Raw genomic sequence first — 50,655 nt, 5'->3', positions numbered from 1 at the left:
ATTTGTGCATGGTTTGTTGCGTAAATTTAACGAAAAATTAATTAAAAAACACGGACTTTCACGATTCCGAGGTTTTTCGCAAGAAAAACCAATAAAGCAATAAATTATGCACGGTGTTGTAAAATGCAGGCTTTAATTCTCCCATTAATTTTTCTATTCTATTAATTCCCCTTTTTTATTAACTCTTGTTTCCAATTTCTCCAGTTTTCTAAATGGCAATATTGAGTAAAAATTCCACAAAGAAAATAATTCCGAAAGCTGCTTAATTCCACAATTTTGGTTTTTCAGCGTTTGAGTAAATTCAAACGCTTTGATAATTTCCCACATTAGCAAAATTCCGTCAACTTTTTCCTTTTTTCAACATTTTAAAACTCCAAAAAGAAACAAAGTCATTTCAGAATTTTGACTCGCGAAAGAGTGTTCCAAAATCTATTTTTTCAAACATTTTTTTCCTATTTTGGTTTTCAAAGGTTTAAAGCTAAATGTTTTTTTAAATAACTATTGGTCTTAAATTATAACTTCCCCCTGTTTTTTACAACGGATTTGTGCATGGTTTGTTGCGTAAATTTAACGAAAAATTAATTAATAAAACACAGACTTTCACGATTCCGAGGATTTTCGCAAGAAAAACTATAAAGCAATAAATTATGCACAGTGTTGTAAGTAGTTGTTTATTTATTATCCCATTTTCTTTAATTTTTCTAACTTTTTTAATTCCGTCTTTTGCTTAATTCCTCAGTTTTTGCTTGGTTTTTGTTTTCCGAAAAAGTGAAAATTCCGCAACTGTTTAAATTCCTTATTTTGCTCAATTCTGAAATTTAGATATTTTCTTTATTTTTTAAATAAGTAAAAATTCCGCAAACTTGCTTAATTTCGAACGTAGCTCAATTCTGAAAACCTGCTTAATTCCTCAAACTTCCTTAATTCCGAAAGTTGCTCAATTCCGCAAACTTTGTAAATTTTGCGTTTTGATAAAATTCCAATTAGCGAAAGAGTGTTCAACAGTTTTCATTTTTTTCCGAACTCTAAAAATAGAGAGATTTAAGATTATTGAACTATAAATTTATTCAGTTTGAGGATTTTCGCCAATTACTTACAACGTGTTTGTATAAGGTTAGTTGCGTGTTATAAGCGACTAACTTAGTAAATAAAACACGAACCAAGAAAGTCCGTTTGGACTTTCCTAAATAAGCGATTTGCTAGCAATTAATTTTATACGGTGTTGTGCAACGTTTTTATTTTTTGGTATAATACATTTTCCAATTCAACCGATTTTTTCACGTTCACACTTTCAATTCCGTAAATCCATTCATTTTGGTATTCAGTCCAATTAGTTTTATCCGATGCGATTTTTTGTCCGATTTCATTATTAATAGATTCAATTTTTTCAAATTTGGGGTTGGTCATTTTAAAAACTCCTACATAGTTGTCGGCAATCAGTTCAGATAATATTTTTCCACAAACAAAGACAGTTCCGTTTTGAGTTTCTAATTCAGGGTAATATTTTTTTACAGAATTATTCAGTTCATAAATTCCTTGAATATCATCATTTATTGCATCAATTAGAATGAATTTAATATGTTCTATCAGATTACTTTTCATAATTAATTGTCCACGTTAATTTCTAAATCTATATGTCTTTCTTTTTTCCACTCCGAAAAACTATCTCTAAAATGTATATGACAATTATCGTTATTTTCAATGTGGCTTTTGACCTTCTCAAAAAAACCGCATAATTTTAAAATGTCATCTTTTGATGAAAAGATAATTCCTAATTTTCCTTGGTCAGGAAAAAATTCGTCATCATCAGAATGAGATTTTGAAAGGTATATTTTCATATTATCTATATGTTTTTCAAATGTTGCACAACGGTTTATATGCAATCAAATATATTGTATTTAGGTTAAATATCACCGGATAATAAAAGATTTCCCTTTTCATTATCGCGGTTGTTTATCTTCTTTAAAGCAATGTCTAATGGGTTTTGAATATCCATTAAATCTTTTCTTTTAACATGTGTATATATCATCGTTGTTTCTGGTTTTGCGTGCCCTAACAACGACTGTATGTATCTAATATCAACACCATTTTCTAATAAATGGGTTGCATAACTGTGTCTTAAGGTATGCGGAGTCACATTTTTCTTAATCTTTGCACTCAAACTGCTCTTTCTTAAAAATTGTCGAACACTTTCTGAACTGTATTTACCGCCGTTTTGCCCTTCGACAAAATAGAGTTCAGGTTTATAAGAATGGTAATAATTAGACAAAAGCGGTAAAAAACTATCCGCTAAACTTACATATCTATCTTTTCTGCCTTTGCCATTCTTTACAATAAGCTGTTTTCTCTCAATATGAAAATCGGCTAACTTTAAGTTAATCAATTCACTAATTCGTAATCCGCAAGAATAAAGTAAAGCAATAATAGCTCTGTGCTTTAAATTTCGTGTACATTGTATAATTGTTAAAACTTCTTCTTGAGACAAAACACTTGGCAGTTTTCTAGATTTTTTAGGCCTTACTAAAACCAAATCATTAATTTTTGTCTGCGGATAAAAAACAATAAATAATTTTAAGGCACTTATAAATTGCCTTTGTGAACTTACCGAATAGTTACGTTCTATAAAAACTTTTTCGATAAAAAGCTCTACATCTCTGTTTGTAAGTTCATCTAAGGGTTTCTTTGTGTAAAAATTAATAAAATCAGCAACAAAAAAAGTATAAGTTTGTAGAGTACTTTGGCTATATCTTTTTCCTTTTAAGTACAAATAAAAATCATTCAAAAGCATTTTTTCTGAATCAGTTAAATTCCGTTTAAATAATTCTTTTTTTGGTAATTTATCAGAATTAATAGGGGTAATATCCTTAAAAGTTTTGGTAATAAGTGCTATGTTTTCTTGGGTGAAATCAACATGCCAACTATTTAAAGTCTTACTCCAGCGAGCATTTTTTAATTTTCTAGTTAAGTTTATAAGAGTATTATTATACTCAAACTTTAAGAGTAGCTTAAGCTCTTTTTTATGACTTTTTTGTTCTAAAAATATAGTAGGATATAGCAATTCTTTATTTTTTTATAGCTCTCTAAAAATAAGCTTTTTTTTTGATAATTGGACTAATTCCGTTATTAATCAGTTAAAAATGTCTCTTTTAGCTGTAAACCGAATTTAATTAAGTTTTTATGTGTAAGATTTTACGGCAATAAATATCGTGAATTACAAAAATATAAACGCGCTTTAAAATCTAAATAACCAACTAAAAAGACAGTTTCAGATGTATTTGTTAACTTAAGAAAAACTTTAAACTATTTACTGAAAACTACTTGTAGAAACTGAAACAAGCAGTGCAAAACATTATAGATCACTAATACCATCACTAAAAAATAAACCCTCAAAACTACTCACTAACATTTCACAAATCTCAACATCCAATTTGTTTTCCCTAACATATTTCTGATTCACTTCAAGCTCAATACCTATATAATTAGATATAAATTGTTTGCGTAAATACGTTGTAAAACCGTCCATTTTGCCCAAATAAGGATAATTATACCGCACGTTTAAAAGCGGGTTTTGTGCTAGAATTTTCTTTTTAAGTAAATTGCAAAACGCTTTTTCCTTGGTGTGCGACGAGTCGTACAGCAAACCGATATCGCAGTTTCGTTCAATAGAATTTAAAATAGGCGTAAAGGAGTGCACAGAAATATGCAGTACTTCATTCCCTTCCTTAATATAACTTCGGATGCTATTCTCAACCTCATTTCGATACACCAAATAATAAGAAGCAATGAGTTCTTTTTTTTCTGATGTAGAAATCGTTTTAGAATAATCTGAAAACAAATTTTTATGATGCAAAGACCTGTTTAGCTCTATTAATAAACGACTAGTTGTGCTCGCTATAGAAAAATCGGCTAAAGGTTTTAGCTGATTAAAAAGGTCTAGTGCACCTAAGTCTAGACCTTTATGAGTATGTAAAATTTGCTTGTTTAATGAAAATAAATGTTGTTGATGCACCGGAACTTCATTTCCGCCATGTTCACAAGTTAATACGATTTTCATGGAGTAAAGACTTCGTTTTTCTGCAAACAAACGCCTAAAGCAGTATACACTTTTTTGATATTAGTTTCAGAGAAATCGATATCTATTGCTTTTAAAATTCGGGTAGCCAAAGTGCCTTGGGTTAAAATAGTGTTCAAGGCTTCTAAATGACTTGCATCAATAGACTCTTTTACCAAATTAAATAGGTGTTTCCAAACATTTTGTTGATTGGTAGCCTCTTTTAATCCGAATAATTGAAGGTAGTCTAAGTCTGTAATTAGTGAGTTTTCACCATGTTTTATGGCATCATTTAAAATATCAAAAAGCGGTTCTTTCTTCCATTTTTTCTGATGTTTTAAAGAAACTAAATTTTCACTCACCAATAATTTTAAAACCTCGATAATTAAAACACAAACAGCAATATCTGCCTTTGGGCATTCTTGAATATCTACCAAACGTATTTCAATCGCATTTCTATCAAAACGAGAAATAGCACCTCTAGAATTTAAAAAATGATGGTCTAAAATATTTTCTGTATCAAAAGGTTTAATGGCTTTCTGAATCGGTTCAAATATTGTTTGATGATAGGCTTTTTTTGTAAAAACATTTTCCGGAATTACTTTACCGGTCATTTCTGGTATTTCTTTCTGATTGGTTTTGTAATACTCTAATCTAGTGTCTTTAAAGCCTGTATTTTTACCCTCTAAAATTGGAGAACTTGCACATAAACCCGGAATTAAAGGCAATAGAACACGAACAGCAGCATGTAATTTCTCGAATTCTTCATCGTTAAAAAATGGCAAATTAATGTGCGTACTTTGCACATTGCTCCAACCATGACCTTTGCAATTAAAAATACGATTATAAAGCGCGTAGACTTCGCTATAACTATGTTTCCATAATTGTGTATCCGTATCCGGATTCATTAAAGGATGCGAAGCCGTTGGCATTAACTGTACGTTAAACTCTTTTAAAAGAGCATTAATTTCCACAACATTTGCATAAAAATTTGCTGATAAATTATTTAAATCATTCGTTGGGCCGTTTGTTTTTAACTCTAAAACATGTGCAACCAATTCATTGCTCCAGGCTATTTTTCCGTTTTCAATATCCGAAGTTAAAGAACCATTTTTTTTGGTTAACAAAAGATCAACAATAGGTGTTACTTTAAAAGTATCTGTAGCCACCAGCATGTATTCTAGTTCGATGCCAAACACTTCAAATAAATGATATTTTTTGCCCATAATTAGTCTAATCTATTTTTTAAAGCCATTAATATTTGTGTATAAATGCGGTCTCCATAAAAAGCATCTTCTACACCAAAATCGATATTTGGGTTGTCGTTAATTTCAATAACCATTGGCACATCATCAACCACTTTAATGTCGATTCCGTATAAACCTTTGCCCATTAATCTTGCCGATTTTAAAGCCATTTTTAAAACTTTCTTTGGCACTTTATCTATAGGTAAACAATCTGCATTGCCATCTTGATCATCTTTCTTTTTAGCATCCCAATTGTAAATTTGCCAATGCCCTTTTGCCATATAATATTTACAGGCATAAAAAGGCTCATCATCTAAAATACCAATTCTCCAATCATAATCCGAAGGGCAAAATTCTTGCGCAATAATTAAATCAGACTCTTTAAGCATATTTGTAACCAATTCGTTATACTCTGCTATCGTTTTAGCTTTTTTAACTCCAAAAGAAAACGTAGAATCTGGCGCTTTTAAAACACAAGGCAATCCTGTTTTTGCCAAAACTTCGTCTCTATTGTCTTTATGCACAATAATCGTTTTTGGTGTGGCAATATTTGCATTGTTTAAAGCCTCTGCCATATACACTTTATTGCAACATTTTAAAATAGCATCTGGGTAATCTATAATGGCAATGCCGTCTTGCTGCGCCTTACGAGCAAAAGCATAGGCTTCATTATTAACCTCGGTACTTTGTCTAATAAATAAGGCATCAAAAGAGTTTAACCTACTTAAATCTTTCGGTTCAATAATTTCTGCATAAATATTCATTTTCTCAGCAATCTCAATAAACTTTTTTAAAGCCTTTGCATTACTTGGTGGCGCCGGATCATTGGGATTTACTAAAATAGCCAAATCGAAATCAGATTTTATAAGTTTTGGCGTGTCGTAGCGTTTTTTAGAAAAATACTGGTTTGCAAACTCATGAACACTCTCAAAATGATCTGCAGGAATTTCTGATTCTGCGATTGCTCTAATACTCTGAATTTCCCATTTTGTAGTGTGATTAAATTTTACACGTAAAAAAGGAACCTGAAAATGTTTGTAAAACAACGCGCTTAATTCTTTATATTTTTGTGCAACATTTTGGCCAAAATATACGCTTAATGTAAACTCTCTAGACTTTATGTTTTTTAAACTATTCTGTATATTATCATCAAATTCTTCGGATACGATTCGCACCAATTCTAAGGCCTTTAAATCTACTATATTTTTTATAGTAGGTATTGCCAAATGACCTCTAGCTTCTGCTAAAAGGGATACGTAATATCCTTTAGATTGATAGGAGTAATCCTTGCAAAGGTTAAAGATTCTGGCACTCTTGAGTAACGAATATTTAGGGTTGGTTAAATACTCTTGCGAAGAGATAACATTAATATTTTCTATGGAAAAGTTCCATTTTTCTACTTGGTTTACAACAACGTATTTATTCATTTTTGATTTTAAAAACAGTTTTAAATTGAAACAAAATTATAGCAATTTTGGTCATGTTTTACATGAGTCCTAAAATATTTTATAGCTAAAAGTTCCACTATTTATGATGAAAACCCTAAGGTACAAAAAACTTCTTGATACAAAATTCTTGAAAAAAGAATTTCACTCGATGTAACAATTTTTTTATCAAGCTTAATTTTATGTGCTTTTAGTTCGAGGGGTTTCGATTTTTATCGAAATTGTATCGAGAACCTTTTTTACCTCTAACTCATATTAATTGTAATTTTGTGTCGTTCAGATTCTATATCAAAATTGTATTGAGAATCTTTGCATAATTTAATTATAAGACGCATTTCGATACAGGATTTCATTCGAAACTCTAAGGCACAAAAAAAGCATCAACTTTTAAATTGATGCTTTTTTATAAAATTATAAGTCTGTTTATTGAAAACAGGTACCTACCAACTGAAACTGCCAACTGAGACTGATAACTGATACCTGTTTATTGATAACTGACAACTGATCACTGACAATTGAACACTACAAAAACACTCTCCAACCATAAGGATCTTCTACCTTATTTGTCTGAATATCTGTAATTTTTTTCTTTAATTGAGATGCAAACGGATTTTCTAATTCTGGTAAATCGTAATCATTTTCTTGATATCCAAAACCAGCAATTGGCGATATTACTGCCGCAGTACCTGCACCAAACATTTCTTTTAAATTTCCGTTTTTAGCAGCTTCAACCACTTCACCAACAGAAATTTTTCTTACTTCTGTTTTAATGCCAGCATCTTCTGCTATTTGCAAAATACTTTTTCGGGTAATTCCGTCTAAAATTCTGTCACTAGTAGGGCTGGTAATTAAAGTGTCGTTAATACGAACAAAAATATTCATTGCACCCGCTTCTTCAATAAACTGATGCGAGTTGTCATCCGTCCAAATAACTTGATTGTATCCTTTTTCGATTGCTAATTGCGTTGGGTAAAACTGTGCAGCATAATTACCACCAGCTTTTGCAAAACCAACACCACCATTAGCAGCACGTGCATATTTTTCTTCAATTAAAACTTTTACTTTTCCTGCAAAATAAGCACCAGAAGGAGCCGTACAAATTACTAACTTATATGCATTTGCAGGCGAGGCATGAAAACCATTACCCGTAGCAAACATAAAAGGTCTAATGTATAAAGAACTACCTTCGTTTGTAGGAATCCAATCGCTATCAACTTCTAATAATTTTTTTAAACCATCCATGAAAACATCCTCAGGAATTTGCGGAATTACCAAACGCTCTGCCGATTTATTTAAACGTCTACAATTTTCTAAAGGTCTAAAAAGCATCATTTTGCCTTCTGCGTCTTTATAAGCTTTCATCCCTTCAAAAATAGATTGTCCGTAATGAAAAATCTTTGCAGAAGGATCTAAAGTTATAGGGGAATAAGGTTTGATAATTGGAGTTTGCCAAGCGCCGTCTTTAAAATCAATTTCTAACATGTGGTCAGAAAATACGCTTCCAAAAGGCAAATTGTTAAAATCTACTGAGTCTATCTTCGATTTTTCTATAAGTTGAATTTCTATATGAGACTTCATTCTTTTTATTGATTGTTTTTATAACACAAATGTACATAATTTATTTCTCCAAAGTTTACGCGTAAGTTCAATTTTCTTACATTTGTAAATATTACTTAAAAATCTATAAAATGAAGAATTTGGTTAAATTTTGTGCAATAGCAATATTTGTATTTGCAAGTTGTAAAACAGGGAGTTTAGAAAAGGAAACTGTAAAAAAAGAACAACAAGAAATTGTTGCTTTTGATTCTTTTGGAGACAAAATAACAAACGATGCTGTAATTACGTCTAGTGAGATGTTGGCAAAATTTAATACCCTAAAAGTGGGCGATACTTTAAATGTAAAATTTGCGTCGAACATAAAAGAAGTGTGCACCAAAAAAGGATGTTGGATGAAACTACCTTTAAATGATGCAGAGGAAACGATGGTTACATTTAAAGATTATGGTTTTTTTATGCCTTTAGATGCTAAAGACAGAGAAGTCATTGTGGAAGGTAAAGCTTTTGTAAAAGAAACATCGGTGGCAGAATTGCAACATTATGCAGAAGATGCTGGTAAAACAAAAGAAGAAATAGCACAAATTACAGTTCCTAAAAAGGAGTTTGCTTTTGAAGCAAATGGCGTTTTAATGAAAAAATAATAGTTCTATTTTTCATTTTAGTATATTTAATGCTCAACTGTTATTTCAAAACCGATCTTTTTCTACAGTTGAGCTTTTTTGAGCCTTTCGATTTCGCTCTTAATACACTAACCATAAGCTCTAAACAAACAAGAGTCAATTTTTTAAATCCGTCTGGTATCTCTGTAAAATTTTTTCTGATTAAAGAAATTGTACCAACTTTATAATTACAAAATAAAGGTCTGGAAACAGCAATTATAAAAAACCTTAAATTTAAAAGGTTTTACGTTTAATCAAAACGATCTTAGAAAAATATAACATAGAAGACAAGGTAGAAATGATTGCGATTGATCAAATTAGAACTATCGACAAATTACGAATTATTAAAAGTTTTAATCAATTATCGAAATCTGAAATGCAGAAATGTAAAGATGTGATTCGTGAAATAGTTGTAGATTAAAATTAGCTCTTATTTAAACATCTCAAAAAAATCAATTTGCAATCATGAAAAGAGAAATTCGAATAACCTCCGATGGTTCTACAACCATTCATTTACCAGATTGGAATGAAAATTACCACTCTAAACATGGCGCAATACAAGAAGCCTATCATGTTTTTATAAAAAGCGGATTAGATAAAATTCTTGAGACAATTTCGCTGAAAAGCGAAAGTACTCTAACGCATATTTCCATTTTAGAAATAGGTTTCGGAACAGGGTTAAATGCATTTATCACTTTTTTAGAAGGAATAAAACACGATATAAAAATTGAGTATGTTGGGGTAGAAGCCTATCCTGTTATAGCAAATGAAGTTCAAAAACTAAATTATGTTTCAGAGCTTAAAGCACCAGCACACCAAGCTATTTTTGATAAAATGCATGCCGTTACTTGGGCCGAAAAACATCTTGTTTCTACTGATTTCAAGCTCACCAAAAGAAAACAATTTTTTAGCGAAATTGAAGACGAAAACACATTTAATCTAATTTATTTTGATGCTTTTGGCGCAGAACATCAACCCGAATTATGGACAGAAGCTATTTTCTTAAAAATGTTTAACGCTTTAAAAAGTGAAGGAGTTTTAGTAACTTATTGCGCCAAAGGAAGCGTTCGAAGAGCCATGCAAGCAGTTGGGTTTACAGTAGAAAGATTAGCAGGACCTCCGGGAAAAAGAGAAATGTTGCGTGCAACAAAAACAGTCAACATCGGTTAGTTTGCAAGATGCAGTTCTCGAGAACTTTTGCTAGCTTTACATTTTAAGTAAAACAGTTCGAGCACGAACCAATTAACAATTCGAAAAGCAATGGAATTCAAAAGAAAATTTGGTAAAAACAAAGAATCAAAACCGGCAAAAGGCTTAATTTTGATTATACTTCTAATCATCGCAGTATTTCTGTGGTTTAAGGCAGAAAACTTTCTTTCAGCCTTATTTTAAAAAATTATTTTTTTGTAAGCTATTTGCTGCTTGGAGTTTATCTTGAGTTTGGAATTAAGACATTCGCTTCCTTCAAAAAAATTGGGAGCGCTTAAACAGATGCCTAGTTTAGAGCTTTACGAAATATTTAATTGGGCTATAATTGCTTAGAAATTAAAAGCAATTATCAACAACTACATTCTTTTACTAACCATTAGAAAAGGTTAACTTTGTAGGCAATCATTATATAAAAAGCAAGTTTGATCACAGAAAAAATTATTTTAGGCATCGATCCAGGAACCACAATTATGGGTTTTGGGTTGATTAAAGTTGTAGGTAAAAAGATGGAATTCATTCAAATGAACGAATTACTACTTCAAAAATACGACGACCATTATTTAAAATTAAAACTTATTTTTGAACGTACCATCGAATTGATTGACACCTATAATCCAGACGAAATTGCTATTGAAGCACCTTTTTTTGGTAAAAATGTACAATCGATGCTAAAATTGGGTAGAGCCCAAGGGGTTGCAATGGCAGCAGGTTTGTCTAGAGAAATTCCTATTACAGAATATTTACCAAAAAAAATAAAAATGGCAATTACGGGTAACGGAAATGCCAGCAAAGAACAAGTTGCTTTGATGCTAAAATCACTTTTAAATTTAAAAACCTTACCAAAAAACTTAGATGCCACAGACGGATTAGCAGCAGCAGTTTGTCATTTTTACAATTCAGGAAAAGTAGTTGGTAGTAAAAGCTATTCTGGTTGGGCTAGTTTTGTGAAACAAAATGAGAAGAGAGTTAAATAGAAATGAAATTTAGGTTTCAGTTTTAGTAGCAGTTTTCAGTATTCAGTAGCAGTATTCAGTATTCAGTAGCAGTTTCAGTAGCAGTTTGTTGAAGTCGTTTTTTTAAAATAAATTATATGAGTTTTACAGATTTATTAGCATTTAAAAAATCCTTTGCATTGGCGATGAAGATTTTTGAAGAATCAAAATCTTTTCCAAAAGAAGAAAAATATGCTTTAACCGATCAAATACGAAGATCATCTAGAAGTGTTTCTGCAAATATTTCTGAAACTTATAGGAAAAGACAATATCCAAGACATTTTGCAAGTAAATTAAGTGATTCTGATGCTGAAAATTCGGAGACCTATACCTGGTTACTATTTGCTTTAAAATGCGAATATTTAGATAAAAATACATTTGAAAACTTATCAACAGAAAATGAAGAAGTCGGAAAATTAATAAATTATATGATTAATAACCCCAGTAAATTTGGTGTAAAATAATAAACTGAACCTCGCAACTGAAAACTGAAACTGAATACCGCCACTGCTACTGAAAACTGCTACTGAAACTGAATACTGCCACTGCTACTGAAAACTGCTACTGAAAACTGATTACTAAAAATATAAAAAATATGTCCGGAATCTACATACACATCCCATTCTGTAAACAAGCATGTTTTTACTGCGATTTTCATTTTTCTACGTCCTTAAAGAAAAAAGAGGATATGATTGCCGCGCTTGTTAAGGAAATTGAATTAAGAAAAGGTGAGCTCGGTAACACAATTATAGAAACCATTTATTTTGGCGGAGGAACACCGAGTGTTTTATCAACCGAAGAAATTGAAACTTTAATTGATGCCGTTTATAAAAACTTTGTAGTTGTAGAAAATCCAGAAATAACGTTAGAGGCGAATCCGGATGATTTATCCGAAGAAAAAATAATGGAACTTTCAAAGTCTCCTATAAATAGATTAAGTATTGGTATTCAGTCTTTCTTTGAGAAGGATTTAAAGCTGATGAACAGAGCGCATAATTCCGATGAAGCAAAAAAATGTTTAATGCTGGCAACTCGTTATTTTGCTAATATTTCGGTGGATTTAATTTACGGAGTTCCCGACTGTACCAACCAAGAATGGCAAGAAAACATACAAACGGCATTGAGTTTTGGAGTGCCACATATTTCTAGTTACGCATTAACGGTTGAGCCAAAAACACCGTTGGCAAGTTTTATTAAAAAGGGAATTATCAAAAATGTGGATGATGAAAAAGCGCAAGAACAATTTCATATTTTAATAGATGCATTAGAAAAGGCTAATTTTGTGCATTATGAAACGTCTAACTTTGGCAAAGAAGGTTTTTTTAGTCAAAATAATTCATCGTATTGGTTGGGGAAATCGTATTTAGGAATAGGACCTTCTGCACATTCTTTTGATGGAACTCAACGAAGTTGGAATGTAAGAAATAACTCGAAATACATCAATGCAATCGCCGAAAACAGATTGCCAATAGAAAGAGAAACCTTATCAATAACAGATACGTATAACGAATATGTGATGACAGGTTTACGAACTATTTGGGGTGTCTCTTTTAATAAAATTAAAAATGAGTTTGGCGAAAAATATATAAAATATCTAGAAAAGCAATCAAAAAAACACATTGAACAAGAATTAGTGTATATTGAAAACGGAATTTTAAAAACAACCAAAAAAGGTAAGTTTCTCTCTGATGGAATCGCTTCTGATTTGTTCATGATAAACGAAGTTTAAAATAAAATAAAAGCATATATGAAGGCGACTATAGAATACAACTCAAGAAAAATACAAATCGATGTTTCTGAACCTATCGATATTTCTATTGCGATAGACGTTACAAAACAGCATATAAATGCTTGGTATATTGATGATCCAAAGATTTTTCCACAAGAATTTGATGGTGAAGAAGTAAAAGTTTCAAGTGGCGCAGTTGTTAATTTTAACAACATCCATTTCAACCCTCATTCTCATATTACACACACAGAATGTGTTGGTCATATTACAGAAATAGTGCATTCTGTAAATCAGCATTTAAAACATTATTTCTTTGTTGCAGAGGTGGTTACGGTTGCGCCGGAAAAGTTAAATGGCGATTTTGTCATTTCAGAAAAGCAACTAAAAACTGCTTTAAGAAACAAGAAAAGAGATGCTATTGTAATTAGAACTTTACCTAATTTAATAGACAAAAAGAAGAAGCGATATTCGAATACAAATCCTACGTATTTGCTAGAAGAAGCGGCTATTTATTTGCGAGAAAAAGGAATTAAACATTTGTTAATTGATTTGCCTTCTGTGGATAAAGAAAACGATGGTGGAAAATTATTAGCGCATAATGCTTTCTGGAATACCGCAGGAAAAGTAAGAATGGACGCTACAATTACAGAGTTTATTTTTGTGCCAAATTCGGTCGAAGATGGTGAGTATTTATTAAATTTAATGATTGCGCCTTTTGAAAATGATGCCACACCAAGTAAGCCAATTTTGTATAAAATAATGAACTAATTCATGAAGAAAATTAGTGCTAAAAAGAAGGTTTTTCTCGGAATTATAATCATCCTTTTGGTGTTGATATACAATGGATCTTATACAGATATTTCTGCGGATGATTTAAAAAAGGAATACGCAAATGAGCATTCTAAATTTATAGAAATTAACGGAATGCAAGTGCATTACAGGGATGAAGGCAAAGGTTTTCCAGTTGTTTTAGTACACGGAACGGCGTCTTCATTGCATACTTGGAATGATTGGACAATAGCACTTTCTAAAAACTTTAGAGTTATTCGGATGGATTTGCCTGCTTTTGGATTAACGGGGCCTAATGCAAATGCAGACTATTCTATTGAGGGATACACACAATTTTTACATCAGTTTTTATTAAAAATAAAGCTTGATAAATTTTACTTAGCGGGTAATTCTTTAGGCGGAAATATTGCTTGGAATTACACTGCAGAATATCCTGAACAAATAGAAAAACTAATTTTGGTAGATGCAAGCGGATTACCAACAAACAAACCGCAGCCAGCAATTTTTAAAATGGCAAAAACGCCCGTTTTAAATTCGCTTTTTTTATATGTAACTCCCAAGTTTTTCATCAGAAAAAATATGGAGCAAGTATATGCTGATAAAACTAAAATTACTGATGCTTTAATTACGCGTTATCATAAAATGGCATTAAGAGTTGGCAACAGACAGGCATTTATAGACAGAGCAAAAGTTGATTTTAAATTAGGAGAAAAAGCAAATTTAGCAAAATTAAAAAGCATACAAATACCTACATTATTAATTTGGGGAGCAAAAGATACTTGGATTCCTTTAGACAATGGAAAACGAATGAACAACATTTTACCCAACTCAAGATTAGTTGTTTTAGAAAATTCTGGTCACGTGCCTATGGAAGAAAATCCTATGGAAAGTTTAGCTATTTTAAATACTTTTTTAAATGATTAAAGCGAATAAGAGAAGCTTTAAACTTTTATTGATTTCAATAATTTCCTTGCTTTTATATTTTTTTATAGAAAATTCAGAAAGAGTAAATTCAACAATAGTTCAAATTCAAAATAGTGGTTCTTATAAAGTATTTGGGTATTTTATATTTTTCAATATCTTAAAATGGTTTTTGGTTATTTTCGGTATTATTTCTCTAATGATGTATCTAAAAATTATTTTCACAAGGACGAATAGCTAAAATGCTTTTTCATCATAACCACGCAGGCAAGAATCCAAAGTAAGAATTCAATATTTTTTTTTTAAATAATAACAAGTTGACATCTATCTGTGAAAATCCGTAAAATCCGTGTCAAATAATTAATTTCTAAAAACTAAAAACTAAAAACTAAAAACTAGTTTCTAAAACCACTTCTTGCGTTTAAAATACCAGACAGCCAAAACAGAAATTACAACCATAACTCCTAATAAAATATAGTAACCATTTTGTGACTTTAGCTCAGGAATATTCTCGAAATTCATACCGTAAATTCCGGCTAAAAAAGTTAACGGAATAAAAATCACAGATAAAATTGTCAAGGTTTTCATCACTTCATTTAAACGATGACCTTGTATACTAAAAATTAAATTTATTTTACTTTCTAGCTCTTGCAATTCAAAATCAATATCTGCAATTAAGTTGATCGTTTGCTCTTTTATCTCACTAAAATATTTGGTATTTACACCTTTAATTTTAACTTTTTCTAGCTTTACAATCGTGTTTTTTAAACTAATTGCTGCTTTTTTAAACGTAAATAATTCTTGTTTTCTGTTTTCTACTAAGTTCGTAAAATCTGGTGTTGGTCTTATATTGGTTGCTTCTAAAATAGCATCACTAAGTTCTTCGTGTTTTAAATAAGTTTCTTCGTAATTATCGATGATAGCCTCAATAATTAAATACAATAAATAATCTGTTTTTTTCTTCCTAACAATCCCTTTATTGTCCTCTAAACGTTGGCGAATCCAGCCAAAATAATCACCGGGTTTTTCTTGAATACTCCATAGAAAATTAGGAGAAACAATAAAAATCATTTTTTCTTGATCTAATTTTTTTTCATCTGTTTTTAATACATTAATACTTACAAATAAAAGGTCATCTAATAAAATTACTTTGGTGTCATGCTCTTCTTCCATCAGTAATTTAATTAAAAAATCGTCTAAATTATTATCTAAAATAATAGTTTTAAACTCATCATGAAAATCAAATCCGTAAGTATTTATCCATTTTGTATCCGTTGAATTATCGGATAAATTTATTTGTGAAAGCGATGAAAATTTAGATTTCTCATAATTTTTATCAGAATATTGTATAAGTGTTGTTTTGTTTAAAAACGTGTTTTCCATCTAAAAAAGATTTGTAAATTTGAGGTATAAAGATACTTTTTAAAATGAACATCAGAAGAATTTATGAATAAGAAAATAAAAATTTTGCTTAATTTATTTGGATTTATGCCTAAAATATATTCTTAATAATCTGTAGATTGATTATTATTTTTACTTTAGAATACAGCGAACAGCGAACAGCGAATAACGAACAACGAACAACGAACAACGAACAACGAAAATGAACATTGAACAAGTCAGAGATTTTTGCATCGCAAAAAAAGGAGTAACAGACCATTTTCCTTTTGATAACGTAACGCTCGTATTTAAGGTGATGGATAAAATGTTTGCGTTGGTTGGTTTAGACTCTTGGGAAAAAGGCGAACAGAAAATCAATTTAAAATGTAATCCTGAAAAAGCAGAAGAACTTCGAGGAGAATATGAGGGAATTATCGCTGGTTGGCACATGAATAAAAAACATTGGAATACCGTTACTATTAATTCTGCAGATGTTTCTGATGCATTGGTTCGAGAACTTATCAATCATTCGTATAACTTGGTGGTAAACGGATTAACAAAAAAAGCAAAAGTAGAATTAGAAAAATTAGAAGAATAACTATGGTCATTCCTAAAATAATTATGATTTAGGAATCTTATATTCCGTTCGAAGATCGATACGAGAAAGGCGTTACATTCTTCACTTCTTTAAACTTTCTATTAAAATTAGAAATATTGTTAAATCCGCTTTTAAAAGCAACTTCTGCAATAGAAAATTCGTCTTTAGATTTTAAAAACTGACAGGCATTTTCAATTCTAAGCTCCGTTAAAAAACTGATATACGTTTTATTGGTTCTCTTTTTAAAATACTTACAAAATGCATTTTTAGTCATATTAGCAATCGTTGCAATTTCTTCCAAAGTAATTTTTTGATGCGCGTTTTCTATGGTAAAATCGAAAACAGTCCGCATTCTTTTTCCTTCAATATCAGAATATTTTTTGCGGTACACAAAGTTAGAAAGTGGTTCCGTTTCTGAATTAGAAATCACTTTTACAATTTCTAAAAACAAAATAAAACGAGCTAGTTTCGTTGCGTTCTTTAATTTTAAAAAAGATTCTATAAGTGCTGTTTTATTTGTTTTAACAGCCAAACCTTGCAATGATTTTGAAAAGAAGGTAGTGATTTCTGCAAACTCACGCAGTTCAAAAAAATGCTCTCCAAAAGAAGAGGTTGTAAAAAATAAAGTTAACATTTTAGAATTTGTGATTACATTTTTATCACTTTTAAAAGCATGTGGTAAGTTGCTGCCAATAATAAAAATATCATTTTCGGCGTAGCTAGAAATTTTATCACCAACTAATAAAGTTCCATTTCCTTTTTCAATAAAACTAATCTGAATTTCATCATGTTGATGCAATTGATCGTAAAAAACGACCTCAATATCTTCTTGATAAATGAGTGCGTTATTCTCTGGTTTCGGAATTTTAAAAGGAAGTACTTTCATTTATGCTGAATTTATTTTCAGTAGCCCATCATGTGCTATTAATAATACAAAAATATTCATAATTTACTTAAATAACACTATTTTGGATACTATACTATCAAAAGTGAATAATTTAATAGTATTTTAAAAGCGTGAATTTTCTTAATTTTAATCCATCAAAAAAAACATAAAAATGAAATTCAATTGGGAAGGCGTAATGCCAGCAGTAACTACAAAGTTTACAAAAGACGATAAACTTGATTTAAAAATGTTTCAAACCAACATCAAAGCACAAGTAGATGCAGGTGTTCATGGTATTGTTTTAGGCGGAACGTTGGGCGAAGCAAGCACTCTTTTAGAATCAGAAAAAAGACAATTAACGAAGAGTACTTTAGAAGTTGTGGAAGGTAAAATTCCGGTACTTATGAACATTGCCGAGCAATCTACAAAAGGCGCAATTTATGCAGCACAGCAAGCGCAGCAAGACGGTGCGAGTGGTTTAATGATTTTGCCGCCAATGCGTTATAAGTCTGGTGATAGAGAAACCGTAACTTATTTTAAAGAAGTGGCTAAAAACACAGATTTACCAATTATGATTTACAACAATCCGGTAGATTATAAAATAGAAGTAACGCTAGATATGTTTGATGAAATGTTGGAATGTAAAAACATTCAGGCAGTAAAAGAATCAACCAGAGACACTACAAACATTACTAGAATTATCAATAAGTTTGGCACGCGATTAAAGATTATGACAGGTGTAGACACGATTGCTTTAGAAAGTTTGTTAATGGGCGCAGATGGCTGGGTTGCTGGGTTGGTGTGTGCTTTTCCGGCAGAAACGGTCGCTATTTACGAGCTTCAAAAAGCAGGAAGAATCAAAGAAGCAATCGAAATTTATCGTTGGTTTTTGCCCTTGTTAGAGTTAGATATTAACCCTAAATTAGTGCAAAATATAAAGTTGGCAGAAGTGTACACAAATATAGGTACAGAAAATGTGAGAGCGCCACGTTTGCCGCTTTTTGGTGATGAACGCAAAAACGTAATTCAAATTATTGAGAGCAGTTTAAAAACGAGACCAACGTTGCCAGCGTATAAAAATTTATAAAATAATAAGTTGGGTGTTCCTTAATTTTGAAAAAAATCAAAATTAAGTCGGGCTTTACACTTTATCTTTTTATAGCTGTCTTTGCAAAGTTTACTTTTTTGTAAACTGTGGCAATCTCATAATCTAAAACTAAATGCTATTTATGACAGCTATAAAAAGGATGCCGTTTCAATCCCTAACACAAATCAGTTAAATAAAAATTAATACATGACAGGAAAAAACTATATAGGCAATCAATTAGCTGCCACAGGAACAAAAACATACAAAACATTCAATCCAGAATTGAACCAAGAAAATGAGACGGTTTTTGTAGAGGCAACTTCGATAGAAATTGAAGAAGCTGTAAATTTAGCTGCGGCAGCTTTTAAGGAATTCAGAACTATTTCTGGCTTTAAAAAGGCCGAATTTCTAAACGCAATTGCAGACGAAATTTTGGCTTTAGACGATTTGTTAATTCAAACTTTTTGTTCAGAATCAGGTTTGCCAGAAGGAAGAGCAAAAGGCGAAAGAGGCAGAACAATTGGGCAATTAAGAAGTTTTGCAAATTTGGTTGCAGAGGGTTCTTGGGTAGAAGCAACAATCGATGAAGCACAACCAAACAGAGAACCAATGCCAAAATCGGATATCAGAAAAATGTTAATTCCGCTTGGACCCGTTGTTGTTTTTGGCGCTAGTAATTTTCCATTGGCTTATTCAACAGCAGGCGGCGATACAGCAGCAGCGTTGGCTTCGGGTTGCCCAGTACTTGTAAAATCGCATCCAATGCATGCAGGAACGGGCGAATTAGTAGCGTCTGCAATTGTAAAAGCAGCCAAAAAAACAGGAATGCCAAATGGTGTTTTTTCTAATTTAAATTCAAGCGGAATAGAAGTTGGGCAGCAATTAGTAGCACATCCAAAAGTAAAAGCAGTTGGTTTTACAGGAAGCATCAAAGGCGGAAGAGCGTTGTTAGATTTAGCAGCAAAAAGAGCAGAACCAATTCCGGTATTTGCAGAAATGGGAAGCATCAATCCGGTAATAATTTTACCAAAAGCATTAGAAAATAGATACCAAGAAATAGCAAAAACCTATGCAGGTTCTATCACTTTAGGAGCGGGTCAGTTTTGTACAAATCCGGGTTTATTGATAGGGATTAAAAGCGAAAGTTTATCCAATTTTATTGCAGCTGTATCCGAAGAAATTATTAAAATAAATCCTTCTTGTATGTTGCATCCAAATATCAAAAAAGGATACACGACAAACAAAGAAAAAATAGTTTCTCAAGAGAAGGTTTCGGTCACTGCAAACTACACATCTACCATAAAAAACAATTATGCAGAACAAGCTATTGTTACTGTAGACGGGAAAACGTTTTTAGAAAACACTACTTTACATTTAGAAGTTTTCGGACCGTTTTCTATGATTGTTCAGTGTAAAAATGCATCAGAATTAGAAGAGGTTATTGCAAATTTAGAAGGACAATTAACAGGAACTGTAATTGCTGATGAGAATGAAATTTCTGACTACCAAAATGTAATTTCTGCGTTACAAAATAGAGTAGGTCGTATTATTTTTAACGGTGTGCCAACAGGGGTTGAGGTTTGCGAATCGATGGTTCATGGCGGACCTTATCCTGCATCTACAGATAGCAGATTTACGGCAGTTGGTATCAATTCTATAAAACGTTGGGTGCGCCCTTTTAGTTATCAAGATTGGCCAAATGAGTTGCTGCCAAAAGAATTGCAAAACGAAAATTCGATGTCAATTTTTAGAACAATCGACGGACTAAGAACTACTAAAAAAATATAAAAATGAAATTTCTTAAAGTTTGTTTCATTATCAGTTTTTCAATATTAACTTCTTGTAATTCAGGAGGCGAAAAATGTGAGAGTTCATCACAAGAGCTAAAAATCTTGATACAATCATATGAAGAAAGAGAAGCGTATGATAAAGAAAAATATCCTTTAGGAATTTATACAAGAGCATTTTACAAAGCAGAAGCGGAATATGCAGAAAGTCAATTGCTGTCTTTTGAGTGCATTAAAATGGCTGAACTTTCTGAAACAGCACAAATTTCGGCCAAACTTTTAAAATTCGTTTTACAAGATCAAATAGATTACTACAAATTTGAACAATTTCTAAATCCGTTATTATCAGATTCAGGTTTTCATAGTAGTTTAAATTATGAAATTAGACCTATTTATAACTATCACGATGCTAAAAGTTACTTGTCTAAGTTAAATTCGTTGCCAGAATTTGTAACGCAGAATTTTGTAAACTTAAGAGAAGGTTTAGCAAAAGGAGTTTCGCAACCAAAAGTTATTTTTAAAGGATATGAGTCTACTTACAACGATCATATTGTAAGTAATTTTAAAGAAAGTCCGTTTTACAAACCTTTTGAAAATTTACCAACAACGATTACAAATCAACAAAAAGATTCGATTTTAACGGCTGCAAAAGAAGCGATTGAGAAAACTGTAATTCCGCAATTTCAAAAAATTAAAACCTTTTTCGAAACGGAATACTTGCCAAAAACGAGAACAAGTTTAGGTGTGTCAGAAACTCCAAACGGAGCTGCTTTTTATCAAAATAGAATTAATTTTTATACCACAAGTACCAAATATACTGCGGATGCTATTCATCAATTAGGTTTAAAAGAAGTGGCAAGAATTAAAGCAGAAATGCAAACAGTTATCGCTGATCTAAACTTTAAAGGAAGTTTCTCTGACTTTTTAAAATTTTTAAGAACAGATGAACAGTTTTACGCAAAATCGCCTAAAGAATTGTTACTAATTGCTAGAGATATGGCAAAAAGAGCAGATGCACAATTGCCAAAATTCTTTAAAACTTTGCCTAGAAAACCATACGGAGTTGCGCCTGTTCCAGATGCAATTGCACCAAAGTATACAAGTGGTCGTTATGTTGGCACCTCAAAAAACAGTACAGAACCGGGTTATTATTGGGTAAATACCTACGATTTACCAAGCAGAACTTTATACACATTGCCCGCTTTAACAGTACATGAAGCCGTTCCTGGTCATCATTTACAAGGCAGTTTGAACAACGAATTGGGTGATTCCATTCCGCAGTTTAGACGTGATTTGTATTTATCAGCCTACGGAGAAGGTTGGGGTTTGTACTCAGAGTTTTTAGCGGATGAAATGGGAATGTACACAACGCCGTATGAACAATTTGGGAAATATACCTACGAAATGTGGCGCGCTTGCAGATTGGTGGTAGACACAGGAATTCATGCAAAAGGCTGGACGAGAGAACAAGTTGTTAATTATATGTCAGAAAACACGGCACTTTCTCTACATGAAATAAACACAGAAACGGATCGATACATTTCTTGGCCAGGGCAAGCTTTGTCTTATAAAATAGGAGAGTTGAAAATTAGAGAATTGCGCAAAAAGGCCGAAAATGAACTGCAAGAAAATTTTGATATTAGTACTTTTCATGAAATTGTTTTAGAGCAAGGAACAGTTACATTGGCAATTTTAGAAGAACGAATCAACAATTATATCCAGAAAACAAAAAATGAGTAAACATACGTTTGTTTGTATTGATGCGCATACCTGCGGAAACCCTGTGAGAGTTATAAAAAGTGGAGGTCCTGATTTGATAGGGAAAACCATGAACGAAAAAAGACTTTATTTTTTAAAAGAATACGACTGGATTCGAAAAGGGTTAATGTTTGAACCTAGAGGGCATGATATGATGAGTGGTTCAATTTTGTATGAACCTCACCATCCAGAAAACGATTTTGCTATTTTATTTATAGAAACTTCGGGTTGTTTGCCAATGTGCGGACACGGTACAATTGGTACTATTACAATTGCCATTGAAGAAGGTTTGATAACGCCAAAAATACCCGGAAAAATAAGAATGGAAGCGCCTGCTGGTTTGGTCGAAATAGAATACAAACAAATCGAAAACAAAGTGGAATGGGTAAAATTAACCAACGTAAAAAGTTACTTAGCGGCAGAAAATTTAACGATTGATTGCCCAGAATTAGGTGAAATTACTTTTGATGTTGCCTATGGTGGAAACTTTTATGCAATTGTGGATCCGCAGAAAAATTTTAACGGAATTCAAGATTTTACAGCATCAAAAATCATACAATTATCCCAAGGATTAAGAGAAAAAATTAATAAAAAATATACAAATCGGTTTATACATCCAGAAAACGAAACTATTAAAAATGTAACTCATTTATTATGGACAGGAACTCCGATTGATGCAAGTTCCCAGGGAAGAAATGCTGTTTTTTATGGCGATAAAGCCATTGATAGAAGTCCGTGTGGCACAGGCACATCCGCAAGGTTAGCCCAATTGTTTGCCAAAGGAAAATTAAAAGTGGGCGAAGAATTTATTCACGAAAGTTATATAGGAAGTACTTTTACAGGTAAAGTAGAAGCAGAAACATGTATAGGAAATCAAAAAGCAATAATACCAAGCGTAAAAGGTTGGGCAAAGATTTACGGACAAAACACCATTACCATTGATACTGATGATGATCCGTATGCATTGGGTTTTCAAGTGATTTGATAAAAATAATGAATTATTGAAACAATGATAAAATGAATTAACTATGAGTAAATCAGAATTTGTAGAACTACTAAAAAAGAGAACTAAACAACTAGCTTTGGATGTAATTTTATTGTACGATAAAATACAAAAAACAGATTCTACAAGAGTTATTGGCAGGCAGTTAATACGTTCAGTTACAACAACTGCTGCAAATTATAGAGCAGCTTGTATTGCTCGTTCTCAAAAAGAATTTTTTTCAAAAATGTCTATTGTTGTTGAAGAAGCTGATGAAACATTGTTTTGGTTAGAAATGCTTAAAGATGCTGGTTTTGTTGAAGAGGTTCAAGTAAAACCATTAATGGATGAAGCTTTGGAAATTCTTAAGATTGTTTCAAAAGCTAGAAAAAGTGCAAGTAGTAATTAATTCATTAACTCATTAATTAAATGAAACATTGTATTATTATTGGCGGCGGAATTATAGGTTTATGCACCGCTTATTATCTTCAAAAAGAAGGTTATAAAATAACGGTGGTAGATAAATCTGATTTTTCTAGCGGAGCTTCTTACGTAAATGCAGGTTATATTACGCCAAGTCATATAATTTCTTTGGCTGCTCCTGGAATGATTAATAAAGGTATAAAATGGATGTTTAATTCAGAAAGCCCTTTTTATGTAAAACCACGTTTAGATATGGATTTTTTAAAATGGACATTGGCTTTTAAGAAGTCTGCGACAGCATCAAAAGTTGAGAAAGCACTACCAGTTATTAAGGATATTAATTTACTAAGCAGAGAATTGTATCAAGAACTAAAAGCATCAAAAGAATTCGATTTTTTTCATCAGCATAAAGGATTGTTAATGTATTATCAAACCGAAAAAGCGGGTGAGGAAGAATGGAATGTTGGTAAAAAAGCAATCGATTTAGGATTAAAAGTTGAAAATTTATCAAAAGAGGAAGTTCTTAAAATTGAAAAAAATGTAGCTTTAAATATCAAAGGTGCTGTATATTACCATTCAGATGCGCACATGACGCCCAATGAATTTATGCCGCAGTTAAAGAGTTATTTAGAAAAAGTAGGCGTAACTATCTTAGCAAATGAAGAAGTAACAAATATTGAAGTTAAAGGTGATAAAGTAGTTTCTGTAACTACCGAAAATCAGATCTTAAAAGCAGATGAATTTGTAATAGCAACGGGTTCTTGGTCTCAAAATTTAGCTAAAAAATTGAATATCAACATCCCTGTGCAAGCAGGAAAAGGATATCGAATTAATGTTGATAGAGAAACGAAGATTACAATTCCCGCAATTTTAATGGAGGCAAAAGTAGCGGTTACACCAATGAACGGATTTACACGTTTTGCAGGAACTATGGAAATTGGAGGAATTAATCACAACATAAACCCAGTTAGAGTTAACGCAATTGCAAAAGCTGCGGCACAGTATTATCCAAATTTAAAAATAAATCAGCAAGAAATAGACGATGCAAAATGCGGCTTACGCCCGCTTTCTCCAGACGGATTGCCTTATATTGGAAAATCATCCAAATGTAAAAATGTAACCTTTGCAACCGGGCACGCCATGATGGGGTGGAGTTTAGGACCAGCAACGGGTAAACTGGTTTCAGAAATAATTGCTGATAAAAAAACATCTTTAGATATCAATCCGTTTCATGTGGATAGAAAATTTTAAGATAATATTAAAATACATACGGATACGTAAAAAAACACAATGATAGGAATAGGAGGTTCAACAATAAAAGAAGAGTTAGCGGCAATTAAACCAATCGTGAATTTTGTAAAACCAATTCAGAAAGAAGAATTTCAACAGAGAATTGACAAAGCGTGTCAATTAATGCAGGAACAAAATGTACCCGCTTTGTACTTGCATTCTGGTAAAAACTTGTTTTATTTTACAGGAATGAAATGGAATGCGAGCGAACGTATGGTTGGTGCTTTGTTGTTTGCAAACGGCACACTTATTTACATTGCTCCTGAGTTTGAAAAAGGAACAATTTTCGATTTTATGTTGATTGAAGGTACGGTTTGTGGTTGGGAAGAACATGAATCGCCTTATCAATTATTTACATCTTTGCTAAAAGAGAATGGTCTCGATTCTGGAAAAATTTCGATGGATGAAGCTACGCCATTTTTTGTTTTTGACGGAATTCAAAATTGTCAAAACTCATACAAATTAGTAAATGCAAAACCAATTACCGCCGGTTGTAGAATGATTAAATCGGATGCTGAAATTGCAATTATGCAACAAGCAATGAATATTACTCTAGAAGTTCAGAAGGCTGTAGCAAGAATTTTACGTGTTGGAATTTCAGCCAAAGAAGTAACTGATTTTATTAACGATGCACATATAAAATACGGAATTCCTTCAGGTTCTTATTTTTGTATTGTGTTATTTGGGGTAGATTCATCATTTCCGCACGGCGTAAAATCGCCAAAAGATTTAGAAGAAAACGAAGTTGTTTTAGTTGATACTGGTTGTGTGTTGCACGATTATATTTCTGACATTACCAGAACCTATGTTTTTGGAAAAGCAAATGAAGAACAAACTCGAATTTGGAACATCGAAAAAGAAACGCAACAAGCAGCATTTGATGCCGCCCAATTAGGTAATACTTGTTCAGATATAGATGCGGCAGCTAGAGTCATATTAGAATTTCACAATTTAGGACCTGATTATAAGTTACCTGGATTACCACATAGAACTGGCCACGGAATTGGATTAGAAATTCATGAATGGCCTTATCTCGTAAGAAATGATCATACTATTTTAGAAATAGGAATGACAATTAGTAACGAACCGATGATTTGTGTCCCTGATAAATTTGGAATACGATTAGAAGACCATATTTATATTACAAAACAAGGGCCAAAATGGTTTACAAAACCGATGCATTCTATCAGTAATCCTTTTGGATATTCAGAAGAAAATTAAGAAGAAGTATCAGCGATAATTTTCCATTCACCATTTATCTTTTTAAAGATGATCATAAATATGCCTTTAGCATCACCAACATTCCTTTTTAAATGATAAGCTCCCATTACATAATAAGCGCCTTCATTGATTTTAGAAATATCATTAATTTTAAATTCTAATATTCCTGAATGATCAGGCGTTGGATAGCCTTTTTTGTAGTTTGCTAAAGTTTTATCCCAACCAAGTGTTACGCCGTTACTACCATGAAATTTTAAAGAATCCGATTTCCAGTATCCTTGCATAAAACCTTCTAAATCATGTTTAGACCAAGCTATTTGTTGCGCATCCATAATGGCTAAAATGTCTTTTTTGTCTTGTTCTTCAGTTGCTATTGAACATGAAGAAAGCGCTAAAATCGTCGCGAATAAAAATACTAATTTTTTCATACTACTGTTACTTTTAAAAATTAATTATGACAACTACAAGTAGGAGTTGTAAAACTATTTGTGTTTGCATTAAAAGGAACTCCTTGGTTGTAACCATCCATTTCAAAGTAGAATTTACTTCTTTTTGCATCATAGTTTCCAATTTCGTTCATCGTATCTACATCGTATAAGCGACCGTTTACCATGGTGTAAATTACCGAGTTTGAGTTTTGAATATCTTCCAAAGGATTTTTATCCATAATAATTAAATCGGCTAATTTTCCTTTTTCTAAAGAACCAATTTCATCCGCAGCACCTATATAATCTGCACCATTTATAGTAGCTGCTTTTAAAGCGTCGTGATTAGACATTCCGCCTTGTTGCAGCATCCATAATTCCCAATGAGCGCCTAAACCTTGCAATTGTCCGTGCGCACCCAAATTTACTTTTACACCCTCATTTGCTAGGGCTGTAACTGTTTTAGAAGTTAATACATGTCCGTTAATATACTCTTCTTCAGGAACCATTGTTCTGTGTCGAGACCTGGTGTCAATTACATATCTGGGCGTGTATTTTAAGAGTGTTTTATTCTCCCAGACATTACTTTTTTGATACCATTCAAACTCACCATTCATTCCTCCGTAATTTACAATTAGCGTAGGAGTGTAGCCCGTTTTGCTGTTTTTCCAAAGTGATAAAACGTCTTTATAAACAGGGTTTACAGGAATGTTGTGTTCAATTCCGGTATGTCCGTCAAAAATCATACTCATATTTGCGTAGAAACTAGAACCACCTTCAGGAACCACATTTACGCCCAATTCTCTAGCAGCTTGCATAATTTGTTGACGTTGCTCTCTTCTTGGTTGATTATAACTTTTTATGGATTTTGCGCCAAAAGCTTTTGTTCTTGCAATCGCAAAACGTGCATCCTCTAAATTATTTACAACCGCTTTAAAATCTCCTTCTGCACCATATAAAATAAATCCTGTAGAAAACATTCTTGGTCCTACTAATTGTCCGCTTCGTTGCAATTCTTCTAAGGTAAAAGCCGCAGCTGTATGCACAGAAGGATCATGAGAAGTGGTAACTCCAAATGCTAAATTTGCATAAAATTGCCAATGTTTTTGAGTACTTAATCCGTTTCTAAAAGCACCAACATGTGCATGAACATCCACCATTCCTGGCATTATCGTTTTGCCATTCATGTCATACATTTTTGCATCCGAAGGAACGGTAATAGCACTTGTTTTTCCTATTTTTTCTATTTTGTTTTTGTAGATGATAATCGTTCCTTCTTCAATAATTTCATTGCCATTCATGGTGATGATTCGTGCATTTTTAAATGCAATTCTACCTTCAGGAACATCAGAAGTTGATTTTAAATTAATTTTAATTCCGGCTGATTCATCAGCAACTAAATTCGTTTTTGCAAAAGGATCTGTGGTATTATCAACAATCGATTTAGAGAAATATGCATCGCCTAAAGTCCAGAAAACTTTGTTGCTACTTGCCCAATGTAAATTGATACCCGCATTTTTTGACAAACTTTCTACGTTAAAAGATTTTGTATTTTGATCTACATTTATTTCACTGCCATTTAGTACAAAAGGCGCTACAAATAATTTGTGTAAGTGAATAAAAGCAATCCATTTATTATCTTTGCTAGGCACTAATCTGTTTGCTAGTTTTGATGAAAAATGACTTCTTTCATCTTTACCATTCAGATCTACACTTTTTAAGTTTTTAGTTAATCCGCCAAAAAAAGAACCTCCAGTTTGAAAGAAAATTCGTTTGTCATCAGCAGAAAATGATGGAAATTCACCACTTTCGGAAACCATTTTAGCATTGCTGCCATCTATGTCAGCAATATAAATTCCAGTTTTTTTAGTGTAATCAAAACCTTGATCGCCATTTCCGGATTCTTTTAAGTAGGTGATTTTAGAACCCGCGTTATTGTATTTAGGAGTTCTATAAATACCTTTTTCTTTAGTTATTTTCTGTAATCCAGAACCATCTAAATTTACGCTATAAATTGCTCCTAAATTTTCATCATTCCAAGTAACAAACAAAACCGATTTCTCATCTAAAGAAAAGCTGGGTTCTGCTTCAAAATCGGTTAAAGTTGTAATTCTTTTCGGAATTCCGTTTGGCAATTCCTTGCTATAAATATGTCCCAAAGAAGTAAAGATAATTGTTTTCTCATCTGCAGAAGTTTGTACATCTTTAATCATTTTTGAAGTAAATTCTTCTTCAAAAACGGTTCTTTTTACATGATGTGTTTTTGCCAATTTAATTTCTTGATTAACCTCGAAAGGAATGTTTGTTATTTGTCTCGTTTCAATATTAATTTTATTAATTTTTCCTTGTGCCCAAATTAGAATGTCTTTGTCATCTGGCGTCCAAGAAAAATAAGGATAGACGCCAAAAATAGCCCAAGCTTCACTTTGATCTTTACTCAAATTCTCATAAATAGACCATTCTTTTCCTGTTTCTAATTCATGAATATATAAAACTGATTTTGTTCGAATACGTTTTACAAAAGCCAAAAATTTACCGTCTTTAGAAATTACAGGTCTTGCAGCTCCTCCAGGACCACCAGTAATTTGAGTAATTTCTCCTGTTTCAAAATTATATTGATTGATGCCATAAATTTGATTATTTGGGTCCTTATTGTATTGAAAAAAACCTCCTGGATACATATCTTCGGCATAATACAAGTATTTTCCATCGGATGAAATGGATGGGTCATTTACATCTTGTTGGTCATTTTTTCTTTTTGTTAATTGCAAACCTGCAGAGCCAGAAAGTGGATATTGCCACATTTCTCCCGCGCCTAAAGAACGGCCAGAAGTAAAGTGTTTTCTAGCAACTAAAGACATTCCATCTGGCGTCCAAACTGCGTTATTTAGTAAAGTAAAACTTTCTTTAGTAATCGATTTTGCATCCTTTCCGTCTGCCGTCATCACCCAAATATTATCGCCGCCTTCTGCATCACTCGTAAATGAAATATATTTTCCGTTTGGGCTAAATTTTGGTTGCACTTCATACGCCATTCCAGCTCGTAAAATAGTTGCTTTTCCGCCTGTAATTGGCATTTTATAAATATCACCTAACAAATCAAAAACGATGGTTTTTCCATCAGGAGAAACATCTAAATTCATCCAAGTTCCTTCGTTTGTGTTTAATTTAAACGAGTTGTATTTCCAATCTTTATGAGGATTGTTTACATCCCATTTGGTAGGCTCTTCCTGTTTTTTTTGAGCAGAAATTTGAATAGAAATAGTTAAAATGAGTAGTAAAGTTATTCTTTTAAACATAGTAGTCGTTGATTTAAAATGATAGATGATAAATATAAGATTTTAATTTTGTTTCATAAAGTCCTCACTAAAAACATTTTGCAAGTAATAAATAACTTCTTTTGCATTTTTAAGGGTAAACGTAATCGGCGGTTTTATTTTGATAACGTTATGATCTGGACCATCTGAACTCATTAAAATTCCAAAGTATTTCATTCTGTTAATCACATAATCGGTTTTTTCCGCAAGCGGATGTAACTGCTCGTCAACCAATTCAATTCCTAGAAATAAACCTTGACCTCTAACATCACCAATTATTGGAAATTCTTCTGATAATTTTTGCAAGCCTGATTTTAAGAACTCACCTACTTTTAAAGCATTTTCTTGCAGATTTTCCCTTTTTACTTCTCGTAAAACTTCGGCGGCTATTGCACAAGAAACAGGGTTTCCGCCAAACGTGTTAAAAAATTCCATGCCGTTTGCAAACTTTTCTGCAACTTCTTTGGTACACGCAACAGCTGCAATTGGATGTCCGTTTCCTAGTGGTTTCCCCATCGTTACGATATCGGGAATTACGTTATGCAATTCAAATCCCCAAAATGTTTTACCCATTCTTCCAATACCGGTTTGTACTTCATCAGAAACACATAAACCGCCTGCTTTTCTTACTTTTTGATAGGCTTCTTGCAAAAATCCGTTAGGTAATTCTACTTGTCCACCGCAAGAAATAATAGGCTCAATAAAAAATCCACCAACTTCTTTATTTTGCTGTTGAATTTCATCAATTAATAGTTGTATTTCATGAGTGTATTTTTCACCTGAATTTTCACCTCTAAATTTGCCTCTAAATGTATCCGGTATCGGAAAAATATGCGTGTTTTTAGGTTTTCCATTTCCACCTTTTCCATCAAATTTATAGGATGAAATATGTATGGTTCCGTTTGTGTTTCCGTGATATCCATGCTCACTTGCAATAATTTCATCAGAATTTGTGCATGCTTTTATCATTCTAATGGCAAGTTCGTTTGCTTCACTTCCTGAGTTTACAAAGTGCAAAACAGATAATTCTTTGGGCAACGTTTCTAATAATTCTTTAGCAAGATTTGTAATGTTTTCGTGCAAATAACGGGTATTTGTATTTAGTAATGCCATTTGATTTTGACCCGCTTTTACAACGTTAAAGTTTTCGTGACCAACATGCGCAACATTGTTAACGGTGTCTAAATATTTTCTACCAAAAGCATCAATTAAATACTGATTAGCACCTTTTACAATATGCAAAGGTTTTTGGTATTGTAAACTTAAACTTTTACCCAAATGCTTTTTTCTATCCGCTAGAATATCTTCAGAAACATCAATTAAATTTTCTTTAAACCCTTTAAGTTTAAACAATAAATTGGGATCTGGACAAAGGCTTTTCCAGACATCAATTTGGTTTAAATATGCAACTCCGGGAAAATCAGTTTTATAATCTAGCAACGACAAAGTGATTTCAAAATGTAGGTGTGGCGCCCAATTTCCGTTTTCAGGATAATTTGCCAAAGCAGCAACTTGTGCTCCTTTTTTAATAACATCGCCAAGTTTGTGTTTTAAAACACTTTGTGCAGTATTATGCCCATATAAAGTATAGAAGGTAAAAGCCGTTTGTTGATGTTTTAAAACCACCAAACCACCATATTCTTTATCGCCAATATCATTTTCTACGATGACTACTTCGCCGTCAAAAAGCGCGTGAACAGCTGTGTTTTCTGGTAACCAAAAATCGACTCCTAAATGAATAGTTCTACTTTGATTTCCATAATTGCCAATGGTGTCATATTCTGTAGAAGTGTATAAATTTCTTGGCTCTAAATAACCACCAGCTAAAATTTTAGTGGGCACTTCTTTTTGAAGTTGTTCTATTTTAAACTGAAATAAATCTAAATTGTTAAACTCTTTCTGATGACCAACAAAGGTGCTTGAAACACTTAAATCTAGATGATGAATTTCTTTCTTATTGATCGTTGGAAATAATTGTGTTAAAGAAAAAGGATGCTCTTTAGACCATTTTTCAAATTTTTCTTGATCTGGATGCGCATTAAATCCGCAGGTATTTCTAAAACTAAAATGTGCAAAATCGGGGGATACTTTCCGCCATTTTTTTAGCAAATTCCATGCAGGTTTTTCGCTAATTAGTAAATATTCATTTCTTGGATTTTCAATTTTATTAATAGCCGATTTTGTTACAGAAATTACCAAACGCATGGCAATCAAAACATATAAAAATTCCAATTCTTTTTCTTCTAAAGCAAAAGCAGCATGATATCCCTTTATAATTGGTAAAGCAGCATCTAAAGGGTCATTCTTGTCCATAATTGCATAGGCACACGCAACGGCAAGGTCATTTATAATTTGTGTTTTTACAGCATCGCCAAAATCAATAATTGCAGTTACTTTAGGATTGATTAAATCTTTAGAAACTAAAATATTATTGTCATTTGCATCATTATGAACCACAGATTTTCTAAGTTTCTGACACTCATATTGTATGTTTTCAAACCTGTTTAAAAAGTAAGAAACTAGCTCTTTTTCTTCAGGTTTAAAGAGGTGTACATGTTTTTTTGTCCATAAACCTTGTGCAATATCCCAATCAAAAATTCTTTCTGCTTTTGGGTGATGAAATCCTTGTAGAGTTTTGGTTATTTCTCCTGCTTTTTTTCCTAAACTAAAACGTAAATCATTTAATTGCGGATTTACAGAAGACCAAATTCTGCCATCAATCCAAGTTAATAAACGAACTTTTAACGTGGTTTTTTTATCCAAATAAATTGTGGAAATTGGTTTTTTATTTTTATCCAAAACAATTCTAGGAGCAATTAAAGCTGGGTTTTTATCGGCTAAAAAAGCTACTATGCTTTGTTGAAAATCCAATTCATTTTCATCAGAATTTTCTGGAGAAATTTTTAAAATATAGGTGTTTTTTTTATCTACTTTAATTTTGAAATTAGCGTCAATTTCACCAGGTAATCTAGACGCTTTACCTTGAATTTGATATAAGCTAAAAAGAATTTTTTCAGCTTCTTTTGTAGTTATTTTGTTCGCATTTTCTACCATGAACTAAAAATAAGATAAAGTTTAGAAATGGCATCAAATCCTTTGCATTCTTTGTAAATTTGTTGAAAATAATATACATTTTAAAACACTATAAGATCTCACTGAGTTTGTCGAAGTGGTCTTTTTTATGTCAAAATTGCCTTCTATAGGTTTAGACTGATATTTTTAAATGTAAATTATCATTTTGATTAGTGGTTAAAATCTAAAAAAAAAGTAGCATGATAGTTCAAGGTAACATTGTAGATATAAAAAATAAGCGAATTTTTAAAGGAGAAGTAGAAGTTGAAAACGGAAAGATTAAGGAAGTTCGTGAAGCAAATCATACCTGTGAAAACTATATTTTACCTGGTTTTGTAGATGCTCATATTCATATAGAAAGCTCGATGTTAGTTCCGTCTGAATTTGCAAAAATTGCAGTTTTGCATGGAACAGTTGCTACCGTTTCTGATCCGCATGAAATTGCCAATGTTTTAGGCGTAAAAGGTGTTGAATTTATGATTGAAAACGGAAAGAAAGTTCCGTTAAAATTCAATTTTGGTGCACCAAGTTGTGTACCAGCCACTTCTTTTGAAAGTGCAGGAGCGATTATAGATTCTGATGATATACAATTGATGATGGAAAATCCGGATATTTTGTATTTGGCAGAAATGATGAATTATCCAGGGGTTTTGTTTGATGATGCAGAGGTTTTAAAAAAGATTCAACATGCAAAAAATAACAACAAACCTATTGATGGTCATGCGCCAGGATTAAGAGGAGCAGATGTAACTAAATATATTGCTGCAGGAATTTCTACCGATCACGAATGTTTTTCTTTCGATGAAGCAAAAGAGAAGTTAGAAAAAGGAATGAAAGTGTTGATTAGAGAAGGATCTGCTGCAAAAAACTTTAATGCTTTAATTGATTTGTTACCAGATAATTATGAAAACATGATGTTTTGTTCGGATGATAAACATCCAGATGATTTGTTGTTAGGTCATATAAATCAGCTTTGCGAAAGAGCTGTTGCGAAAGGAATTGATGTTTTTAAAGTGCTGCAAGTAGCTTGTGTAAATCCTGTTAAACATTACAAGTTACAAGTTGGTTTGTTGCAAAAAGATGATTTTGCTGATTTTATTGTGGTAGACAATTTAGAGAAATTTAAGGTTTTAGAAACATATATAAACGGAGAATTAGTTGCCAAAAACGGAGAATCTTTTGTGAAATCTGTAGCTTTTGAAGTGTTGAATAATTTTAATACGGATAAAAAACAAGTTGCTGATTTTAGATTTGAATCAAAAGCTAAAAAAATAAATGTTATTGAAGCGTTGGATGGCGAATTAGTGACCAATAAAATTGAAGCAGAAAGTTTAATAGAAAATGGAAATTTGGTTTCTAATACAAAAACAGATGTTTTAAAAATGACCGTTGTTAATCGGTATAAAAATGATAAACCAGCAATTGCATTTATTAAAAATTTTGGATTAAAAGTAGGTGCAATCGCAAGTTCTGTTGGGCATGATTCTCATAATATAATTGCTGTTGGTGTTTCTGATGAAATGATTTGTAAAGCGGTGAATTTAATTATTGAAAATAGTGGCGGAGTTTGTGCCGTAACTGCATCCGAAGAAAAAATAGTTTCGTTACCAGTTGCAGGAATTATGAGTGATTTACCAGCAAAAGAAATAGGAAAGGCATACGCTGAATTAGATACAATGGCAAAACAAATGGGCAGCAAATTACGCGCTCCTTATATGAGTTTATCATTTATGGCGTTATTGGTCATTCCGTCTTTAAAATTGTCTGATAAAGGGTTGTTTGATGGAACTAGTTTTAAATTTACTTCTTTAGAAATAGAATAGCTTTAGGAAAAGCAATAGGCTAATAAATAGACTTAGCCCTGATTGAACGGCTTGTTTGAGCTCTTTTTTGTTTTTTTACAAAAAAAGCGAGTAGTGAAAGCAGGAAATAGCTTCAAATAAAACCCTACATTTGCCAACATTAAATAAAAAATATAATGAGTTTACAAGAAGATTTAGAAAATAGAAGTGGTGCAAAATGTGAATTATGTACAGGAACCAATAATTTAACGGTGTATGATGTAAAACCGAGTATTACTGGTGGCGGTGGCGTTGATGGAAGTATTTTGGCTTGTGAAACTTGTGTTACTCAAATTGATACTCCAGAAGAATTAGATTCGAATCATTGGCGTTGTTTAAACGATTCTATGTGGAGCGAATTTAGAGCTGTAAAAGTGGTTGCTTGGAGAATGTTACATCGTTTAAAAAAAGAAGGTTGGCCGCGTGATTTGTTGGGAATGATGTATATGGAGGACGAGGAATTGCGCTATGCAAAAGAATCTGGAGATCATTTAGCAGAAAGCGAAAAAATAATTCATAGAGATGTAAATGGTGTTATTTTAGAAGCCGGAGATTCTGTAGTTTTAATAAAAGATTTAAAAGTAAAGGGTTCTAGCATGGTTGCAAAACAAGGAACTGCGGTTCGTAGAATTTCTTTAGATCATGAAAACGCAAAATTTATCGAAGGTAAAGTTGGCCCAACTCAGATTGTGATTATTACAGATTACGTTAAAAAAATGACAGAGAAAGAATAATATACTTATATTTTAAAGGAAAAAAGGCTTGTAATTCAATGGATTACAGGTCTTTTTTTGTGCGTTTCATTTTTTTTAAATATAATTAAATACGTTTTTCAACTAATAAATTAGTTTAAACTAAGTATTTAGTTATATTTGTATTTATAAACTAAAAACTTAGTTGATAAAATGGACAAGCAATTAACAAAAGCAGAAGAACAAATAATGCAAGTTTTATGGGATTTACAAGAAACATCAGTAAAAGATGTTATTGATAAATTACCAGCACCAAAACCAGCTTATAATACAGTTTCTACAATTATTAGAATTTTAGAAACCAAAGAATTTGTTGGGCATAAACCAGCGGGGAGAGGTTATTTATATTTTCCAATTATTGATAAAGAAACGTATAGCAACCAAAGTTTGCACAAATTAATGGATGGTTATTTTGAAGGTTCTTTTAAAAGTATGGTATCCTTTTTCGTAAAAGAAAATAATATGGATATGAAGGAATTAGAATCTATTTTAAAGGAAGTAAATAAAAATAAGTAGGCAGTATTCAGTAAGCAGTATTCAGTAGGCAGTATTCAGTAAGCAGTATTCAGTTGGCAGTTACAGTTTTCAGTTGGCAGTTTACAGTTGCAGTTTTCAGTAGTAATGATTTAAAAATAAAAAGCTATGATAAATTATATTTTACAAGTCGTTTTATTCCAAGTATTTTTCTTGGCTATTTATGATTTCTTTTTAAGTAAAGAAACCTTTTTTACCAAAAACAGATGGTATTTAGTAAGTACGCCAATGTTGTCTTTTTTAATTCCGTTTATAAAAATACCAACCTTTCAAAAAGCGGTTCCGGAAGAGTTTATTGTGAATCTACCAGAGATATTTTTATCACCAGAAAAAGCAATTCAGAAAACTATAACTGAAACTATTTTTTATGAAACTGTAAATTATGTAACCATTTTATTTTGGATGGGAGTTGCGTTTTTCACCATATTATTTGTGATAAAATTAGTGAAGATTATCAGCTTAATTAAAAAATACGAAGTTGTAAAACAGCCTGATTTTACGTTGGTGTTAATTCCGAATCAAACCCAAGCATTTTCGTTTTTTAACTATGTTTTTTTAGGTAAAAATATTGAAGAATCTAAGAGAAATAAAATCATTCAGCATGAATTAGTACACAGCAAACAAAAGCATTCTTTAGATTTATTGCTATTCGAATTTCTAAAAATTGTAATGTGGTTTAATCCTATGATTTATTTCTATCAGCAAAGAATAACCTTAGTACACGAATATATTTCTGATGCCATTGTAGCTAAATCAGAAACCAAAGAAAGCTATATAAACAATTTGTTATCCAACTTTTTTCAAGTAGAAAACATTGCGTTTGTGAATCAATTTTATAAAAAAAGTTTAATTAAAAAAAGAATTATTATGATGACAAAAACACAATCCAAAAAAATGAATCAGCTTAAATATTTAGTGTTGATTCCTGTATTAATGAGCATGCTTTTTTATGTTTCTTGTTCTGAAACTGCATCAAAAGAAGAAGTTTTAGAAAGTAAAAAAGCTAAACAAACACTTTATATTAATAATAATGGAAAGATTAAAGAAACTACTGGGAAGGAAATCACATTTTTAGACGTGTATCTTGGATTTGGTAAAGGATTTGAATATCCTAATGGAAAAGAGTTGAGTATAGATGATTTAAATGAGGGAGAAAAAAAAGAATTTTTAGAATTCAAAGAATCTTCTGAAAGTGGTGAAGACTTTTTTTTAAAAACAAGAATATTCCAATATAATAAAGGAAGAAAGGTAATAGTTTTTTCACCTTTAGATGAAAATATCACTGAAACTTTAGAAACAGAAGAAATTTCATTCATGAAAATAGAGAAAGCACCCACTTTTCCTGGTTGTGAAACCGGAGATAAAGATTGTTTTTCACTAAATGTTCAAAAACATTTTTCTAAAAACTTTAATGCAGATTTACCAAAAACTTTAGGTTTAGAAGCTGGAAGAAAAAGAATTTTTATTGGTTTTAAAATAGATAAAGAAGGCAATATTGTAGATGTAAAAGCAAGAGCACCACATGAAAAATTAGAACAAGAAGTACTTAGAGTGATGAATACTTTACCAAAAGTAGTTCCTGGTGAACATCAAGGAAAAACAATTGCAGTTAAATATTCTATTCCTTTTACACTTGTAATTGATTAGTTCAACAAATTTTAGTAATTTCACGCATTAATTGATACTCAAGTTAATGCGTGTTTTAGTTTTTTTTATGCTAGTGGTTTTTTGCACTTCGTGCGATAAATTATCGTTCTCAAAAAACACTAATCTACAAATTTTAGATACTATTGTAGACTTTACATCGGTAGATTTTTCGCCATCCTTTAAAATCTGTGATGCTATAATTGATAAAGAGCAAATGGCAACCTGTTTTAGAAATACCATTCATCAAAAAATAGGCAAAGAGTTACAAAAACAGTATTTAACAGTTAAAGATTCTATTGATGAAGTTATTTATGTATATGTTTTAATCAATTCAAAAGGAGAAATTATTTTTGATGAAACTGCTACATCAGAAAATATAAAACAACAAATACCAAGATTAGACAGCATTCTCAAAGAAAGTGTAAAGAATTTACCTAATATTAATCCTGCAATAAAAAGAGGCATTCCTGTTTCTATAAAATACAGATTGCCTATCAGAATTTTGTTAAAAGATTAACCAAAAGCCTTCCTAAAAAAACAGTACATTTACTACAGTAATTTTTATAACCCCCAATAAAAATAATACCAACTTAATATTGGTATACTGCAAATGAATAAGTTTCAAAAAACCATTCGAAAACTCGGAAAAGTTGAAGATTTTGAGATTAAAAATAATAGCCTTGTACTCTTTTTAATAGGACCAAGTCTTTTTATTTATTCACACTTTATAAATAATTATGGAATAGATACTGTAAAAATTCAGGGTGCTAGAGAACTATTTGCACTGTTATTTTTAATAGTTAGTATTTTACCCTTTATTTTTAAACAAAGAATAAAACATTATTTTGGATGGATTGTTTTTTTAATAATGTTACTTTTCTCTCATCACTTAATAATAAATCTTTCAATTAATGATTTTAATATTCAGTTTTTACTAGGCTTCTATGTTTTTAATTTTGGCGCTATTTTGTTATTTAATAATAGAACATTTATTAATTTTTTCTTGGTAACTACCTTTGCTCATCTTTTACAAAAAATGATGGTTTCTAATATTGATACCGTTACTTTTAAAGCTATATTGAGTTCATTTACGTTACTTTACATTTTTTCTTTTATAATATTAAGTGGATCAACATTGTTTAGAAAAAAAATTGCAAGACTAAATAAGACATTAAATAAAAAATCAAAATTAAAAACTTTAGATTTAGAAAAAAAGGCAAAAGATTTACAAGAAAAAAACTTCGATTTAGAAGAATTTGCAAAAGTAGTATCGCATGATTTAAAAACTCCTTTAAGAAATGTACTAGCGTTGTCTAATTGGTTACAGCAAGATATTGAAGATAATAACACAGAAAGCATTGTAACGCATCTAAAACTAATTGAAAAAGAAGTAATTCAAATGGATTTAATCTTAGAAGGTGTTTTAAAGTATTCTTTACAAAATGAGGTAAGCAGCAGTAATGAAAAAGTGAATTTAGATGATTTAGTAAATGATTTAAAAAGATTATGTGAAAATGATAAATGTAGTATTATTATAAAAAAAGAACTACCAGTTCTAGAAATTAATAAAACTCAAATACAACTTGTCTTTCAAAATTTATTCCAAAATGCTATTAAATTTAATGACAAAGAAATTTGCAAAGTAATAGTTGATTATAGCTTAAAAGATGAATTTTATACTTTTTCTGTTGCTGATAATGGTGTTGGAATTGAAGAAAAATATTATACTAAAATATTTACACTTTTTCAAAAACTAGATATTGAAAAAGATACAAACTCAATGGGTATAGGTTTATCTGTTGTTAAGAAAATAATAAACACCAACAAAGGTGAAATTTATTTAATAAGTAAATTAAACGTTGGCACTACTTTCTATTTTACAATACCCGTTTAAATATCTGTTATTAAGGGTTTAAAGGTTATTTTATTTAATTAAGTTCATTTACAATATAAAGATGTAAAAGCGAATTTATACTTTAAAGTTCATTAGCTTTTTTTAAGGTTTTATGTCGTTTAATTATAAGTAAATATGCTTGTTTTTTAAAGGGATATTCATTCTAGAATATTCTATTTTATATGTAATTCTTTTTGTTAAGAGTATAATCTAGATTCATTTTAAAAAAAATGAGTTATATTTACTTTACACCATTTATTTACTCCCTAATAAATTAAAGTCAATTTAAAATTGTTTTGGACTGCAGATGAATGATTTTCAAAAAGGAATATTGTTACTTGGAAAAGTTGAAAACTTTGAGGTTAAAAATAATAGTTTAATATTATTTTTGATAGGACCAACAATGTTTATCTATTCATATTATATACAAAATAATGAGGATGAGTCGATAAAAATAAAAGGAGCAAAAGTTTTATTCGCATTTTTATTTTTGATAGCTAGTCTTTTACCTTTTTTGTTTAAAAAGACAGTGCATTATTTTTACGGATGGATTGTTTTTTTATTAATGCTTTCTTTTTCTCATTACCTTATCATTCACCTTTCTTTAAACACTTTTAATATTCGTTTCATTTTAGGCTTTTATGCTTTTGTTTTTGGGGCTATTTTATTATTTAATAAAAGAACATTTATTAATATTTATTTGGTTACAGTATTTATTCATTTAGTCCAAAAATTAATGATTTCTCCATTAGACCATTCTGTGTATAAATCAATTTTGGGTTCTTTCTCTTTAATGATAATTTTTGCATTAATCCTTTTAAATGATTCTACAGCCTATAGATACTCTCTTGCTAAAAGTAATCGTGTTTTAGAAAAAAATAGAATTGAGCTCATAAAAATAGCGGAAGATTTAGAAGAAAAAAATAAAGATTTAGAAGAATTTGCAAAAGTAGTTTCCCACGATTTAAGAACTCCTTTAGGTAACGTTTTAGCACTTTTTAATTGGTTGCAACAAGATTATCAAGATGACAATAAAGAACAGATAAAAGGGCATTTAGTTTTAATTGAAAAAGAAGTTTTACAAATGGATTCAATATTAGAAGGTGTTCTAAAGTACACTCTACATAATAATACAGCCGATGGTATTGAAAAAGTAAATTTAAATGATTTAGTAGCAGTTTTAAAACATGATTATGAAAACAAAAATTGCAGTGTAAGTATACTAAATACATTGCCGGTACTCTTAATTAACAAATCTCAAATACTATTAGTATTTCAAAATTTATTGCAGAATGCTATTAAGTTTAATGACAAACATGTATGTAACATCGCTATTAACTATGTTTTTGAAAATAAACTTCACACTTTTTCAGTAACTGATAATGGTATTGGAATCCATGAAAAATACCATGAAAAAATATTTAAACTTTTTCAAAAATTAGATGTTGAAAAAAACAATAATTCTAATGGTATTGGTTTATCTATGGTCAATAAAATAATTAATAGTAATAAGGGTAAAGTTTATTTAACAAGTGAATTAAATGTTGGCACTACTTTTTATTTTACAATACCCGTTTAATTCAACATTTTCCAGAGTTTATCTTTTAATTCTTGTAATCCAGTTTCTGCAACAGATGATATAAATACTGTTTCAACTCCTACAGGTAAATCTAGTTTTATTTCTTCTTTTAACTCGTCGTCTAACATATCTGTTTTAGATATTGCTAATAAACGGTCTTTATCTAACAACTCAGGGTTGTATTTTTTAAGTTCATTTAGCAAAATATCATATTCTTTGTTGATATCATCACTATCCGCAGGTATTAAAAATAATAAGGCTGAATTGCGTTCTATATGCCTTAAAAACCGATGTCCTAAACCTTTTCCATCTGCAGCACCTTCAATAATTCCAGGAATATCAGCTATTACAAATGTTTGATGATTTCTATGTTCAACGATACCTAAATTAGGTTTTAAGGTTGTAAAAGCATAATCTGCAATTTTAGGTTTTGCAGAGGTTAAAACAGACAATAAAGTAGATTTACCAGCATTAGGAAAACCAACTAAGCCAACATCTGCTAATAATTTTAATTCGATTCTAAACCAACCGTCTAGCCCATCTATACCCGGTTGCGCATATCTTGGTGTTTGGTTTGTTGATGTTCTAAAATTCCAGTTTCCAAGTCCTCCTTTTCCGCCTTCTAATAAAACAACCTCTTTTTTGTCTTCAGTTATTTCTACAATGATTTCGTCTGTATCGGCATCTTTTATGATTGTACCTAATGGTACATCAACGAAAATATCTTCGGCATCATGACCACTACTTCTACTTTTACTACCAGCTCCGCCGCCTTCTGCTCTAAAATGACGTTTAAACTTTAAGTGAAAAAGTGTCCACATATTCTTATCGCCACGCAAAATAATATGACCACCACGACCGCCATCTCCACCATCTGGACCACCTTTTGTAATAAACTTTTCTCTGTGAAGATGCACAGAACCCTGCCCGCCTTTACCAGAAGATGCGTATATTTTTATGTAGTCAACAAAATTTCCTTCTGTCATTATTTCTTAATTTTAAACTTCAGATTTAAAGTTCTTTAGCTCGCTGTGCTTTTTTTAGTTTTAAATCTGTGTTATTATTTCTGTAATTTTTAATCGTAAAATTATACTAAAACTAGTAACCATTTTAACAGCTATCTATTTTTAAAGTGTATCAAAAACTTCAGACAAGCGTGTTGTAATTTCATTAATATTACCAACACCATTTATGCCATAATAATTTCCTTGCGCTTGATAAAAGTCTTTTAAAATAGCCGTTTTTGTATTGTATTCGTTAAAACGATTTCTAATTTTACCTTCATCGGTATCATCTGTTCTTCCGCTAGTTTTACCCCTTTCTAACAGACGCCCTACTAATAAGTCTTCTGGTACTTCTAATGCTACCATTCCATTTATTTGTTCACCTTTTTCTGCTAAAAATTCGTCCAAAGCAATTGCCTGAGATTCTGTTCTTGGAAAACCATCAAAAATAAAACCATTTGCATCCGCATTTTTTTCTACTTCTGCTTTTAACATATTTATGGTAACTTCGTCAGGCACTAAATCGCCTTTATCCATAAAACTCTTTGCTAATTTACCTAATGCTGTTTCATTTTTAATATTGAATCTAAAAACGTCTCCAGTAGAAATATGTAATAAATTATATTTCTCTTTTAGTAAGGTTGCTTGCGTTCCTTTACCTGCTCCCGGAGGGCCAAATAATACAATGTTTTTCATTTTAGGTTGTGTTGTTAGTTGATATATTGCTGGGTAGTTTCTGCCTAATTTATTGTAATCTAAACCGTAACCCACAATAAATTTATCTTCGATACTTTTGCCTATGTAATTTATTGGCAGTTCTTTCTTAAAAACATCTGGTTTAAAGAAAAGTGAAGCAACTTTTAAGGTTTTTACATTTTTATCTCTAAAAATATTATAGATTTCTTGCAGGGTTGCACCTGTATCTATAATGTCTTCTAAAATAATAACAGTTCTACCTGTTAAATCTTCGTTTATGCCTACTAAATGTTTTACTTCTTCTGTGGTGGATGTACCTTCATAAGAAGCTAGTTTTACAAACGAAACTTCACAATTGCCCTTAAACTCTCTTATAAAATCTGCAGCAAAAAGGAAACATCCATTTAAAATACCAACAAAAATTGGTATTTCGTCTTTGGGTAAATCATTTTTTACTTGTAGTGCTAGTCGTTTAACAATTGTAGAAATTTCTTCCTTATTGATAAAAGGTTTAAAATATAAATCGTGAAGTTTTATAATTTTCATAGCAACGTGAATATTGTGATTCTATTTATAATGAAAAAACCGCTTTCTTTTACTGAACATGTTTCGGTGTCAGAAAAGAAAACGGTTTTAATTTATTTTAAAATTAAATTAGTTGTCTCTATCTTCTTTTTTTGTCATGTCATACATAATTGGTGTTGCAACAAATATAGAAGAATACGTTCCTACTACAATACCAACGATTAATGCGAACATAAAACCTTTAATAGAATCCCCTCCAAACAAGAAGATTGCTAACATTACTAATAATGTTGTTAAAGATGTATTTATAGTTCTACCTAAAGTACGATTAATAGCATCATTAATTAATACATTATGTTTTCCTCTACGTTCGTTAGTGAACTCTCTAATTCTATCAAAGATAATAACTGTATCATTTAATGAGTACCCGACGACTGTTAGAATTGCTGCAATAAAAGATTGATCTATTTCCATGTCAAAAGGCATAATATTATACGCAATTGAAAACACACCTAATACAATTAATACATCATGAAACACAGCTGCGACAGCACCAACACTAAAAGATATTTTTCTAAATCTTAATAATATATATAAGAAAACTACTAATAATGAACCTAGAACGGCATACAATGCAGATTTTTTAATATCGTCTGCAATCGTTGGTTCTACCTTAATATAGCTCATTATTCCGCTTCCAGTTTTTTCAAATCCTGGTTTAAAGTTCTCGTAAGTTGTAGAACCTAAATATGATTTTAAACCTGTAAATAATGCACTTTGAACCTGTTCATCAACTTCTTGACCTTCCGCTTCAATTTTATAAACAGTTGTAATTTTTAACTGATTGTCATTACCATATGTTTTTACTTCAGGCGCTGTACCAAATGCACCTTTTAAAGTTGAAGCAACTTCTGTAGCACTCATTGGTTGATCAAAACGAACAACATAAGAACGACCACCTTTAAAGTCTACTCCTTGTTTTAATCCAATAGAAAAAATAGAAATTAAACTTATAGTAATAAGTGTACCAGAAATTATATAGGCAACCTTACGTTTTTTGATGTATTGGATATCTATATTTTCAAACCAACCTTTAGAAATAGAAGTATTAAATGTTAAATTATTTGATTTTGCAACTGCTCTGTCTATTAAAAGACGAGTTATAAATACAGCCGTAAATAAAGAAGTAGCGATACCTATCATTAAGGTTAAAGCAAATCCTTTTATAGGTCCTGTACCAAAAATATATAAAATAACACCTGTTAATAAAGTTGTAATATTTGCATCAATAATTGCAGATAATGCTCCTTTAATAGAGAAACCTTCTTCAACAGATTGTTTTAATCCTTTTTTTGAGGATAAAGCTTCCTTAATTCTCTCAAAAATAATAACGTTTGCATCTACACACATACCAATTGTTAAAATGATACCTGCAATTCCGGGTAATGTTAACACCGCATTAAACGATGCTAATATTCCGAATATAAATAAGATGTTTACAGATAAAGCGATGTCTGCGTAGATACCTGCTTTTCCGTAGTATAAAATCATCCAAAGTAAAACTAAGAAAATAGCAATTCCAAATGAGATAAAACTTGCATTAATTGCTTCTTGCCCCAAAGATGGCCCAACAACTTCTGCTTGAATAATTCTTGCAGCAGCAGGTAATTTACCCGCTTTTAAAACGGTTGCAATATCTTCTGCTTCTGTAATAGTCATACTACCTCCAGAAATAGAAGTTCTACCACCAGTAATAGCTTGGTTTACAGAAGGTGCAGTGTACACATAATCATCTAATACAACAGCAACAAAATTACCAATGTTGTCACCAGTCATTTTAGCCCATTGCTTAGTTCCAGAACTATTCATGGTCATACTTACTTCTGGTTTGTTTAATTGATCAAACATTTGAGAAGCATCTAAAATAACATCACCTTCAATAGTTGGTGTATTATTTCTATTTCCTTTAATTGCATATAAACCAATTAACTCTGTACCATCATCCCCTGTTATCGATTTATAATCCCATAAAAATTTGGTATATCTTAATTCAGTTGGCAATAAAGCTCTAATTTCTTTTTTCTTTAATAGGTTGTTTACAATTGCTGTGTCTAAAACTCTAGCTTGTGCTACTAAAGAGCTTAACTGTTGTTGAGACTGTGCAACATTAGGAAATAAGTATGAAAAAAGGTTTTTCTGTACTTTCGTAGAATCTGCAGTTTCGCCTAATAAAGCGTCAATATTATCTTTTTTAAGAGAATCTTTTTCTGTTTCTAAAACAGTATCATCCTTTAATAAATTAGCAACTTTATCATTTGCAGCAAAGAAAAAGTTTTGAACTTCTGCATTTGTATGAACTTCCCAGAATTGTAATTCTGCTTTACTTGTAATTAATTTCGTAACACGTTCAATATCTTTAGCTCCAGGTAATTCAATTTGAATTCTTCCAGAATTTCCAATTCTTTGAATGTTTGGCTGCGTAACTCCAAATTTATCAATTCTACTTCTTAATACTTCAAAAGCAGTACCAATAGAACTGTTAATTTCTTTTTGTAAAGTTTCCTTTACAGTTGCGTTAGATTCATTAAAAGCAATTTTCTCGCTCAATGCTTTTGTTCCAAAAATTGAAGGATCACTAAGTTTTGTAGCTCCCGCAGTTTTTTCAAATTCCTCGAAAAATAAATCTAAATAAGTTGCAGTACTACTTTTTTGTCTTTCATCAGCAGCATTTAAAGCGTTGTTAAAGGCTACATTTTTAGAGTCGTTAGACAAGCTTTTTAAAACTTCTTTTACAGAAACTTGTAGAATAGCATTAATACCACCTTTTAAATCAAGACCAAGATTCATTTCTTTGTCTTTTACATCATTGTAGCTATACTTAGCAATGCCTAAGTCTATAATGTTATCATTTGCAACACTGTCTAAATACTTTCTTTCAAAAGCAGCTTTTTGTCTTGCATCATTACCGGATACTTTGCTAGCAGCATATACTACGGCTTCATCTTCAACTTTAGTAGCTAAAAATGTAAATGATAATTGATATAAACTCACTAATCCAAATAGGATTGCGAATAATTTAATAAGTCCTTTGTTTTGCATCTTCTTTAGTTTATGTCGACTTTCTTTTTTTTAAAACGTGCAAATATAGTATTTCAAAGTAGTCCAAGCAATTATTTGATACATTTATATTTTTGTTTTTTTTGATGGTTTTTTACGTTTTAATTTTACAATTGTTATCAAGTCTTAAAAATGAGTATATTTATTCTTTAAAATTGGTAAAATTAGTACTATTAAATTATAAAAATGACACATATGACTGATATTAAGATAGCGCAAGCTAAAAAACTTCTACACATAAAAAATATTGCTAAAAAATTAAATGTTGATGAAGACGACTTAGAAATGTATGGTAAATTTAAAGCAAAATTACCATTGTTTTTGATAGATGAGGAGAAGGTAAAAAAAAATAATTTAGTATTAGTTACAGCTTTAACACCAACTCCAGCCGGAGAGGGTAAAACAACAGTTTCAATCGGTTTAACAGAGGCATTAAATAAAATAGGGAAACAGGCTACAGTCGTTTTAAGAGAACCGTCTTTAGGTCCTGTTTTTGGGATGAAAGGTGGCGCAGCAGGTGGCGGTTACTCTCAAGTTGTGCCAATGGAAGATATTAATTTGCATTTTACAGGCGATTTTAATGCTGTTGAAAAAGCGAATAATTTTTTAGCTGCTTTGATTGATAATAACATTCAAAGTAAAACTAATAATTTAAATATTGACCCTCGAACAATTCTTTGGAAACGGGTTATTGATATGAATGACAGGGCTTTGCGAGAAATTACTATAGGGCTAGGAGGAACCTCAAACGGAGTGCCAAGACAAGACGGATTTAATATTACCCCAGCTTCGGAAGTAATGGCAATACTATGTATGGCTTCGGATTTAGACAACTTAAAAGAACGTCTAGGTAATATTTTTATAGGGTTTACTTTTGATAATACACCCGTTTTTGCGCGTGATTTAAAAGCAGAAAATGCGATGGCTATTTTGTTAAAAGATGCGATAAAGCCAAATTTAGTGCAGACTTTAGAAGAAAATCCAGCAATTATTCATGGCGGACCATTTGCTAATATTGCGCAAGGAACCAACACAATAATCGCTACAAAAATGGGATTAACCTTGTCTAATTATGTGGTTACAGAAGCTGGTTTTGGTGCCGATTTAGGTGCTGAAAAATTTTTGAATATTAAGTCTCAGTTTGCTAATTTAAACCCTAAATGTGTTGTCTTGGTATCCACTATTAGAGCATTACGACACCATGGCGGCGCAAAAACGGAAGAATATAATACTCCGGATTTAGTAAAAGTTACTGTCGGATTTAATAATCTTGAAAAGCATATAGAGAATATCAGAAAATTTAATATTGAGCCCGTAGTTGCTATCAATTCTTTTGTTTCTGATTCTGATGAAGAAGTTGCATTTGTAATCGAAAAATGTGCCAGTTTAGGTGTTGAAGCTGTTTTATCCGAAGGTTGGGCAAAAGGTGGTAACGGAACAACAGATTTAGCAAAAGCGGTTGTAAATGTTGTTGAAAATAAAGCGACGCAGTACAAACCTTTGTATAATTGGAAATCACCGGTAACTGACAAAATAGAGACAATTGCCAAGGAAATTTATGGCGCAAAAAATGTTGAATACAGCAAATTAGCGCAGCTAAATTTAAGAAGAATTAACAGATTAGGATTTAATGATTTTGCAATTTGTATGGCAAAAACTCAAAAATCTTTTTCAGATGATGAAACTTTAATTGGTAGACCAGAAGGGTTTACCATAAATGTAAGAGAAATTGAAATAGCGGCGGGGGCAGAATTTTTAATTCCTATTTTAGGAAAAATGATGCGAATGCCAGGTTTACCAGAGCATCCTGCATCAGAAAATATGACCATAGATACTAATGGCGTAATTTCTGGATTGTCATAATAAAAAACAAGACTTCAAAGGTTTTTAAAATTTTTGAAGTTTATAATTTTTTATGTGTTTATCGATTAAATAAAATTTCAACGAAGCCATTTATGAAATGAGTTTATCCATTTTTCAAAATCAAAGTAACACTCAATCTTATTTCCCAGTAGGAAACTTCTTCGTTTAGTTTGTCATAAATTGGTTTCAACTCCATTTTTTGATCTAATGTATTAAAAGCAATCCTAACTTTGTTGACGGTTTCTTTGGTTATATATTTTTCCAATTCAATTTCCTTTCCTTCCGTGTATAATTGAGATAAATGTGAGAAAATCGTGGTAATTGACAAACTTCTTTTTTCAGCAATTTCTGTAGGACCTAATCCTTCTTTATATAGAGCAAAGGTTTTTTGTGTTGTTGGCGTTTTTCTTGGTTTTGCAACGCTTTTAAATTTGCGAATTACACTCATAAATTCGGCGCCATATTTTTCCATTTTGTTCATTCCGACTCCTGAAATAGCTAAAAATTCATTTTCGGTTGTAGGAAGTTCACTTGCCATTAATTTTAACGTTTTATCATTAAAAATGATATATGCTGGCATTTTTTCTTCTTTTGAAATGGTGGATCTTATTTTTTTGAGTTCTGTAAATAAGTCTTTATTTGGTTCGCCTTCAGTAGTCGTTTTAACTGCTTTTTGAGTTTTCTTTCGCTCGTCAGAGCTTAAAGGAGTTGTTAATCTAACTGTTTTTTCGCCTTTTAAAACTTTCCAGCCAATTGGGGATATTTTTAAAGCAGAATTTTCGCTGTACATTATTTCTATCAATCCTTGGTTAGCCATTTGAATTATATAATCTCGCCAATCAAAAAAAGAAACGTCTTTTCCTATTCCGTATGTTTTTAGATTAAAATATTGCTTTGAATGGATATCTGCATTATTACTCCCTCGTAAAACATTAATTAACATGGTAATTCCGTCTTTTTCGCCCATTCTTGCAATTCCAGAAAGTGCTTTTTGAGTTAAAATAGTGCCTTCAAAATCTTTGGGCGGATTTTCACAAACATCACAATTGCCGCAGTTTTCTGAGAGATGTTCTCCAAAATAAGATAATAATATTTTTCTTCTACACGATTTAGCTTCTGTAAATTGAAGCATTCTATTTAATTTTTCCTTTTGCATAGCGCTATTTGCGCCGCCATCTGCAAATTGGCTATACAACACAAAATCTCTCATGTTGTAATATAAAATAGTTTCTGAAGCCAAGCCGTCTCTTCCTGCTCTTCCTATTTCTTGATAATAACCTTCTAGGTTTTTTGGTAAATTATAATGAATTACAAAACGAACGTTCGATTTATCAATCCCCATTCCAAAAGCAATGGTAGCAACAATTATTTTGGTGTCATCATTTATAAAATCGGTTTGCGTGCTTTCTCTTTCTTCATGATTCATTCCTGCATGATAAAAGGCTACAGAATGCCCTTCTTGTTTCAAATAATTGGCAACTTCTTCTGTGTTTTTTCTGCTCAAACAATAAATAATACCGCTTTCGTTTTTTCTTCGATTTATAAAATTGACAATTTCTTGTAACTTTTTCTTTTTTTCAACTTGTCCACGTACTTCAATACTTAAATTTTTTCGATCAAAAGAAGAAATAAATAATTTAGAGTCGGTTAGGCCTAATTGTTTTTCAATATCTTTTCTAGCCGATTTGTCTGCGGTTGCGGTTAATGCCATAAAAGGCACCTTTGGTATCGAATTTCTAAACACTTTTAATTGTGTGTATTCAGGTCTAAAATCATGACCCCACATACTTACGCAATGGGCTTCATCAATAGCGACTAGTTTTATATTTAGTTCTTTTAACCAAGTGTTGCTAACCGATATTAATTTTTCTGGGGATAGATATAGTAATTGTAATTCGCCATTAATAGCCCTGTTAATTACTTCGTTTTCCTCTATCGTAGAGATAGAACTGTTAAAAAAATCAGCTTTTATTCCGTTTGATTTTAGTGCTTGAACTTGATCTTTCATTAGAGAAATAAGTGGCGAAACTACGATGGTAATTCCGTTAAAAATCAAAGCGGGAATTTGAAAACACATCGATTTTCCACCACCAGTTGGCATTAAAACAAAACTATCTTTTCCGTCTATGGTTCTATTAATAATTTCTTCTTGTAACGGACGAAAGTTATCATAACCATACACTTTTTTTAAAAGGGTTTGTGTTTGTGTTTGTGTTTGTGTTTTCATTTTTTTAGCAATTGATCTGCAAACATACGTAGATTATATATTTAAAGAAAAATAGATTATTATTATCTGAATATTTCAAAGAAGATATCTTAATTTATAAAATTCACTTTTTAAGAACCTATTAATAAAATTCAAAATCTTTATAAATTAT

The 50,655-nt window shown here is 31.4% G+C and carries 40 protein-coding genes; 24 read left to right on the top strand and 16 right to left on the bottom strand.

Annotated elements, in window-relative coordinates; translation table 11 throughout:
- Positions 1–1,212 precede the first annotated feature (1,212 nt).
- The 7 genes from BTO16_RS08940 to BTO16_RS08910 form a co-directional block, all read right to left on the bottom strand.
- Positions 1,213–1,602 (bottom strand): hypothetical protein, encoded by a 390-nt coding sequence (locus tag BTO16_RS08940; protein WP_105021242.1) that lies wholly within the window; start codon positions 1,600–1,602, stop codon positions 1,213–1,215.
- A gap of 2 nt (positions 1,603–1,604) precedes the next feature.
- On the bottom strand, positions 1,605–1,838 hold the full coding sequence (locus tag BTO16_RS08935; protein WP_105021241.1) for a hypothetical protein: 234 nt from the start codon (positions 1,836–1,838) through the stop codon (positions 1,605–1,607).
- 65 nt (positions 1,839–1,903) lie between these two features.
- A complete protein-coding gene (gene xerA / locus BTO16_RS08930) occupies positions 1,904–3,058 on the bottom strand; it encodes a site-specific tyrosine recombinase/integron integrase (RefSeq protein WP_105021240.1) in 1,155 nt (384 codons plus the stop codon).
- A gap of 291 nt (positions 3,059–3,349) precedes the next feature.
- A complete protein-coding gene (locus BTO16_RS08925; RefSeq protein WP_105021239.1) occupies positions 3,350–4,054 on the bottom strand; it encodes an N-formylglutamate amidohydrolase in 705 nt (234 codons plus the stop codon).
- On the bottom strand, positions 4,051–5,277 hold the full coding sequence (locus BTO16_RS08920; protein ID WP_105021238.1) for a glutamate-cysteine ligase family protein: 1,227 nt from the start codon (positions 5,275–5,277) through the stop codon (positions 4,051–4,053). The genes BTO16_RS08925 and BTO16_RS08920 overlap by 4 nt, the downstream gene beginning before the upstream one ends.
- Before the next feature lie 2 nt (positions 5,278–5,279).
- Positions 5,280–6,725 carry a RimK family protein gene (locus tag BTO16_RS08915; RefSeq protein ID WP_105021237.1) on the bottom strand — a complete coding sequence of 482 codons (1,446 nt, stop codon included), beginning with the start codon at positions 6,723–6,725 and terminating at the stop codon, positions 5,280–5,282.
- Between the two features lie 540 nt (positions 6,726–7,265).
- Positions 7,266–8,321 (bottom strand): branched-chain amino acid aminotransferase, encoded by a 1,056-nt coding sequence (locus BTO16_RS08910; protein ID WP_105021236.1) that lies wholly within the window; start codon positions 8,319–8,321, stop codon positions 7,266–7,268.
- A gap of 110 nt (positions 8,322–8,431) precedes the next feature.
- Here BTO16_RS08910 and BTO16_RS08905 point away from each other — a divergent pair, with 110 nt between their 5' ends.
- From BTO16_RS08905 to BTO16_RS08870, 8 genes are all read left to right on the top strand, one after another.
- On the top strand, positions 8,432–8,941 hold the full coding sequence (locus BTO16_RS08905) for a DUF4920 domain-containing protein (RefSeq protein ID WP_105021235.1): 510 nt from the start codon (positions 8,432–8,434) through the stop codon (positions 8,939–8,941).
- Positions 8,942–9,257: 316 nt separating this feature from the next.
- Positions 9,258–9,380 carry a type II toxin-antitoxin system PemK/MazF family toxin gene (locus BTO16_RS08900; RefSeq protein WP_146105371.1) on the top strand — a complete coding sequence of 41 codons (123 nt, stop codon included), beginning with the start codon at positions 9,258–9,260 and terminating at the stop codon, positions 9,378–9,380.
- A gap of 44 nt (positions 9,381–9,424) precedes the next feature.
- Positions 9,425–10,129, top strand: a complete 705-nt coding sequence (mnmD, locus tag BTO16_RS08895; RefSeq protein ID WP_105021234.1) for a tRNA (5-methylaminomethyl-2-thiouridine)(34)-methyltransferase MnmD — start codon at positions 9,425–9,427, stop codon at positions 10,127–10,129.
- 461 nt (positions 10,130–10,590) lie between these two features.
- Positions 10,591–11,142 carry a crossover junction endodeoxyribonuclease RuvC gene (ruvC, locus tag BTO16_RS08890; protein WP_105021233.1) on the top strand — a complete coding sequence of 184 codons (552 nt, stop codon included), beginning with the start codon at positions 10,591–10,593 and terminating at the stop codon, positions 11,140–11,142.
- A 116-nt stretch (positions 11,143–11,258) separates the two neighbouring features.
- Positions 11,259–11,624: a four helix bundle protein gene (locus tag BTO16_RS08885; RefSeq protein ID WP_105021232.1), complete on the top strand. Its 366-nt coding sequence runs from the start codon at positions 11,259–11,261 to the stop codon at positions 11,622–11,624.
- Between the two features lie 131 nt (positions 11,625–11,755).
- The gene (gene hemW, locus BTO16_RS08880) at positions 11,756–12,889 is read left to right on the top strand and encodes a radical SAM family heme chaperone HemW (protein WP_105021231.1); all 1,134 of its coding nucleotides are present in this window, start codon (positions 11,756–11,758) and stop codon (positions 12,887–12,889) included.
- A gap of 18 nt (positions 12,890–12,907) precedes the next feature.
- The gene (locus tag BTO16_RS08875) at positions 12,908–13,657 is read left to right on the top strand and encodes a cyclase family protein (RefSeq protein WP_105021230.1); all 750 of its coding nucleotides are present in this window, start codon (positions 12,908–12,910) and stop codon (positions 13,655–13,657) included.
- A gap of 3 nt (positions 13,658–13,660) precedes the next feature.
- The gene (locus BTO16_RS08870; RefSeq protein WP_105021229.1) at positions 13,661–14,602 is read left to right on the top strand and encodes an alpha/beta fold hydrolase; all 942 of its coding nucleotides are present in this window, start codon (positions 13,661–13,663) and stop codon (positions 14,600–14,602) included.
- Positions 14,603–15,001: 399 nt separating this feature from the next.
- Here the strand turns inward: BTO16_RS08870 and BTO16_RS08860 are convergent, their stop codons facing one another.
- On the bottom strand, positions 15,002–15,982 hold the full coding sequence (locus BTO16_RS08860; RefSeq protein WP_105021227.1) for a magnesium and cobalt transport protein CorA: 981 nt from the start codon (positions 15,980–15,982) through the stop codon (positions 15,002–15,004).
- A 220-nt stretch (positions 15,983–16,202) separates the two neighbouring features.
- Here BTO16_RS08860 and BTO16_RS08855 point away from each other — a divergent pair, with 220 nt between their 5' ends.
- Positions 16,203–16,577: an MmcQ/YjbR family DNA-binding protein gene (locus BTO16_RS08855; protein WP_105021226.1), complete on the top strand. Its 375-nt coding sequence runs from the start codon at positions 16,203–16,205 to the stop codon at positions 16,575–16,577.
- A gap of 37 nt (positions 16,578–16,614) precedes the next feature.
- Here BTO16_RS08855 and BTO16_RS08850 read toward each other — a convergent pair whose 3' ends face one another.
- Positions 16,615–17,463 (bottom strand): AraC family transcriptional regulator, encoded by an 849-nt coding sequence (locus BTO16_RS08850; RefSeq protein ID WP_105021225.1) that lies wholly within the window; start codon positions 17,461–17,463, stop codon positions 16,615–16,617.
- Positions 17,464–17,635: 172 nt separating this feature from the next.
- On the opposite strand from BTO16_RS08850, the gene BTO16_RS08845 reads away from it, so the two are divergent.
- From BTO16_RS08845 to BTO16_RS08815, 7 genes are all read left to right on the top strand, one after another.
- Positions 17,636–18,550, top strand: a complete 915-nt coding sequence (locus tag BTO16_RS08845) for a dihydrodipicolinate synthase family protein (protein ID WP_105021224.1) — start codon at positions 17,636–17,638, stop codon at positions 18,548–18,550.
- Positions 18,551–18,757: 207 nt separating this feature from the next.
- A complete protein-coding gene (locus BTO16_RS08840) occupies positions 18,758–20,338 on the top strand; it encodes an aldehyde dehydrogenase (NADP(+)) (protein ID WP_105021223.1) in 1,581 nt (526 codons plus the stop codon).
- A gap of 2 nt (positions 20,339–20,340) precedes the next feature.
- Positions 20,341–22,077 carry a DUF885 domain-containing protein gene (locus BTO16_RS08835; protein ID WP_105021222.1) on the top strand — a complete coding sequence of 579 codons (1,737 nt, stop codon included), beginning with the start codon at positions 20,341–20,343 and terminating at the stop codon, positions 22,075–22,077.
- Positions 22,070–23,080: a 4-hydroxyproline epimerase gene (locus BTO16_RS08830; protein WP_105021221.1), complete on the top strand. Its 1,011-nt coding sequence runs from the start codon at positions 22,070–22,072 to the stop codon at positions 23,078–23,080. The genes BTO16_RS08835 and BTO16_RS08830 overlap by 8 nt, the downstream gene beginning before the upstream one ends.
- 43 nt (positions 23,081–23,123) lie before the next feature.
- Positions 23,124–23,486, top strand: coding sequence for a four helix bundle protein (locus tag BTO16_RS08825; protein ID WP_105021220.1), 363 nt, complete (start codon positions 23,124–23,126; stop codon positions 23,484–23,486).
- Positions 23,487–23,506: 20 nt separating this feature from the next.
- Positions 23,507–24,751: an NAD(P)/FAD-dependent oxidoreductase gene (locus tag BTO16_RS08820; RefSeq protein ID WP_105021219.1), complete on the top strand. Its 1,245-nt coding sequence runs from the start codon at positions 23,507–23,509 to the stop codon at positions 24,749–24,751.
- Positions 24,752–24,790: 39 nt separating this feature from the next.
- Positions 24,791–26,011: a M24 family metallopeptidase gene (locus BTO16_RS08815; protein ID WP_105021218.1), complete on the top strand. Its 1,221-nt coding sequence runs from the start codon at positions 24,791–24,793 to the stop codon at positions 26,009–26,011.
- On the opposite strand, the gene BTO16_RS08810 is transcribed toward BTO16_RS08815, so the two are convergent.
- From BTO16_RS08810 to BTO16_RS08800, 3 genes are read right to left on the bottom strand one after another with little or no spacing between them, the layout of a single operon-like run.
- Positions 26,008–26,439, bottom strand: coding sequence for a YybH family protein (locus tag BTO16_RS08810; RefSeq protein ID WP_105021217.1), 432 nt, complete (start codon positions 26,437–26,439; stop codon positions 26,008–26,010). The two genes, BTO16_RS08815 and BTO16_RS08810, sit on opposite strands and share 4 nt — an antisense overlap.
- 20 nt (positions 26,440–26,459) lie before the next feature.
- A complete protein-coding gene (locus BTO16_RS08805) occupies positions 26,460–29,735 on the bottom strand; it encodes an amidohydrolase family protein (protein WP_105021216.1) in 3,276 nt (1,091 codons plus the stop codon).
- A gap of 42 nt (positions 29,736–29,777) precedes the next feature.
- Positions 29,778–32,807, bottom strand: a complete 3,030-nt coding sequence (locus tag BTO16_RS08800) for an aminotransferase class III-fold pyridoxal phosphate-dependent enzyme (RefSeq protein WP_105021215.1) — start codon at positions 32,805–32,807, stop codon at positions 29,778–29,780.
- Positions 32,808–33,025: 218 nt separating this feature from the next.
- Here BTO16_RS08800 and ade point away from each other — a divergent pair, with 218 nt between their 5' ends.
- The 7 genes from ade to BTO16_RS08765 all read left to right on the top strand — a co-directional run bounded on the left by ade (position 33,026) and on the right by BTO16_RS08765 (position 41,072).
- Entirely contained in the window at positions 33,026–34,648 is a 1,623-nt protein-coding gene (ade, locus tag BTO16_RS08795) for an adenine deaminase (RefSeq protein ID WP_105021214.1), read from the top strand.
- Between the two features lie 155 nt (positions 34,649–34,803).
- The gene (locus BTO16_RS08790) at positions 34,804–35,400 is read left to right on the top strand and encodes a PhnA domain-containing protein (RefSeq protein ID WP_105021213.1); all 597 of its coding nucleotides are present in this window, start codon (positions 34,804–34,806) and stop codon (positions 35,398–35,400) included.
- A gap of 171 nt (positions 35,401–35,571) precedes the next feature.
- Positions 35,572–35,934: a BlaI/MecI/CopY family transcriptional regulator gene (locus tag BTO16_RS08785; RefSeq protein WP_105021212.1), complete on the top strand. Its 363-nt coding sequence runs from the start codon at positions 35,572–35,574 to the stop codon at positions 35,932–35,934.
- A gap of 126 nt (positions 35,935–36,060) precedes the next feature.
- A complete protein-coding gene (locus BTO16_RS08780; RefSeq protein ID WP_105021211.1) occupies positions 36,061–37,599 on the top strand; it encodes a M56 family metallopeptidase in 1,539 nt (512 codons plus the stop codon).
- A gap of 31 nt (positions 37,600–37,630) precedes the next feature.
- Complete coding sequence (locus BTO16_RS08775) at positions 37,631–38,116, top strand: hypothetical protein (protein ID WP_245892041.1); 486 nt, start codon at positions 37,631–37,633, stop codon at positions 38,114–38,116.
- A gap of 93 nt (positions 38,117–38,209) precedes the next feature.
- Positions 38,210–39,493 (top strand): sensor histidine kinase, encoded by a 1,284-nt coding sequence (locus tag BTO16_RS08770; RefSeq protein WP_105021209.1) that lies wholly within the window; start codon positions 38,210–38,212, stop codon positions 39,491–39,493.
- A 307-nt stretch (positions 39,494–39,800) separates the two neighbouring features.
- The gene (locus BTO16_RS08765) at positions 39,801–41,072 is read left to right on the top strand and encodes a sensor histidine kinase (RefSeq protein WP_105021208.1); all 1,272 of its coding nucleotides are present in this window, start codon (positions 39,801–39,803) and stop codon (positions 41,070–41,072) included.
- Here BTO16_RS08765 and obgE read toward each other — a convergent pair.
- From obgE to secDF, 3 genes are all read right to left on the bottom strand, one after another.
- On the bottom strand, positions 41,069–42,058 hold the full coding sequence (obgE, locus tag BTO16_RS08760; protein ID WP_105021207.1) for a GTPase ObgE: 990 nt from the start codon (positions 42,056–42,058) through the stop codon (positions 41,069–41,071). The genes BTO16_RS08765 and obgE overlap by 4 nt on opposite strands.
- Before the next feature lie 141 nt (positions 42,059–42,199).
- Positions 42,200–43,318 (bottom strand): adenylate kinase, encoded by a 1,119-nt coding sequence (locus BTO16_RS08755; protein ID WP_105021206.1) that lies wholly within the window; start codon positions 43,316–43,318, stop codon positions 42,200–42,202.
- A 108-nt stretch (positions 43,319–43,426) separates the two neighbouring features.
- Complete coding sequence (gene secDF, locus BTO16_RS08750; RefSeq protein ID WP_105021205.1) at positions 43,427–46,396, bottom strand: protein translocase subunit SecDF; 2,970 nt, start codon at positions 46,394–46,396, stop codon at positions 43,427–43,429.
- 204 nt (positions 46,397–46,600) lie between these two features.
- On the opposite strand from secDF, the gene BTO16_RS08745 reads away from it, so the two are divergent.
- Entirely contained in the window at positions 46,601–48,277 is a 1,677-nt protein-coding gene (locus tag BTO16_RS08745; protein ID WP_105021204.1) for a formate--tetrahydrofolate ligase, read from the top strand.
- A 103-nt stretch (positions 48,278–48,380) separates the two neighbouring features.
- Here BTO16_RS08745 and recQ read toward each other — a convergent pair whose 3' ends face one another.
- Entirely contained in the window at positions 48,381–50,504 is a 2,124-nt protein-coding gene (recQ, locus tag BTO16_RS08740) for a DNA helicase RecQ (RefSeq protein ID WP_105021203.1), read from the bottom strand.
- Positions 50,505–50,655 lie beyond the last annotated feature (151 nt).

This window comes from Polaribacter glomeratus (genome assembly GCF_002954665.1).
In the GTDB taxonomy this organism is placed as follows: Bacteria; Bacteroidota; Bacteroidia; order Flavobacteriales; family Flavobacteriaceae; genus Polaribacter; species Polaribacter glomeratus.
This window is presented reverse-complemented; position numbering and strand designations above follow the sequence as displayed.

What these genes read in the sequence shown, in the direction of transcription:
- BTO16_RS08940 (WP_105021242.1), bottom strand. Translation starts at nt 1,602, where the DNA reads ATGAAAAGTAATCTGATAGAACATATTAAATTCATTCTAATTGATGCA.
- BTO16_RS08935 (WP_105021241.1), bottom strand. Translation starts at nt 1,838, where the DNA reads ATGAAAATATACCTTTCAAAATCTCATTCTGATGATGACGAATTTTTT.
- BTO16_RS08925 (WP_105021239.1), bottom strand. Translation starts at nt 4,054, where the DNA reads ATGAAAATCGTATTAACTTGTGAACATGGCGGAAATGAAGTTCCGGTG.
- BTO16_RS08920 (WP_105021238.1), bottom strand. Translation starts at nt 5,277, where the DNA reads ATGGGCAAAAAATATCATTTATTTGAAGTGTTTGGCATCGAACTAGAA.
- BTO16_RS08915 (WP_105021237.1), bottom strand. Translation starts at nt 6,725, where the DNA reads ATGAATAAATACGTTGTTGTAAACCAAGTAGAAAAATGGAACTTTTCC.
- BTO16_RS08910 (WP_105021236.1), bottom strand. Translation starts at nt 8,321, where the DNA reads ATGAAGTCTCATATAGAAATTCAACTTATAGAAAAATCGAAGATAGAC.
- BTO16_RS08905 (WP_105021235.1), top strand. Translation starts at nt 8,432, where the DNA reads ATGAAGAATTTGGTTAAATTTTGTGCAATAGCAATATTTGTATTTGCA.
- BTO16_RS08900 (WP_146105371.1), top strand. Translation starts at nt 9,258, where the DNA reads ATGATTGCGATTGATCAAATTAGAACTATCGACAAATTACGAATTATT.
- mnmD (WP_105021234.1), top strand. Translation starts at nt 9,425, where the DNA reads ATGAAAAGAGAAATTCGAATAACCTCCGATGGTTCTACAACCATTCAT.
- BTO16_RS08885 (WP_105021232.1), top strand. Translation starts at nt 11,259, where the DNA reads ATGAGTTTTACAGATTTATTAGCATTTAAAAAATCCTTTGCATTGGCG.
- hemW (WP_105021231.1), top strand. Translation starts at nt 11,756, where the DNA reads ATGTCCGGAATCTACATACACATCCCATTCTGTAAACAAGCATGTTTT.
- BTO16_RS08875 (WP_105021230.1), top strand. Translation starts at nt 12,908, where the DNA reads ATGAAGGCGACTATAGAATACAACTCAAGAAAAATACAAATCGATGTT.
- BTO16_RS08870 (WP_105021229.1), top strand. Translation starts at nt 13,661, where the DNA reads ATGAAGAAAATTAGTGCTAAAAAGAAGGTTTTTCTCGGAATTATAATC.
- BTO16_RS08860 (WP_105021227.1), bottom strand. Translation starts at nt 15,982, where the DNA reads ATGGAAAACACGTTTTTAAACAAAACAACACTTATACAATATTCTGAT.
- BTO16_RS08855 (WP_105021226.1), top strand. Translation starts at nt 16,203, where the DNA reads ATGAACATTGAACAAGTCAGAGATTTTTGCATCGCAAAAAAAGGAGTA.
- BTO16_RS08850 (WP_105021225.1), bottom strand. Translation starts at nt 17,463, where the DNA reads ATGAAAGTACTTCCTTTTAAAATTCCGAAACCAGAGAATAACGCACTC.
- BTO16_RS08845 (WP_105021224.1), top strand. Translation starts at nt 17,636, where the DNA reads ATGAAATTCAATTGGGAAGGCGTAATGCCAGCAGTAACTACAAAGTTT.
- BTO16_RS08840 (WP_105021223.1), top strand. Translation starts at nt 18,758, where the DNA reads ATGACAGGAAAAAACTATATAGGCAATCAATTAGCTGCCACAGGAACA.
- BTO16_RS08835 (WP_105021222.1), top strand. Translation starts at nt 20,341, where the DNA reads ATGAAATTTCTTAAAGTTTGTTTCATTATCAGTTTTTCAATATTAACT.
- BTO16_RS08830 (WP_105021221.1), top strand. Translation starts at nt 22,070, where the DNA reads ATGAGTAAACATACGTTTGTTTGTATTGATGCGCATACCTGCGGAAAC.
- BTO16_RS08825 (WP_105021220.1), top strand. Translation starts at nt 23,124, where the DNA reads ATGAGTAAATCAGAATTTGTAGAACTACTAAAAAAGAGAACTAAACAA.
- BTO16_RS08820 (WP_105021219.1), top strand. Translation starts at nt 23,507, where the DNA reads ATGAAACATTGTATTATTATTGGCGGCGGAATTATAGGTTTATGCACC.
- BTO16_RS08815 (WP_105021218.1), top strand. Translation starts at nt 24,791, where the DNA reads ATGATAGGAATAGGAGGTTCAACAATAAAAGAAGAGTTAGCGGCAATT.
- BTO16_RS08810 (WP_105021217.1), bottom strand. Translation starts at nt 26,439, where the DNA reads ATGAAAAAATTAGTATTTTTATTCGCGACGATTTTAGCGCTTTCTTCA.
- BTO16_RS08805 (WP_105021216.1), bottom strand. Translation starts at nt 29,735, where the DNA reads ATGTTTAAAAGAATAACTTTACTACTCATTTTAACTATTTCTATTCAA.
- BTO16_RS08800 (WP_105021215.1), bottom strand. Translation starts at nt 32,807, where the DNA reads ATGGTAGAAAATGCGAACAAAATAACTACAAAAGAAGCTGAAAAAATT.
- ade (WP_105021214.1), top strand. Translation starts at nt 33,026, where the DNA reads ATGATAGTTCAAGGTAACATTGTAGATATAAAAAATAAGCGAATTTTT.
- BTO16_RS08790 (WP_105021213.1), top strand. Translation starts at nt 34,804, where the DNA reads ATGAGTTTACAAGAAGATTTAGAAAATAGAAGTGGTGCAAAATGTGAA.
- BTO16_RS08785 (WP_105021212.1), top strand. Translation starts at nt 35,572, where the DNA reads ATGGACAAGCAATTAACAAAAGCAGAAGAACAAATAATGCAAGTTTTA.
- BTO16_RS08780 (WP_105021211.1), top strand. Translation starts at nt 36,061, where the DNA reads ATGATAAATTATATTTTACAAGTCGTTTTATTCCAAGTATTTTTCTTG.
- BTO16_RS08770 (WP_105021209.1), top strand. Translation starts at nt 38,210, where the DNA reads ATGAATAAGTTTCAAAAAACCATTCGAAAACTCGGAAAAGTTGAAGAT.
- BTO16_RS08765 (WP_105021208.1), top strand. Translation starts at nt 39,801, where the DNA reads ATGAATGATTTTCAAAAAGGAATATTGTTACTTGGAAAAGTTGAAAAC.
- obgE (WP_105021207.1), bottom strand. Translation starts at nt 42,058, where the DNA reads ATGACAGAAGGAAATTTTGTTGACTACATAAAAATATACGCATCTTCT.
- BTO16_RS08755 (WP_105021206.1), bottom strand. Translation starts at nt 43,318, where the DNA reads ATGAAAATTATAAAACTTCACGATTTATATTTTAAACCTTTTATCAAT.
- secDF (WP_105021205.1), bottom strand. Translation starts at nt 46,396, where the DNA reads ATGCAAAACAAAGGACTTATTAAATTATTCGCAATCCTATTTGGATTA.
- BTO16_RS08745 (WP_105021204.1), top strand. Translation starts at nt 46,601, where the DNA reads ATGACACATATGACTGATATTAAGATAGCGCAAGCTAAAAAACTTCTA.
- recQ (WP_105021203.1), bottom strand. Translation starts at nt 50,504, where the DNA reads ATGAAAACACAAACACAAACACAAACACAAACCCTTTTAAAAAAAGTG.